Here is a 55433-nt window from a genome sequence, read left to right on the forward strand (position 1 = left end):
ATCGCGGCCCGCTCCAGCGGGTGCCCGCCCTGCTCGGCGACCCGCTCGCGCAGGTGCACCAGCACCTCGGGGATGTCGATCGCCACCGGGCAGACCTCGTAGCAGGCCCCGCAGAGCGAGGAGGCGTACGGCAGCGAGGCGTCCACCGGGCCCGCGGTGCCGCGCAGTTGGGGCGTCAGGATGGCGCCGATCGGCCCCGGGTAGACCGAGCCGTAGGCGTGCCCGCCGGCCCGCTCGTACACCGGGCAGACGTTGAGGCAGGCCGAGCAGCGGATGCAGCGCAGCGCCTGGCGGCCGACCTGGTCGGCCAGCGCGGTGGTACGGCCGTTGTCCAGCAGCACCAGGTGGAACTCGGACGGGCCGTCGCCCTCCGTCGTCCCGGTCCAGAGCGAGGTGTACGGGTTCATCCGCTCGGCGGTGGAGGAGCGGGGGAGCAGCTGGAGGAAGACCTCCAGGTCCCGCCAGGTCGGCACGACCTTCTCGATCCCGACCACCGAGATCAGCGTGCGCGGCAGGGTGAGGCACATCCGGCCGTTGCCCTCGGACTCGACCACCACCAGGGTGCCGGTCTCGGCGACCATGAAGTTGGCGCCGGAGACGGCGACTTCGGCGCGCAGGAACTTCTCCCGCAGGTGCAGCCGGGCGGCCTCGGCGAGTTCGGCGGGCGAGTCGGTGAGGCCCCTGGGCGCCGGGCGGCCCCAGGAGGCCATCCGGTCCGCGAAGACCTGCCGGATCTCCGCCCGGTTGCGGTGGATCGCCGGCACCAGGATGTGCGAGGGCCGGTCGTCGCCCAACTGCACGATCAGCTCGGCGAGATCGGTCTCGTAGGCGGTGATCCCCTCGGCCGCCAGCGCCTCGTTGAGCTCGATCTCCTGGGTGGCCATCGACTTGACCTTGACGACCTCGGTCCGCCCGGTGGCCTTGACCAGTCCGGCGACGATCCGGTTGGCCTCCTCGGCGTCGGCGGCCCAGTGCACGGTGCCGCCGGCCGCCGTGACGGACTCCTCCAACTGCACCAGGTAGCGGTCGAGGTGGCGCAGCGTGTGGTCCTTGATCGCCTTCCCGGCGGCGCGAAGCCGGTCCCAGTCGGCGAGTTCGGCGACCGCCCGGGCCCGCTTGTCGCGGATGGTGTGGGTGGCGTGCCGCAGGTTGGCGCGCAGCCGCTCGTCCCGTACGGCCTTGGCGGCGGCCTGCGGGAAGGCGGGCATGCCGAGGAACGTACCGCTCACACGGGCCTCCAGGGGTGCTCCTCGGTGCTGGCCAGGATCTCCGCCAGGTGCAGCGGCCGCAGCGGCGCGCCCCGGCGGCGCAGGGTGCCGCCGAGGTGCAGCAGGCAGGAGTTGTCGGCGCCGCAGAGCACGCTGGCGCCGGTGCCGAGCGCGTTGGCGATCTTGTCCTCGGCCATGGCCGCCGAGACCGCCGCGTTCTTGACCGCGAAGGTGCCGCCGAAGCCGCAGCACTCCTCGGCCCCGGGCAGCTCGACCAGCTCCAGGCCCTCGACGGCGTCCAGCAGCCGGCGCGGGCGCCCGCCGAGGCCGAGCAGGCGCAGGCCGTGGCAGGAGGGGTGGTAGGTGACGGTGTGCGGGAAGTACGCGCCGACGTCCTCGACGCCGAGCACGTCGGTCAGGAACTCGGTCAGCTCGACCACCCGGGGCACCAGGTCGGTGGCCAGGTCGGCGAGTTCGGCGCCCCGGCCCTCGGCCGCCGCCCTGGCACCGATCCGGGGGTAGTTGTCCCGGACCATCGCCACGCAGGAGCCCGAGGGCGTCACCACGTGGTCGTACCCGGCGAAGGCCTTCGCGGTCCGCCGGACCAGCGGCTCGCAGCCCCTGCGGTAGCCGGTGTTGTACTGCGGCTGCCCGCAGCAGGTCTGTTCGGCAGGGAAGTCCACCGTCACGCCCAGCCGTTCCAGCAGCCGGACGGTGGCCACCGCCGTGGCGGGGAACAGCGCGTCGTTGACGCAGGTGGCGAACAGCGCGACCCGCATCCGGGCTCCCTTCTGCCGAACCGGACCCCCGCCGGACGCCCGAACCGCCGGACGGTCGAACCGCCGGACGGTCGAACTGCCGGACGCCGGAAGCCGAACGGCACCGGACCGCTCGTGATCGTACCGAGCGGACCGGTGCCGCGGTGGGACTTCGGCCGTGCGACCTCGGCCGGGGACGTCAGCCTCCGGGACTCAGGGCCTCACGGCCTCAGGGCCTCAGGCGCCGAGCCAGAGGTCCGGCCCGAACACCTCGTAGTGGATGTCCGCCGCCGGGACGCCCGCGGTCAGCAGCTGCTCGCGGACGGCGCGCAGGAAGGGGAGCGGCCCGCAGAGGTAGGCGGTGGTGCCGGCCGGGACCTCGACGGTGGAGAGGTCCACCAGGCCGGTGCGCTCGGCCGGCCACTCGCCGAGCGGCCGCTCGTAGAAGACGTGCGAGTCCGCGTTCGGCAGGCCGGCGGTGAGCCGCGCCAGCTCGGCCCGGAAGGCGTGGCTCAGCTGGTCGCGGTCGCCGTGCACGGAGACGATCCGCCGGGTGGAGCCGGTGGCGGCGAGGTGGTCGAGCATGGCGGTCATCGGGGTGTTGCCGATGCCGGCGGAGGCGAGCAGCACCGGGCCGTCGCCGTCGGCCAGGGCGATGTCGCCCAACGGGGGCGCCAGTTCGACGGGGTCGCCGGCCTTCAGGTGGTCGTGCAGGTGGCCGGAGACCTCGCCGCCGTCCTCGCGCTTGACGCTGAAGCGCAGGGCGCCGTCGGCGCCGCCGGAGAGGCTGTACTGGCGGATCTGCCGGGCGCCGTCGGCCAGTTCGGTGCGCACTGAGACGTACTGGCCGGGGCGGAAGGCCGGGACGGGGCGGCCGTCGGCGGGGCGGACCAGGTAGCTGGTGACGGCCTCGGTCTCCTGGTGGCGGGCGATCACGGTGTAGGGGCGCCACAGGTCGGCCGGGTCGCCGCCGGCGGCGGCCTCGGCGCGCAGCCGGTCCTCGACGGCGATCAGCGCGTTGGCCATCAGCCAGTAGACCTCGTCCCAGGCGGCGGCGACCTCGGGGGTGACGGCCTCGCCGAGCACCTCCACGATGGCGGCGAACAGGTGCTCGTGGACGATCTTGTACTGGCTGCTGTCGATGCCGACCGAGACGTGCTTGTGGGCGATGCGGGCGAGCATCGCGTCCGGCCGCTGGTCCGGGTCGGCGATCAGGGCGGTGGCGAAGGCGGCTATCGAGCCGGCCAGCGCCTCGCGCTGGGTGCCGTTGGCCTGGTTGCCCCGGTTGAAGAGGTCGCGCAGCAGCTCCGGGTGCGCGGCGAACAGCCGGTCGTAGAAGCGCGGGGTGATGTCGCCGATGGCGGCGCCCACGACGGGCAGGGTGGCCTCGATGACCTCGGTGGACTTCGCGGACAGCATCAGTCGGGCTCCTAACTGGTATTTGAGATTCGCATTAAAGGCTGTGAAAGAGGCGCGCGGCCCCGGTGGGCCGATCGGCCGGTGGGTCCGGCGGTCTCGGTGGGTCCGGCAGTCTCGGTGGGTCAGGCGGTGCCGGTGACGCCGGTGGGTCAGGCGGTGTCGGCGGGTCTCGCGGTGAGGCTGAGCAGGACCGGCCCGGTGGGGGAGGCCACCAGGTCGTCGATGGAGAGGTGGTCGAGCGCGGCGAAGAACGCCTCCTGGGCGCCCCGCAGCGCTCCGCGCAGCCGGCACGCGGCCCGCAGCGGGCAGGGCGGGTCGTCCTCGCAGCCGACCACGTCGCCGACCCCCTCCAGCTCCCGCAGCAGCAGTCCGAGTGAACCGGTCCGCCCGGCGAAGGTGAGCATCAGCCCGCCGCCGCGACCGCGCCGGGCCTCCACCACGCCCAGGTGCTGCAGTCGGCTGACCACCTTCGCCGCGTGGGTGTACGGCACGCCGACGGACGCGGCCACCTCGCGGGTGGTCGGGTTGTCGCCCTCGCCCAGGACGGCCAGTCGCATGGCGATCCGCAGGGCGATGTCGGTGCTCTTGGTCAGCCTCACGTTCGGAACGCTATCGAATGCGACTCCGCAACTCCAATTTTCTGCACGACGTCGATCGAGACCCCGGTCACGTCGATCCGGAGCCCTCGGCCCGGTCGGGGCCGTGGCGGGTCCGTGCACCCTCGCGCGGTGATCGGATCTGAACATTTGGCGACATTAGTAGTCACTCCCTGACGGAAAGTCAGGGCGGCTTCTACGCTTCCCCCGGCTCCGAACCCACCACAGCACCACCACACGTTCGTCCGTGCCGAGCAGTTGGAGAGACCCGTGAGAACACCCCGCACACCCCGTCGTACCCGGACGGCCGTGGCCGCGATATCCGCGACCACGGCCGCACTGCTGTCGCTGCCCGCGACCGCCGAGGCCGTCACACCGCCGCCGGCCGTCGCCGCGCACCTGGCGGTGGCGCCGTACCCGGCGGGCGTCGCGCTGACGCCGGACGGCGGCCACGCCTATGTGACCAGCCAGAGCAGCGGCGCCGTCAGCGTGCTCGACACCGCGAGCAACACCGTGTCCGGCGGCTTCACCGCCGGGTCCGGCTCGTACGCCGTGGCCGTGTCGCCCGACGGGCACCGGGCCTACCTGACCCACCACCTGGACAACACCGTCAGCGTCGTGGACACCGCGACCGACGCCGTCACCGCGACCGTCCCGGTCGGCGCCCAGCCCTGGGGCCTCGCCCTCGCGCCGAACGGCTCCCGCGCCTACGTGAGCAACGCCGCCGCCAACACCGTCAGCGTGCTGGACACGTCGTCCGACACCGTGACCGCGACCGTGCCGGTCGGCGCCGAGCCGCACGGCCTGGCCGTCTCCCCGGACGGCACCCGGCTGTACGTCGCCGCGTCCGGCGCCAAGGCCGTCACCGTGGTCGACACCGCGAGCGGCACGGTGAGCGGCACCGTCCCGGTCGGCCACGGCGTCTTCGGCCTCGCGCTCAGCCCGGACGGCACCCGGCTGTGGACCGCCGACGGCGACGACGGCACCGCCGCCGTGATCGACACCGCGGCCGGTACGGTCCTCGGCACCGTCGCCGTCGGCTCCGGCCCCTACGCGGTGACCGTCTCCCCGGACGGCACGGCGGCCTACGTCTCCAACTACGCCGACAACACCCTGAGCGTGGTGGACACCGCGAGCCGGACGGTCACCGCGACCGTCCCGGTCGGCGCCAGCCCGTACAGCCTGGCCCTGACCGCCGACGGGCGGCACGGCTACCTCGCCGACTTCACCGGCAGCGCCGTCGACGTGGTGACCTTCCCGCTGCCGGTGCCGGACGTGACCGCGATCAGCCCGAACGGCGGCTCCGGGACGGGCGGCACCGCGGTGACCATCACCGGCACCGACCTGGCCGGCGCCACCGCCGTGACCTTCGGCGCGGCCGGTGCCGCCACCTCGTTCAGCTGCACGAAGACCAGCTGCACCGCGACCGCCCCCGCCACCACTCTCGCCGGAGCCGTGGACGTGCGGGTCACCGGGCCCGGCGGCACCAGCGCGGCCGTCGCCGCCGACCGCTTCACCTACACCGCTCCCGCCGCCCACCTGGGCGTCGCGCTCACCGCGACCCCGGTCACCGGGCTGCTCTCCAGCCGGGTCGACTACACCGTCACCCTCACCGGCCAGGGCCCCGACCCGGTGACCACGGCCACCGTCGCCGCCGACCTGCCCGCCGGGCTGACCACGACCTCCGGCGACTGCACGGTCGCCGCCGGGAAGCTCAGCTGCGCGCTGACCGCGCCGCTGGCCAAGGGCGCGAGCACCACCCGGCACTTCTCGGTCGGCGTCGGCCTGCTCACCCTGCTCCGCAGCTGGGACGTCACCGTGGCGCGCACCGCCGGGGCGCCCGCCGACCCGTCGCCCGCCACCAGCCGGGCCACCCGCAGCTGCTCCGCGGTGCTCGGGCTGCTGATCACCTGCAAGTAGCGCACGGGCAGCCGCCCCGGGCCCCGCCGGAACCCTCCGGCGGGGCCCGGGGCGTGAAAGCCCTGGACCAAGTGTCCGAGCCGGACGTACAGTCCAGGCATGTCCTCGGAAAACCCCGACCCCCGCGTACGGACCTGGTCCCCGGTCTGCCGCGCGGTGGCCCTGCTGCTCGGCCCGTACGCCGAGGTCGTGCTGCACGACACCGCCACCGACCGGGTCCTCGCCGTCTGGAACCCGATGACCCCCCGGGCCCCCGGCGACCCGTCACTGCTCGGCGAGCTCGACGGGATCGACCCCTCCGCCCCCGACGTCTACGGCCCGTACGCGAAGCTGCTGCCCGACGGACGCCGGCTCTCCTCCGTCAGCGCCGTACTGCGCGACGACGACGGGAAGCCCATTGCGGTGCTCTGCGTCAACCTCGACCGCGGCCCGCTGGAGCAGGCCGCCGCCCTGCTGGCCGGCTTCGCCGCCCCCACCGCGCCGCGCCCCGAACCGCTCTTCGAGCGCGACTGGACCGAGCGGATCAACGACGTGGTCGGCGGGTACGTCCGCGCCCAGGGCCGCCCGCTGGAGCGCTTCACCCGCGAGGACCGGCTCACCGTCCTGGGCGAACTCGACCGGGCGGGCGTGTTCGCCGTCCGGCGCGCCGTCCCCGTCGTCGCCACCGCGCTGCGGATCTCCCGCTCCAGCGCCTACAGCCTGCTCGCCGAGCTCAAGCAGCACCCCGCGGGCCCCGGCGAGGAGGACCACCAGTGACCAGGCTCCCCGACTTCCGGCTCGAAACCCACTTCTCGCGCTGGGAGTTCACCGCCCGCCACCACCTCACCGCCTCCGACGCGCAGACCATGACGACGGCCGAGCTGCTCGCCCTGGCGGGCCCCGAGGACCGCGAGGCCTGGGACACCCTGGCCCTCGGCTACACCGAGACCTTCGGCGACCCCGGGCTGCGCCGCGCCGTCGCCGGGATGTACGAGCGGGTCGGCGAGGACGACGTGATCTGCTTCGGCGGCGCCCAGGAGGGGCTCAACCTCGCCATGCAGGTCCTGCTCGAACCGGGCGACCACGCGGTGGTGCTGACCCCGAACTACCAGTCCGCCGAGACCGTCCCGCTCTCGCTCTGCGAGGTCACCGGCGTCGCGCTGGACCCGGAGCGGGACTGGGCGCTGGACCTGGACGCGGTCGAGGCGGCGCTGCGGCCGAACACCAGGGTGCTGTCGGTCAACTTCCCGAACAACCCGACCGGCACGGTGATCGACGCCGCCGACTTCGTCCGGCTGGCCGAGCTCTGCGACGAGCGCGGCATCCGGCTGTTCTCGGACGAGGTCTACCGCGGCCTGGAGCGCGACCCGGCCCGCGCCCTGCCGCAGGCCGCCGACCTCTCCGAGCGGGCCCTCTCGCTCAACGTGACCTCCAAGTCGCTCGGCCTGCCCGGCCTGCGGATCGGCTGGATCGCCTGCCGGGACCAGGAGCTGCGCTCGCGCCTGGAGCGGGCGAAGCACTACACCACGATCTGCAACTCGGCGCCGAGCGAGGTGCTGGCCCGGATCGCGATCACCGCCCGCGACCGCATCCTGGCGCGCAACCGCGCGATCATCGCCGGGAACCTGCCGCTGTTCGACGCCTTCTTCGCCGAGTTCGCCGACCTCTTCGAGTGGCGCGCGCCGGACGGCGGCTGCGTCGCCTTCCCGCGCTACCTGGGCCCGGACGGCGTGGAGGAGTTCTGCACCGCGCTGGTCGAGCAGGCGGGCGTGCTGCTGCTGCCCGCCGGGATCTTCCGCTCGGAGCTGACCCCGACCCCGGCCGACCGGTTCCGGATCGGCCTCGGCCGCCGCGACCCGGGCCCGGGCCTGGCGGCCTTCGCCGACTGGCTCCGCAAGCGCTGAGCGGCGCTTCCCGTGCTGAGCGGTGCTCCCCGCGCTGAGCGGTGCTCTCAGGCTGAGCGGCGCTTCCCATGCTGAGCGGTGCTCGCGGTACTGAGCGGCGTCTCCGTACGGCGAAACGGCCGTCAAGGCCGCTGCCCGGGAGTGCTCAGAGCTTCTGCCAGGCCGGCTTGGCCGCGTAGGTGTCGCGGAAGTAGTCGGCGAGCTTGAGGCGGGAGGCGGCCGCCTCGTCCACCACGACGGTGGCGTGCGGGTGCAGCTGCAGCGCCGAGGCGGGGACGACCGCGGAGAGCGGGCCCTCGACGGCGAGCGCGACGGCCTCGGCCTTGGCCTCGCCGGTGGCGAGCAGGACCAGGTGGCGGGCCTCCAGGATGGTGCCGATGCCCTGGGTGATGACGTGGTGCGGCACCTCATCGAGGCTGTCGAAGAAGCGGGCGTTGTCCTCGCGGGTCTGCCGGGTCAGGGTCTTGATCCGGGTCCGGGAGGAGAGCGAGGAGCAGGGCTCGTTGAAGCCGATGTGGCCGTCCGTGCCGATGCCGAGCAGCTGGAGGTCGACGCCGCCGGCCTCGGCCAGCGCGCGGTCGTAGGCGGTGGCCGCCGCGGCGATGTCGGAGGCGTTGCCGTCCGGGCCCAGGAAGGAGTCCTCGGTCAGGCCGAGCGGCTCCACGACCTCGCGCAGCACCACCGAGCGGTAGGACTCCGGGTGGCCGGCGGGCAGGCCGACGTACTCGTCCAGCTGGCAGATGCGCGCCTCGGCGGCGTCCAGTCGGCCGTCGCGGACCCGCTCGGCCAGGGCCTGGTAGATCGGCAGCGGGGTCGAGCCGGTGGCCACGCCGAGCAGGGCGTCGGGCTTGTCGGTCAGCAGATCGGTGATCGCCGCGGCGATGAGTTCGCCGGCCGCACGGGCGTCAGGGACGATCACGATTTCCATACTGGGTCCACCGTTCTGAGGCGAGGCTGAGGTCTAGACCTCCAAGGTCTAGACCAGTTTGCCGTGAAGGGGTGCCCCAGGTCCACCCGGGTCCGCGTTCCGGATGATCTCCGCCACCGCCTCTTCTGCCTGATCGGGACGGCTGCCGCCCGATCGGCATGGCCGGGGCCGGTCGTCGGGACGGGATGTCCCGGCGGCCGGCCCCGGTGGTGGTGTCCTCTACTGCTTCCCGCCCCCTGGTCGTCCGGACGGCTGCCCGGTCGTACGGACGGCGTGGGGGTGGCGGGTGCGGTGCCTCGGCGGCCCCGCGATCAGAACGGGTGGGTACAGGTGGTGACCTGCTTGGCGACGTCCAGCGCGGGGCCGGCGGTCGCGCAGATCATGCGGGGGGCGCCGGCGGTCACCCGCGGGGTGACCGCCTTGGCGGAGCCGAACCGGACGGTGGTCGCGGAGGCGACCGCCTCCCAGGGGCTGCCCCAGGCGGCCTGGGTGCGGACCTCGACCCGAACCAGCGTCAACTGGCCCGGGTCCGCGCTGACCTGGGCGACGCCGACGATGCCGGAGCCGTCGGCCTGGTGCGAGATGCAGGGCTGGTTGAGCACCGTGGCGCAGAGCGCGGTGTCGGTGTCGGACGTCGCGGTGGCCGCTATGGCCGGGGCCGCCGTCAGGCCGGCGATCCCTGCCGCCGCCATCACCACAGCTGCGATCCGAGCGCGCATGATACGAACCTCCTTGGAAATTAAGGGAATCTCACTCCTTGAGATGAGTCTTGCACACATCGTGAACGTGTTGTGTGTGCGTTGCGTCACACTCATGGTGACCGTTCAACTACATCCTGCAACCATTCCTCATCTGTTCAGCACACGGACAACTCCAGTCCTGACGGATGATCAGTTCATGGGTGGAAAAGGGCGGTTCCTCACCCGTCCGGGTGGCGGGTTTGCCCCCGGGGCGAATAGGACGGATACCATCGACCCCATCCCACGGAGGTATCGACCCGATCCCACGGAGGTGCCGCGTGGACACGGTCATCGTCCAACTGCCCGGCCCCGGGCCCGGGATGAGGCCCGGTGGGGCCCCCGGTCTGCTGCGGATGGGCCCGGGCGAGACCGCGGTGTTCGGGCGCGGGGAGCCCGGCCGACCGGTCCCCATCCCACTGCCCGACCAGGGCGTCTCCCGCCGGGCGGGGGAGGTGGTCGCGGCCGAGGACTACTGGCGGCTGTCCAACTTCAGCACCTCGGCCACCTACGTGGTGGAGAACCTGGAGGGCGCGGGGGAGCACGTCAAGGTCGCGCCCGGCCGGCTCGGCGCCCCCGTCCCGTTCGAACTCTCCCGGGTGCTGCTGCCCGCGCTCGGCGAGCCCGCGGCCTTCAAGGTCTTCGCCCCGCAGCACGCCTACCTCGACGGGCGGCCAGGCGGCGCCGACGGCGAGCACACCGTCAGCCCGTTCGCCCTGGACCCGACCGCCAAGTACTTCCTGGTCCTGCTCGCGCTCTGCGAGCCCCGGCTGCGCTCACCCTCCGCCGCCGCCGTCCCCGGAGTGACCGAGGTGCTCGCCCGGCTGCGCGCCCTGCCCGGCTGCCGCGGGCTGAGCCGCTCGGCGGTCAACTACCACATCGACTACCTGGTGGAGACCAAGCTGCGGCTGCGCGAGCCGTACGAGGAAGGGCCGGCCGGCGGCAAGCGCGAGGAACTGGTGGCGCTGGCGCTGAAGTTCGACCTCGTCCGGGAGGAGCACCTGGCCCTGCTCCCGCCCCGGCGCCCGGTCGCCCGGCCGTGACGCCCGGCGCCCCGTCCGAGCCGTCGCCGCGGTCCGAGCCGGAGCCGTCGCCGCGGTCCGAGCCCGGGCCGGAGCCGGGTTCCGACCCCGAGCCCGAGCCGGGTTCCGACCGCGGGCCGTCCGGGGGCCCGTCCTTCGCGGTCCCGGAGGGCTACCCGATCGCCGGCTACCGCCTCGGCGCCTTCCTCGGCGCGGGTGCCTGGGGCAGCGTGTACGCCGCCGAGGGCCCCGACGGGAGCCAGGCCGCCGTCAAGATCCTCGGCGCGGCCCGGTTCGCCCCCGGCCAGCGCCGGACCGTGGCCCGGATGGCCCGCAGCGAACAGCGCTTCAGCCGCCGCGCCGACCACCCCCACCTGATCCGGACCCTCGCCGTGGCCACCGTCGAGGACCCGGACCATCCGGCGCTCGACGGTGCCGTCGCCCTGGTGATGGAACGCGCCGCCGGCAGCCTCCAGGACCTGCTGGGCGAGGCCCGCCCCGGTGCGGCGGTGCCCGGCGCCGAGCGGATCCTGGCCGAGGTCTGCGCCGGGCTGAGCCACATGCACCGGGTCGGCTGGGTGCACGGGGACCTGAAACCGGCCAATGTCCTGCTGATGCCCGACGGCACCGCGAAGATCGCCGACTTCGGCCTCACGGCCGAGCTGGAGGGCACCCACGCCTACGCCCCGCCGCTGGGCTCGCCCGACCACGTCCCGCCCGAGTGGTGGTCCGAGCGCACCGGCGCCCGCGGCATCGCGCTGCGCCCCAGCGCCGACGTCTGGGCCTTCGGGGTGATCGCCCACCAGGTGCTCACCGGCGGCCTGCACCCCTTCCTCGGCGCCACCAGCCGGGCCCGCTCGCTGGCCGCCCAGGCGTACGCGCGGGGCGCCGCGCCGCTGCGGCTGGACGAGGCGCTGCCGGTGCGCTGGCGGCCGGTGGTCGCCGCCTGCCTCGCCCCCGGGCGGGAGGAGCGGACCCGGACCGGGCCGGCCGGGCTGGCGGCGCTGGTCGCCCGGGCCGCCGCCGTTCCGGGCCGGGGCCGTCGGGCCGCTGTCCGGGTCGCCGTCCAGGCCGCCGTCCGGTCCGGCGCGGGCCTGCTCGCCTGCGGGCTCGCCGTCCTCGCCCTGGCCGGCGGCCCGGAGTCCGGCGGTCCGGGCGCGGCTGAGCGCGCGGCGCCCCCGCCGCCCGGCGCGATCCCGGCCGGATCGGACGTCCCGGTGGCCTACCGGGGCATGATCGAGACCGCGGCGCGGCGCTGCCCCGAGCCGGAGGTCACCCCGGCGCTGCTGGCCGCCATGCTGAAGGCCGAGAGCGGCTTCGACCCGAAGGCCGCCCGCCCGGAGACCGGCGAGTACGGCATCGCCCTGTGGACGCCCTCCGTCTTCGAGGCCTGGGGCAAGGCCGCCACCCACGCCGGTCCGAAGTCGTACTGGGACCCGGGCGACGCGATCGCCGCGATGGGCAACTACGCCTGCTGGCTCGACCAGCAGATAAAGCGCCACGGTTTCACCCACGACCTGCCCGCCCTGGTCGCGGCGGCCTACCGGACCAGCGACAAGACCGTGGCGACCGCCGGGGGCGTCCCGGAACGGCTTCGGCAACATATCGACAAAGTGCTTCAGTACCTTCATGGCTACGGTGGGTGACTGCCGAATTGGGATGAGTTATGCCACATCCCTATGTATCCGGCGCGGGCACCCGGGTGACGGGCCTCCGGTCTGGGATCCTCGGCGGCATGATCACGAAGCTCCGCGCGGCTCTCGCGCAATGGACCGTCGTCGTCCCGGTGGTGTCGTTCCTCGTCCTCGCCCTGACCTGGCACAAGGAACTCCCCGGCTGGGTGGTGGCGGTGGTCGCCTGCTTCCTGGTGGGCGCCGTGCTGTCGGCCGTGCACCACGCGGAGGTGATCGCGCACTGGTCGGGGGAGCCCTTCGGGTCACTGGTCCTCGCCGTGGCGGTCACCGTGATCGAGGTCGCGCTGATCGTGACGCTGATGGCCGACGGCGGGGACAAGTCCTCCACCCTGGCCCGGGACACCGTCTTCGCCGCCGTGATGATCACCTGCAACGGCATCCTCGGACTGTCCATCCTGGTCGCCGCCGTCAAGTACCGGACCGCCGTCTTCAACGCCGAGGGCACCGGCGCCGCGCTGGCCTGCATCGCCACCCTCGCGACCCTCAGCCTGGTACTGCCGACCTTCACCACCAGCTCGCCCGGCCCCCAGTTCTCGACCACCCAGCTCACCTTCGCGGCCACCGCCTCGCTGGTGGTCTACGGCCTGTTCGTGGCCACCCAGACCGTCCGGCACCGCGACTACTTCCTGCCCGTCACCCCCGAGGGCCGGGTGCTGGCCGAGGAGGAGCACGCCTCCCCGCCCACCCTCCGGGCCGCCGGGATCAGCCTGCTGCTGCTCGCCGTCGCCCTGGTGGCGGTGGTGGGCCTGGCCAAGGGCGTGTCGCCGACCATCGAGAAGGCGGTGGACGACGCCGGGCTGCCGCACGCCGTGGTCGGCGTCGTGATCGCCATGATGGTGCTGCTGCCGGAGACCATCGCGGCGCTGCGCGCGGCCGTCCGCAACCGGGTGCAGACCAGCCTCAACCTCGCCCTCGGCTCGGCGCTCGCCAGCATCGGCCTGACCATCCCGGCGGTCGCGATCGCCTCCACCTGGCTCTCCGGCCCGCTCGTCCTCGGCCTCGACCCGGCGCACATGGTGCTGCTGAGCCTGACCATCGTGCTGCTCACCCTCACCGTCATCCCGCGCCGGGCGACCCCGCTGCAGGGCGCGGTGCACCTGGCGGTGCTGGCTGGGTACGTGGTGCTGGCGCTGAACCCGTGAGGGCCCGCCGGCCGTAGTCGACAGTGGAAGCCCCTGCCACGTTCCCCCGTGCGGTCAGGGGCTTCCGCCGTTCCCGGGGCCGGATCGGGTGGTGCCGGTGGTGTCAGTGGGACTAGTGAGACCAGTGGTGAACCCGGGAGGCGGTGCCGGCCGTGGTACCGGATGAGGGCCCCGGTCCGCCCCCGTGGTCGGGGCCCTCGTCGAACCCGGCGCGACCGCCGTTGATCCCCCCGAGGGGTCCGCGCCGCGGAACGACGGAGAGCCCCTGGTCCCGCTGCTGCTCGCGGGCCGGGGGCTCGGTTGCGTCCGGGATCCGGCGTGGCGGGTGGACCCGTACGGCAGGGGTGGCCGGTATTGGCCGGTTCGCGGGGCGGCCTGCGTGTCGGGGCGGCGGGCGGGCGCCGGGGTTCTCTATCGTCCGTCCGGAACCGCCCAGTCCGAGGACTCCGTCGCGCGGACAGCCGATCCGACCCGTGGGAGAGTGCGATGCCCGGCCCAGAGCAGACCGTCCGGCCCGAGGAGACCGTCAGTGGCGGGGAGGCCGTCCAGGACGGGGGGAGCGCCGACGTCATCGTGGTCGGCGCCGGACCGGCCGGCTCCACCGCCGCCGCCCACCTCGCCCGGACCGGACTGGACGTCCTGCTGCTGGAGAAGTCCGCCTTCCCGCGCGAGAAGGTCTGCGGGGACGGCCTCACCCCGCGCGCCGTCAAGCAGTTGACCGACCTCGGCATCGACGTCTCCGAGGAGGCCGGCTGGCTGCACAACCGGGGCCTGCGGCTGATCTCCGGGCACCGCTCGGTGGAGTTCGACTGGCCCGAGCTCTCCGCCTACCCCGGGTACGGACTGGTCCGGCGCCGCGCCGACTTCGACGAACTGCTCGCCCGCAAGGCCGCCTCGCTCGGAGCCCGGGTGGTCGAACGCGCCAATGTGACGGGCCCGACGCTGGACGAGCGGACCGGCCGGATCACCGGCGTCACCGCCAAGCTGGGCGAGGAGCGCCGGCCGGTCGCCTACCGGGCCCCGGTCGTGGTCGCCGCCGACGGCAACTCCACCCGGCTGTCGGTGGCGATGCGGCGCTACCGCCGCACCGACCGCGCGATGGGCGTCGCCTACCGGACGTACTTCACCACCCCGAGGCACGACGACCGCTACCTGGAGGTCTGGCTCGACCTGCGCGACCCCGACGACCGGGCCCGGCGCCAGTTGCCCGGCTACGCCTGGGTGTTCGGCATGGGCGACGGCACCGCCAACGTCGGCCTCGGGGTCCTCGACACCGCCGGGACCGAGGCGGACTGGCGCGAGGTGCTGCGGCGCTGGTGCGACGGCCTGCCCCCGGAGTACGGCTACACCCCCGACGCGGTCACCGAGCCGATCCGCGGCGCCGCCCTGCCGATGGGCCTCAACCGCGCGCCCCACTACGCCGACGGTCTGCTGCTGATCGGCGACGCGGGCGGGACGGTCAGCCCGGGCACCGGCGAGGGCATCGCCTACGCGATGGAGTCCGGCCGCTACGCCGCCGAGACCATCGTCCAGGCCCTCGCCCGCCGCACCGACCGCGGTCGCGAACTCGCCCTGCGCGCCTACCCGCAGGCGCTGCGCTCCGCCTACGCGGGCTACTTCGCGCTCGGCCGCCTGGCCGCCGACATGCTGGGCCGCCCGAAGCTGCGCGGCGCGGCCGGGGCGGCCGGGCTCGGCCACCCGGCGCTGCTGAAGGCGGCGTTCCGGCTGATGGCCAACCTGACCGAGCCGAACTCCAAGGACGCCCTCGACCGGCTGCTCCACCTGCTCGGGCGGGTCGCCCCGGGGAAGTGACCCGGGCGCGCCGGACCGCTCATCCTCGCGGACGGGCGGTCCCGGTGTCCCGGCTTTGGCCGAATCCGCTGAGTCGAACGCGCAGTCGCACGGATCATGTTGACGAATGATCAGATGATCCGATTGCCTGGTGTCGAACCAGCCACAGAGGGTGAGCAGAACGCTCCTCCGTGGCTCCTTTTTCGACCGCTGACCCGTTCGACGGAGACACCGTGCGCCTTCGCCTTCGCCTGCTCGTCGCGCCGCTCGCCGCGGCCGCCGCCCTCACCGCCGTGACCGTCCCCGCCGCCGTCGCGGCCCCGGCGGCCACCCCCGCCGACCAGTGCTCCGCCGCCTTCCGCCACGACGACGCCCGCCTCGGCCCGGCCGACCTCCCGACCGCCGGGCCGGTCGGCCGCCAGCTCGTCGGCTACCAGCGCACCGGCGGCGCGGGCGAGCAGGACTTCCTGGCCAAGTACTACGACCCGGCCGGCAACGGCGGCAAGGGCGGCTGGATATACCCGCCGGCCGACGGCTACGTCACCCTGCCCGACGGCAGCCCGATCGAGTTCGACCTCACCCTCTACCCGAACCAGAACATCGACCGCTACGGCAGCGAGTACGGCGCCTACCTCGCCCCCGAGGGCCTGCCCTACGCCAGCCGCGCGCTCCCGCCGCAGAGCCTGGACGGCACCCCGCCGGCCGCCTGCAACTACCACGACTACAAGGTGGTCAAGGCCTTCACGGTGCACGCCGGCCCGATCGCTCCCTGGTTCAACCAGCCCGGCTGGGGCCTCCAGTACCAGCTCGACGCCACCCTGCTGCCCGGCGGCCCGGCCAAGCTGAACGTGCTCTGGCTGGTGGAGAACGGCTACCTGGCCCGGATCTGACCGCGCCCCGTCCGCCCGCCCGCTCCGCCCGCCCGCTCCGTCCACGAGGGCGGAGCGGGCGGGCGAAGTCGGGCACCGGAATATTCGCTGGCGGGCCCCCGGGAGCGGGGGATAGGAAGACGGGATGACCATCAGCGATCCCGGCACCGCCCAGCGGCTGTTCCGCCCCACCGTCCTCGACCTCGGCGACGCCGTGCTGCGCCCGTGGGGGCCAGGCCTCGACGTGGCCGGCGGAATCGTGCCCGCCCTGCTCGCCGCCGCGGCGGACCCGGCCGTCGCCCGCTGGAACCCGCTCAGCGCCACCGGCCCGGTCGACCCGCAGGCCTACCTGGAGCGCTGCGAGGCAGGCTGGGCCGACGGCAGCGCGGCCTCCTTCGCCGTGATCGACGCCGCCGACGGCAGCCTCTGCGGCAACGCCTACCTGGGGTGGAGCAACCGGGACGACGGCGTGGCCATGGTCGGCTACTGGCTGCTCGCCGCGGCCCGCGGCCGGGGCCTGGCCACCCGGGCCACCACCGCCGTCACCCGCTGGGCGGTGGAGCACGCCGGCGCCCGCCGGATCGAGCTCTACCACGCCGTAGGCAACGAGGCCTCCTGCCGGGTCGCCGAGCGGGCCGCCTTCCCGTACGAGGGCACCCTGCGCGCCTCCTACACCTACGGCGGGGGCGTTTACACGGACGAGCACCTGCACGCCCGGCTGGCCTCGGACCCGTTCACGGACTGAGCGCCCGGCCGCGGGCCCGCGGCCGGCGGAACGGCTCAGCCCCGGACGGTCCCGCCGCGGACCGCGTACGCGTGGGCGGTGGACTCGGCGAAGCGCTCCTCCTGCATGGCCGTCAGCCGCTGGACGACCAGGACGGCGAAGACGGCGGCGACCACCTCCAGCACGTCGGAGGCCAGCAGCCAGCCGAGGGCGGTCTGGTAGTCGTCCGGGTACTTCGCCGAGTTCAGGTAGTTGGCGCCGAACCGGCCGGTCGCGTTGGCCAGCCAGAAGGTGGCCCACCAGAGGTTGACCAGCGGCTGGGGGTGCGGCAGGCGCACCCCGGAGGCGTCCGGCCGGGCGCTGGCCGTCCAGGTGTCGACCGTGATCCGGAACGGGAACCAGAGGGCGACCACGGGGGTGAACCAGCCGCCGATCGCCCAGCCGCGCTTGAACCGGTGCCCGCTCGGGTCGAAGACCTCCGCGTTCACCCGCACCCGGTGGAACCAGGTGATGAAGGCGACCGCCGAGGCCAGCAGGGTGAGCGTCTGGACCAGGCTGACGTTGTCGTAGAGCAGGGCCGCGTCCGTCAGCGCGGACTCGTCGGCCAGGTCGGAGTCGGCGGCGAACTCCCCCGCCTCCCCGTACAGGCGGAAGCCCGCGGCGAGCGAGGCGAGGGTCGCGGTGCCGCACACGGCGAGCAGGACGGTGGCGGCGGTGGAGCTGGGTCTGGGCGAGCGGTACAGGGCGGGCGAAGGCATCGGGGACGGACTCCTGGACTGGACCAATGTGACGGGGCGACACCCTAGGGCCTGCGGGCAGCCCCGGACCAGCGGCTTTTCGCGGACCGCACCGCACGACGGGCCCCGGCGCGCGGCCGCCGCCCCCGCCCCGGCCCCGGCCCGCGCTCCGGAGCGACGGCGCACGCGCGGAGCGGCGGCCCGGGCGGCGCGAACCGACGGCCGCGCGGCCCCCCGCCATGGCTCCTTGCCACGGCCCCCCGCCGCGGATCCACGGGGCGCAGGCTGCGCGCGCGGCGGGGGAGCGACCTAACCTGGAGGAGAGCGTTCGGTGCGTCGCCCGCGAACGGAAGCGGTGGTCATGACGGTGGTCTCGGCGGCTCTCTTCGGTACCGACTGGTGGCAGCCCGCGCTGCCCGGCGGTGCCGAGTTGCTGCGCGAGTGCGCGGTACGGGGCTGGACGGTCGTGCTGACCGGCCCCGGGCCGGCCGGGGCTCCGGCCCTGGCCGTGGCCGACCCCGGGGGCGACCCGGTGCGGGCCGCGCTGGACCTGGTGGACGGCAGGCCCTCGCACGCCGTGGCCGTCGCCGGGAGTGTGCGCGAGGTCCGGGCGGCGCGGCGGGCCGGGGTGCCGTGCGTCGCCCTGGCGGCCGGCCGGGACACCGGCCCCGAGCTGCGGGCGGCGGGCGCGGCCGAGGTCCACCGCGACGCCGCCGCCCTGTTGAGCGTCCTGGACGACAGCCTGCTCGCCCGCCCCCGGGCGTTCGGGCCCGTCGGCGCCGGAACAGGCGGTGCCCGGAACGGTTAGCGCGAGCCCGTACCGGGCAACCGCCCGGGTGCGAGCACGTCACCCGAAGTGTCGGAGGTGACCGAGATGGACGGACCCGCGTTGAGCGGATGGGAGCGGCGGCTCCTCGAGGAGATCGAGTCCGATCTGCGCCAGGACACACGGCTCGACCGGAAGCTGAGCACCATGGGCGCCGAGCCGCCGAGCCGGGTCCGGGGCGTGCTCCGCGGCATCGGGCGCAGGTTCTCGGCGGGGGTCGTGCTGACCGCCCTGGTGATGACGATGATCTGCCTCGGCGTGGGCCTGCGGACCCCGGCCACCGCCGTACTGGTCGCGCTCGGCGTGGTCTGGGCGGCCACCGTGGCGGCCGCGTTCGCCGCCTCCGAGCTGCTGCGCCGCCGACGCGCCGGCCGCGGCGGCACCGAAGCGGTGGACCCGGCGGAGGCCCGGGAACGCCGGGAGCGCCGCGAACGGCGGCCCTGGGACCGTCCGGAGGCGTGACACCATGACCACCGACCTGTGGGAGTACCGCCCGGGCTCCCATCCCGCGGCCGAGCTCACGCTGGTCGGGTACGAGGTGCTCGCCACCGACGGCCCGGTCGGCCGGGTCGAACAGGACGCCGGGGACCACCTGCTGGTCGACGCCGACCCCTGGGTGCCCGGCACCCGGGTGCTCGTCCCGGCCGGGCTGGTCGCCCGGCTCGACCACCTCGACCGCGCCGTCCACCTCGACTGCCCGCGCGCCAGGCTCAGCTCCGCTCCGCCCGCGGCCGTCGACCTGACCGCCCCGCACCCGCGCTGAGCGACCACGCCATGGGCTGGCCGTCCACCACGCTCACCGGACGCGTGATCGCCTTCCTGGTCGCACCGTACGGGGCCGAACAGGTCGAACTGACCGACCCCTGGCAGGCCGTCGCCGAGTCCGGCGGCACCCCGCGGCTGCTGTCCACCGCCGAGGGCCGGGTCCGCACCGTCCGGCACCACGCCGAGGGCGACACCTTCGCCGTGGACGCCCTGGTCGCCGAGGCCGACCCGGCGGCCTACGACGGGCTGGTCCTCCCCGGCGGCGTCGCCAACCCCGACCGGCTGCGCCTGGACCGCCCGGCGGTCGCCTTCGTGCACGCCTACTGCGCCGCCGGCCGTCCGGTCGCGGCGATCTGCCACGCGGCCTGGACGCTCATCGAGGCCGACGCCGTCCGCGGCCGCACCCTCACCTCCTGGCCCAGCCTGCGCACCGACCTGGTCAACGCCGGCGCCCACTGGGTGGACGAGCCGGTCCACGTCTGCCACGACGGCCCCGGCCCGCTCGTCACCAGCCGCAAGCCGGGCGACCTGCCGCTGTTCGACGACGCCTTCGTGACGGAGTTCGCCCACGCGGCGGCGAAACGGAGGCGGTGAGCAAGGGGAGCGAGGGCGGGGTCAGTCGCCGCGGAGGCGGAGGAAGGTGGCGGACGGCGGGCGGCCGGTGAGGGTGAACTCGGCGCGGAGCGGGGCGGTCAGCGGGTGGACCGGGCCGTGGTCCGGGTCGGTGGCGGGCGGGCCGAGCAGGGGGCGGGCGAGCTCGGCGACCTCGCGGGACTGGACCGGGGTGAGCCTCGGGGTGGTCAGGAACACCCGGCCGTCGTCCAGCTGGAGGATCAGCGCGTGCGGGTGGGCGGCCGGGCCGGTGACGGCGCGGACGGTGGCGTCGAGGGTGTCGCCGCGGCGGTACTTGACCCAGACCCGGCCCGCGCCGCGCGGGCGGTACGGGGCCGCCGCGGCCTTGCAGACCAGCCCCTCCACCCCGGTGTCGGCGAGCCGCTCCGTCCACTCCAGCGCCTCCGCCCGGTCGGTGGTGGCCATGACCGGCCGGATCGGCGGCGGGACGTCGGCGAGGGCGGCGAGCAGCAGCCGGCGGCGGTCGGTGAGCGGAAGGGCCCGTACGTCGCGGCCGGGCAGCGCCAGCAGGTCGAAGGCGATCAGGCCGAGTGCCACCCCGGTGGCGGCGGCGCGGGCCCGGCGGGTGCGCAGCAGCTCGCCGAAGGCGAACCGGCCGTCGCGCCAGGCGACCAGCTCGGCGTCCAGCACCAGGCCCTCCGGCAGCCGGGCGACGGCGGCGGCGATCGGCGGGAACTCGGGGGCGAGGTCGCGGCCGCTGCGGGACTGGAGGTACGCGGGCCGCCCGCCCCGGGCGAAGGCGACGCAGCGGAAGCCGTCCAGCTTCAGCTCGTACTGCACGCCCCCGCCGCCCAGGCCGTCGGCGGGCGGGACGGCGGCCACGGCGGCCGGGCGCATCACCTCGACGGGCGGGTGCAGCATCTGGGCCGGCCGCGCTCCTTCCGCCCGCCTGGTCGGTGGTGATCCCGTCGGTGGTGATCCCGTCGGCGGTGGCGCCGCCGGTGCGCCGGGCAGCGGCCGGGCCCGCTCCGGGTCCAGCAGCGGGGCGAGCAGGTCGCCGTGGGCGGCCAGCCGGTCGGGCACCTCGGCGAGGGTGAAGACCAGGTCCCGCTCGTCGGCGGCCCGTTCCAGCTCCGCCCAGGCCAGCGGGGTGGAGACGGTCGGCAGCGGCCTGGCCCGCAGGGTGTACGGCGCGGCGGTGGTCTTCTTGGCGTTGTTCTGCGACCAGTCGACCAGCACCCGGCCCCGGCGGCGGGCCTTGGCCATGGTGTGCACCACCAGCTCCGGGTGCTCGGCCTCCAGGGCGGCGGCCAGCGCCTTCGCGTACCCGGAGACCCGGGCGCTCGGCGCGGGCTCGATCGGGACCAGCAGGTGCAGGCCCTTGGAGCCGGAGGTCTTCACCCAGGCCGCCAGGCCGTCCGCCGCGAGCCGCTCGCGCAGCAGCAGCGCGACCGTGCGGCAGGTGAGCACGTCGGCGCCCTCGCCGGGGTCCAGGTCCAGCACCAGCCGGTCGGCGAGGGCGGGTCGGGCCGCGTGCCACTGCGGGACGTGCAGTTCCAGGCAGCCCAGGTTGGCTACGGCCAGCAGTGCCGCGCCGCTCTCCAGCACCACCTGGCGCAGCTCGCCGGTGTTGCTCGGCACGTCGACCGTGCGCACCCAGTCCGGGGTGCCGGGCGGCGGGTTCTTGGCGACGAACACCTCCGCCTCGACGCCGTCCGGGCAGCGGAGGAAGGAGACCGGGCGGTCGCGCAGGTGCGGGAGCAGCGCGGCGTGCACGGCGGCGTAGTAGCGCAGTACCTCGCCCTTGGGCGTGCCGGTGCGCGGGTAGTACACCTTGTCGAGGTGGGAGAGGGCGAGGGTGCGCCCGTCCACCGTCATCTGCGGCACGGTCCGCCTCCGATGCCTCCGGTGGGGTGGCCCCGCTGTCAGTCTGCCCCGGTCCGGCGGCCACCGCCTCGGCGCCGCCGCTCCGGGCCGTCCGTGACCGCGGACCGCCTCACCCCCGTGGGCGGCCGGCCGGCCGGGGCGCGCCCGGGTAGGTGCCGAAGTACCAGCGGTTGCCCTCCGGGTCGGTGGCGGCGAAGTCGCGCGAGCCGTAGTCGGTCTCGTACAGCCCGGTGGTGATCCGGGCCCCGGCGGCCACCGCGCGGGCGTGCACGCCGTCCGGGTCGGCGGTGACCACGTACGCGGTGAAGCCGCCCGGCCGGCCCGGCCACGGTTCGGCGTCCTCGGGTGTTGGACGGTCGGAGCCGAGCATCACGCCGCCGCCCTCGGGCCAGGCGAGTTCGGCGTGCGCGATGAAGTCGCCCTCGCCGTAGGCGACGACCTCCTGGAAGCCGAAGGCGTCGACCAGGAAGCGGATCAGGGCCCGGGCGTCGGTGGCGCGCAGGTTGGGCCAGACCTGCGGGGCGGGGGTCTCGGTGGTGTCCATCGCTCGCTCACTCCTCGGGAGGTGCGGGTGGCCGGGCCGGGAGCCGGGCCGGTCGCGTTCTCCTCCACTCTGCGGCCGCGCCCCGGGCCCCGCCTCGAAGGTCGCGCGGACTCGCCCGCTCCGGCTGCGCGGGGTCGCGGGCGGAGGCGGGGTTGCTTATGGTGAGGGCGCGGTCACAGCCCCTTCCGCCCCGACGGCGGGAGCCCGGGAGCACCGCCGGGGGGATGCGGGGGGATCCGGCGGGGGGAACCACCGACGAAGGAGTCCCCGTGACCAAAGCCCGAGACATCATGCACACCGGTGCCCAGTGCATCGGCGCCCACCAGACGCTCGCCGAGGCCGCGCGGATGATGCGCGACAAGCACGTGGGCGCGCTGCCGATCTGCGGCGACGACCAGAAGCTCAAGGGCATCATCACTGACCGCGACATCGTGCTGCGATGTATCGCGGAGGGCAAGGACCCGGCCACGATGACGGCCATCGAACTGGGCGGCCACCTGCACTGCGTACGCGCCGAGGACAGCATGGAGACGGTGCTGCGCAAGATGGAGCAGCACCAGATCCGGCGCATCCCGGTGATCGACGGGGACCGGCTGGTGGGCATGATCAGCGAGGCCGACCTGGCGATGGGCCACCGCGAAGGCCAGCGGCTGACCGATCAGCAGATCATCGAATTCATGGACAGCGTGTACCTGAAGCACTGACCGGCTGACACCCCGCCCGGCCCGCCCCGCCCCGTTTCCGCCCTGCCCCGCCCTGCCCCGCCCCGCCCGCTCCGGTGACCGGCCGGCCCCCCGTACCGGCCGGGCCCTTCGAGCGTGCCGGGCGGGGCAGCGGTGCGTCTTGTACGAATGCGCACGCCTCAGCTCCCGGAGCCCCCTGGGTCCAGCACGGTGCTGGTCACCCGCCCGCTGACCCGGTCGGTGATCCGCTCGGCGGGCCCGGGCAGGGCGGCGGCGGTGCGCCGGGCGGCCAGGAACGCGCGCGGCGAGCAGCCGACCATGGCGCGGAAGGTCCGGTCGAGGTGGGACTGGTCGTAGTAGCCGCAGCGCGTGGCCAGGTCGGCGCCGGTGGGCCGGTGCCCGGGGCGGTGGTCCTCGGAGGGGTGGTCCTCGTGCGCGGTCAGGGCGTTGAGGGTGCGCTGGAGCCGGAGGATGCCGGCCGCCTGCTTGGGGGCCAGCCCGAGGTGCTCGCGGAAGCGCAGCTCCAGTCGGCGGCGGCTCCACCCGGTGCCCTCGACCAGGGTGCCGATCGGCACCAGCCCGTGCGAGTGCCGCAGTTGCCGCCACACCCAGTGCACGGACGGGTCCCAGTCCGGCCCGTACGCGAACAGCGCGCCGAAGTACCCGTCCAGCATGGCGAACCGGGCCGGCCAGTTCGGCGCGTGGGCCAGCCGGTCGGTCAGCGCCCGCAGCCGCGGGCCCAGGACGTCCCCGGCCTCGGCCCAGTGCCCGCCGAGCTCGCCGGCCAGCGGCCCGAACGCCCGGAACGCGCCCTGCGGGGTGAGCGAGACGGCCAACCCGTGCAGCGCGCCCGCGTGTTCGGCGACCGTCGCGGTGCGGCGCAGCCCGGCCGCGACCGAGCCGAAGGAGGCGGCGGCCGCGGGGGAGACGGCGTCGGTGAGGCTCATGGTGCCCTCGAAGGCGAGCGCCACGGTGACCACGTCCGTCGGCACCTCCAGCCGTCGGAGCGGCTGCCGCAGCGCCAGCCGGTAGCCCCGGTAGCCGAGCACGTACCCGCGCAGCGGCGCGGCCGGCGCGCCGAGGACCGTCCCGGGAGGGGTGTTCCGGATCATCGCAACTCCCCAGCTCGGTCCGGCGGGTGACACGCGCACGGGCCATCGTAGGCGGCACCGCCCGGCCCCCGGGAGGGCCCGGGCGGTGCGGGGCGTCTCAGGAAGCGGAATCCGGTTTCTTGCCAGCCGAGATGGGGGCAGACTGGCGGGCATGGGAAAGCAGTACGAAGCCATCGACGGTCGGCTGCGCCGGTTCATCGAGCGCCAGCCGGTCTACTTCGTGGCCACCGCCCCGCTGGCCGCCGACGGGCACGTCAACCTCTCGCCCAAGGGCCGGTCAGGGACGCTCGCGGTGATCGACGAACTCACCCTCGCCTACCTGGATTTCGGCGGCTCGCAGGCCGAGACGGTCGCCCATCTGCGGGAGAACGGCCGGATCACCCTGATGTGGTGCGCCTTCGAGGGCCCGCCGACCGTGGTGCGGGTGCACGGGCGCGGGGAGCCGGTGTTCCGGGACGACCCGCGGTTCGCCGAACTGCTCGGCCACTTCGACCCGTCCGCCGACGGATCCGGGCTGCGGGCGATCGTGCTGGTCAGGGCGGAGCGGGTCAGCGACTCCTGCGGGTACGCGGTGCCGTTCATGGACTACCGGGCCGACCGCGACCTGCACGCCCAGTACTTCGACCGGAAGGACGAGGAGGAGTTCGGCGCCTACTGCGAGCGCAAGCCGCTGGTCGGCAGCAGCATCGACGGGCTGCCGGCCGTTCCGCTGCCGCTCCCGCCCCGGCCGTCCTGACCGGCCCGTTCCACCGGGGTGGCCGGGATCCGGGGGCCGAGGGGCCGGGAGCCGAGGGGTCGGGATCCGGGGCTCCGGCCGGGAACGCGACGAGGCCGCCGCGCCCCGGGTGGGGTGCGGCGGCCTCGTGGCCTACGTCCTACTTGCTCAGACCGGCCTTGACGGAGCAGACCGGCCAGGCGCCGGGGCCCTGGGCGGCGAGGACCTTCTCGCCGATGGCGATCTGCTGGTCCTTGGTGGCCTGGTGGGCCTGCGCGGCGTAGGAGGTGCCACCGAAGGCGGCCCAGGTGCTCTGGGTGAACTGCAGGCCGCCGTAGAAGCCGTTGCCGGAGTTGATGGCCCAGTTGCCGGTCGCCTCGCAGGCGGCGACCTTGTCCCAGACCGTGGCCGGCGCGGCGGAGGCGCTGGTGGCCGTGACGAGGCCGGCCACGGGCAGGGCGGTGATCGCCCCGGCCATCAGAGCCATCCGGACGCGGTTGCGGCGCTTCGGGGTGGCAGTGGTGGTGGCAGCGGCGGTCTCGTTACGGAAGGTCATGGAGTTCCTTTCGGAGGGGTCTGCGAGCGCGCGGAACCAGGCCCTCGGAAGGCCGTCGGTTTCGGGGACACGTCACTCGCGTGGTCCTGCACCGTTCTGCCCGGGGGCGGTTGGCCCGGCCGGAGCGGATCGCTCGGTGCAACGGGTTCGAAGTTACGGGGGTGGACGGGGCGGTTTCAAGGATCCGAAGGTTTAGCCACGTCAGAGGGGTGTTACCGCGCGTAAGGATCAAGGAAATGTGGCGATTTCGCCCGATTTGCCACCATTTCCAAGATCAAATAGCCCCGGGAAGTGGCCCGCGCCACTCCCAACCCGCCCCGGAACCGGTGTGAGGCCGCCCACACGGTCGACGGCGCGTGACGGTCGGCCAGCCGCCGGTGCCGGTTCCGCCGCCGCGGCCGCCCGCCCGGGTGGCCCGCGCCACAGCCCTCACCCGGAGTGCCCCCTGCCGTCACTCCCGGTGGCGGGCATAGCCTCGGCCCCATGAGCAACGACAGCGATGCAGCGGACACGGCGGACGCGGGAGAGGCGGCCGCCGGTGCGGGAGGGGCGGCCGACGCCGGTGCGGGAAGGGCCGCCGCGGCAGGGGTGCCGATCGGCGCCGAGGAGCACGAGGCCGCGGCCGCGCCCGCGGGCTTCGAGCTGGGCACCGACGGCCCCAGCGTGGTGCTGGCCGGCCTGGACGGCTCCGACTCCTCCTGGCGCGCCACCGCCTACGCCGCCGGACTGGCCCGCCGGCAGGGCGCCGTCCTCGCGGTGGCGTACGTCCAGCCGATCCTCGGCGCCGCGACCGCCCTGGCCGGGGCCGTGGTGGAGGAGACCACCCAGGAGATCGCCGAGGAGCTGCTGGCCGCCCTGCGCGAGGCCGAGCACCGGGTGCGCGAGGTGTGGAAGGTGGAGTGGCGCTTCCTGACCATGCGCGGCGACCCGTACACCGGCCTCGCCAAGCTCGCGGACGAGCTGCGCGCCGACGCCGTGGTGGTCGGCGTCTCCGAGCAGGCCGGGCACAAGGTGATCGGTTCGGTGGCGGTCCGGCTGGTCAAGGCGGGCCGCTGGCCGGTCACCGTCGTCCCATAAGGCGTGTGCCCCCAGCCTGAGGCGCGTGCCCTGAGCTGCGTGCCCCGGGCCTGAGGTGCGTGCCCGGCCCGGGGCCGGGTAGCCGCCCGAAGGGGGCCGGAGCGGCGGCCGGTAGGGTGCGTGACCATGACGGACACGCGGGGCACGCACCCCTCCGAGCCCGCCCACCCGACCGGCAGTGACCTGCACCTCGACCTCCCCGCCACCGGGGGCCGGCGTGCCGCGCTGATGACGGCCCTGCGCGAGGCGATCCGCAGCGGCAGACTGGCCCCCGGCACCCGGCTGCCGCCCTACCGCGCCCTCGCCACCGACCTCGGCCTGGCCCGCAACACCGCCGCCGAGGCCTACGCCGAACTCGTCGCCGAGGGCTGGCTCACCGCCCGGCAGGGCTCCGGCACCACCGTCGCCGAACGCGCCGAACCCGTCCCGAGCGGCCGGGCCCGCCGGCCCTCCCGCCGCCCCGGCCCCACCCACGACCTGCGCCAGGGCCAGCCCGACGCCTCCTCCTTCCCGCGCACCGCCTGGCTCGCCGCCGCCCGCCGGGCCCTCACCGCCGCCCCCAACGAGGCCTTCGGCCCCGGCGACCCCCAGGGCCGGCGCGAACTGCGCACCGTCCTCGCCGACTACCTCGCCCGCGCCCGGGGCGTGCGCACCGACCCCGACCGGATCGTGGTCTGCTCGGGCTTCGCCCACGCGCTGCGGCTGCTCTTCGACGGCGCCGCGCCCGTCCTGCCGCCCGCCGAGCACGGCCCGCTGGCCGTCGAGGCGTACGGGCTGGGCTTCCACCGCGGGCTGCTGGCCGCCGCCGGCGTCACCACCGTTCCGCTGCCGATCGACGAACGGGGCGCCCGGACCGGCGAGTTGGCGAACCACCCGGACGTCCGGACGGCGCTGCTCACCCCCGCCCACCAGTTCCCCACCGGCGGCCCGCTGCACCCGGGCCGCCGCGCCGCCGTGGTGGACTGGGCGCGCGGGCGCGGCGGGCTGGTCCTGGAGGACGACTACGACGGGGAGTTCCGCTACGACCGCCAGCCGGTCGGCGCCCTCCAGGGGCTCGACCCCGAACGGGTGGTCTACCTCGGCAGCGCCAGCAAGAGCCTCACCCCCGCGCTGCGGCTCGGCTGGATGGTGCTGCCCGACCACCTGGTGGACCGGGTGCTCGCCGCCAAGGGCGAGCGCGAGGGCTGGGCCAGCGCCCTCGACCAGCTGACCCTCGCCGAGTTCGTCGACTCCGGCGGCTACGACCGGCACGTGCGCCGGATGCGCCGCCGCTACCGCGAGCGCCGGGACGAGCTGGTGGCCGCCCTCGCGGCCCGCGCTCCGCACGTCGAGGTGTCCGGCATCGCGGCCGGCCTGCACGCGGTGCTGCGCCTGGAGCCGGGCACCGAGCGCTCGGTGCTCAAGGCCGCCGCCTACCGGGGCCTGGCCGTCGAGGGGCTCGCGGACTACCGGCACCCGGCGGTCGGGGAGGAGGCGATGCCCGCCGTCGACGGCCTGGTGGTCGGCTACGCCACGCCGCCGGACCACGCCTACCCGGCGGCGCTCGGCGCGCTCTGCGACATCCTGCCGCCGTGCGGGTGAGGGCCGCTCCCGGGAGCAGCGGCGAAGGATAGGCCCCCGGGCGCGCCCGTGGGGGCGGAACGAGAGCGGCCGGTGCGGGGTGTCCGCTCGCCGCTCCTGCGTCGGTACGGACCCGGGCCGAGGAGCACAACCCCGGCGGAGGCGGGGCCTACGCTCCTTGGTCATGCGCAGAACACATCCGCGTCGCGCCGCGCTCGCCGCGTGTCCGGCCCTCGTCGTCGGTCTGCTCCTCTCCGCCGCCCCTGCCGCCCGGGCCGACGGACAACTGCCCCTCACGGCCGTCTCCGACAAGCAGACGACGGTCCGGGGGAGCGAGTTCACCGTCACCCTGACGCTCACCAACCCGTACGACACCCCGATCCAGTTCGTCTACCAGAGCGTCCAGGAGACCTACGCCACGAGTCTGGAGACCGGGCTGAAGTTCACCGCGACCGCCTGCGGCACCCAGACCAACGGGTGCAGTGACAACGTCCACGGCGGCATCGCCCGGTACAACGTCCCACTTGCCCCCGGTGCCAGCAGCGCCTTCACGGTGACGTACGCCGTCGCCCCCGATTCGGCCTGCGGTCCCGGCACCCGGATCGACCTCTACTCCTACCTGTACTACGAGTACAAGGGCGGTGAGGCCAACAACTCGGGCATCGTCGGCGTCCCCGGCACCCAGGTCGCCTGCGCCTGACCCGCCCGCCTCGACCAGCCTGCCTCACCGGCCTGGTCACCCGCCTGGTCCGCCTGACCCGAATGACCCGGCTGGCCCGAATGGTCCGACCGGCCCACCGGTGTCATCGGCGGAGCACCACAGGCGCGCACCGTCCTCTCCGGCGCAGACGCCCACCGCACACCCCCCGTTCACCCGTCAGGTGCCGGCCTCCCCCGTGCCGGCACCTGACGGGCCGTTCGCGTTTCCCGTGGTCGGCCGCGGGGAGCGGCGGTCGGAGCCCGGCGGCGCGCGGGTGTCCGAACCGCCGGGACGGTGCGTCGGGTTGACGCCGGACGGTGGTCTCCGGGCCGTCCGGCCGGGCCCCGACCGGGGTGGAAAGGCCGTTGGCCGCAGGGGGATCGCCGGGGCGAACGGATGTTCCCGGAGTTTGCGGGGAGATGGGGGCGGACCGGGCAAGATTCACCCTATCGGGGGGTAGTGAGCCTTCGTTCGGGCTCCGTCGGGTCCTGATGATCTAGGGTTCCGGGTGGGCCGCCGGGAGACGGTGGTCGCCTTCTCGCGTAAATCGCCAACGCCCCCACCGATAAACGGATCTGATGATCCGTCATGGCATGCGTCAGGGCGGGCCGCTGTGCCCCTGGACGTGTGACCCGATCACAGGAATGGAGAGCCCTGCCGATGACCGTGGACACGAGCCCGGAGGCAGTGCAGGCCAAGCAGCAGAGCCTTGCGACGGCTGCTGCCCGGAACCTTGCCACCACGACCAAGTCCGCACCGCAGATGCAGGAGATCACCTCCCGCTGGCTGCTCAAGGTGCTCCCCTGGGTCCAGGCGGCCGGTGGCGCCTACCGCGTCAACCGTCGGCTCACCTACGCCGTGGGCAACGGGGTGGTGGAGTTCATCAAGACCGGCTCCCAGGTCCGGGTGATCCCGGCCGAGCTGGGCGAGCTGGCCCTGCTGCGCGGCTACGAGGACGAGGACGTCCTCACCGCCCTGGCCGACCGCTGCCAGCAGCGGGACTTCGGCCCCGGCGAGGTGCTCACCACCCAGGGCGAGGCCGCCGACAAGATCTTCCTGATCGCGCACGGCAAGATCAACAAGATCGGCACCGGCAAGTACGGCGACGACACCGTGGTCGGCGTGGCCGGCGACGGCGACCGCTTCGGCGACGACGCGCTGCTGAACCCGGACGCCGTCTGGGAGTTCACGGCCAAGACCGCCACCTCCGGTGTCGCCCTGACGCTGACCCGGGCGGACTTCGCCGCCATCCGGGACAACGCGCCCAGCCTCCAGGAGCACCTCCAGGGCTTCCTGGCCCTGCCGCTCCAGGCGCAGAACGAGCGCGGCGAGGCCGAGATCGCCATGTCGGCCGGCCACCACGGCGAGTACGAGCTGCCCGGCGCCTTCGTGGACTACGAGCTCAAGCCGCGCGAGTACGAGCTGAGCGTCGCGCAGACCGTCCTGAAGGTCCACACCCGCGTCGCGGACCTGTACAACCAGCCGATGAACCAGACCGAGCACCAGCTGCGGCTGACGATCGAGGCCCTGCGCGAGCGCCAGGAGCACGAGATCGTCAACAACCCGGAGTTCGGCCTGCTCAACAACGCCGACTTCGACCAGCGCATCCAGACCCACTCCGGCCCGCCCACCCCGGACGACCTGGACGAGCTGCTCAACCGCCGCCGCGACCCCGACTACCTGCTCGCCCACCCGCGGACCATCGCCGCGATCGGCCGGGAGTTCAACGCCCGCGGGCTGTACCCCACCCACGTCGACCTCGGCGGGCAGCAGGTGCCGGCCTGGCGCGGGGTGCCGATCCTGCCGTGCAACAAGATCCCGATCACCAAGGAGAACACCAGCTCGATCCTGGTGATCCGTACCGGTGAGGACAACCAGGGCGTCATCGGCCTGCACCAGACCGGCCTCCCGGACGAGTACCAGCCCTCGCTGTCGGTCCGCTTCATGGGTATCGACGAGAAGGCGATCATCTCGTACCTGGTCAGCGCCTACTACTCGGCCGCCATCCTGGTGCCGGACGCGGTCGGCGTGCTGGAGAACGTGGAGATCGCGCACCGCCGCAGCTGAGCGCGCAGAACGGTGAGCGCGGGCCGTTACCGGTCGGCTCGATGATCGTTTGACCTGATGACGGACGGCCCGCCCCCTGAAGGCGGGCCGTCCGCCTGACCGTGTCTGATCACTTCTGGTCGCACCCGATGGAACTTCCGTCGGGAACGCGACCGTACTCGACCTTTCCGCCCGTTCCGTCCGTCCTGCCCGTTCCTTCGCGGCCGGTCGGCCCGAGCCCGTTCCGTCCTCCCCGGACGATCCGAGAGGTGTGTGGAGCCCATGCCCCAGCGTCGGCAGATCTGCCGGATACCGTCCGGCGTCGCTGGGGGTGCGGCCCCCGGGCGGCGGGTACGGCTGATCGGCGCGGCGGCCGGCGTGGTCGCGATCTGCGCACTGGTCGGCGGTGCGACCGCGTCCGGCGCCGGGCATCCCGGGGGGTACCCGCACGGCCCGGTGGTGGACATCTGCGTGTGCGACGAGACCGACCTCTCGATGTCGGTGCGGCCGGGCGGACAGGTGACCGTCGGCGTGGACGTGGACGTGGACGTCCAGGTCGGCGCCGCGCCGGGCGTCGGTCCGGGGCACCACGGGCCCAAGCCCCCGCACGGGCACCACCCCTGCCGCACACCCAAGCCCGCCCCGAAGCCCACCGCGCCGCACTTCCCCCCGCCCCAGTTCCCCTCGGCGCACTTTCCGGCGCCGTCCGTCTCGGCGCCGTCCTTGTCCTCGCCGCCCTTCTCCTCGCCCTCGCGTCCGGCGGGGCTGCGGAGCGAGCCCGGACGGCCGGTCGAGGGGCAGGGTGGCCCCGGGCAGCTCGGGCCGGGCCACGACGACGGCGATGACGACGAGTACGACGACGGGTACGGCGACGACGAGTACGGCGACCACGGCTGGCACCACCACCATCACCACCACCATCCGTGCCCGAGCCCCAGTCCGAGCCCGAAGCCCACACCGAGCCCGACGCCGACCCTCACCCACACGCCCAGCCCGACGCCGACTCGGACTCCGACCCGCACCCCCACACCGACCGCCACGCCGTCGCCGACTCCCACGCCGTCACCGACTCCGAGCCCCACGCCGAGTCCGAGCGCGAGCCCGAGTCCCACGCCGAGCGCGAGCCCGAGCCCGAGCCCGAGCCCGAGTCCGAGCGCGAGCCCGAGTCCGAGCCCTACCGCCACGGCGTCGCCGACCTCACCGTCCCCCAGCCCGACGCCGTCCCCCAGCCCGTCGCCCGCGTCGCCCGCACCTTCGGCGTCCCCGGCTCCTTCGGTCCCGCCCTCCGTGCCGCCGTCGGCACCCGCACCGGGGCCCTCCCCGGCCGCCCCCGCGCCGGCGACCCCGGCCCCGGCGGCGCCCGCCCCCGTACCGGCCCCGCCACTCCCCGTTCCGGCGGCTCCCGCGCCGGCGGTCCCGAGCCCGGCCGCGCCCGGTCCGGCGGCCCCCAGCCCCGCGGCCTCGCCGAGTTCGGCCCGTCCGAGCCCGCTGTGGCCGACCCCGTCGGCGCAGCCGGTGTTCCACGCCCCCAGGGCGAAGCCCGCGCCCATGGCCCGGCAGCACCAGGGCACCTCGATGACCACCATGCTGCTGGTGATCATGGTCCCCGGTGTGCTCGCGGCGGCGGCCCTGCGCCCGGGCCGTGGTGGCCGAGGACGCGGCGGCCGTTCGGGCCCGTCCTGACCGTCCCCTGACGGCCCGCCGACCGGTTCCCGGTCGGCGGGGGCCCGTCCTACCGCCCGGTCCCGAACCGAACCGAACCCGAGCGGGCCGAAGCGGTCGGGGGCCGCCCCCTTGAGCTTTCCGTTCCGTCACAAGCCAAGCCAGAGAAGGGAGTTCCCATGTCCGAGTGGGTGGCGTTGATCATCGCCATGGCGTCGGCCTGTGCCGTCGTGATGGCGGTGGTGGTGCTGAGGCAGCGCCGACCGATCGAGGAGAGTGCCGACGAGACCCCGGATGTCATCGAGTACATCACGATGATGATCGGGGTGGTCTACGCGATCGTCCTCGGTCTCGCCATCGCGGGTGTCTGGGAGGCGCGCGGCGCCGCCCAGGACGACCTGTTCCGCGAGGCGCAGTCGCTGCGCGAGATCAGCGACCGTGCGGTGATCTACCCGGCGGAGTTCCGCGACCAGGTCCGGGCCGACGTGGACACCTACGTCTCGTACGTGGTGAACACCGAGTGGTCCTACATGCAGGAGACCGGTGGCATCACCGAGAAGGGCGACCAGCTGCTCCAGAAGCTCCAGAACGACATCGCCACCCGCTCGCCCGCCTCCGACCTGGAGTCGCAGGGCTACCAGCCGATCATGGACCGGGTCAGCCAGGCGTCCGAGTCCCGCAACTCGCGCGGACAGAACGCCGGGCCGACGATGCCCGGGGTGGTCTGGTTCGGCCTGATCGGGGGTGCGGTGGTGACCGTCGGCATGCTCTTCGCGCTCCAGATCCGGCGTACGCCGAGGGAGTTGACCCTGGCGCTCTGCTTCAGCGTGCTGATCGCCTTCCTGCTGTTCATGATCTGGGACTTCGACAACCCCTTCTCCCGGAGCGTCTCGGTGACCACCCAGCCGTTCGAGGACCTCTTCCCCTCGCTCAACCTCGGCGGCTGAGCCGGTCTCCGGCCGCTGCTCGCCGGTCGCGGGCCGTTGCTTGCGGGCCGTCGGCCGCAGGGCGGATCCGGGCAGATGATCTTCGGATAATCTTGCCCGGATCGTCGGGGGTCGGCCCCCGGCGGCGAGAACGAGGAGATCGTCAGCAGTGTCCGACCCGACGCCGGATCTCGGCGCCCACTTCCCGCCGGCCCGCCCGGAGCGCGCCTGGTGGTGGCTGCCCGCCTCGGAACGGCTCCGGCGGAAGAAGCAGCGCCGGGCCTGGGAGGACTACCGGGAGCGCTACCGCAAGGAGGACCACGCCAAGGCCCAGCGGCGCAAGCGCGCCCGGGACGAGGGCGCGGACTGCTGCGTCGACGGCTGCTGCGAGTTCGCCGACCCCTGCCTGATCGCCCTGATCCCGGTGATGATGGTCTCCGGTGTCCGGTTCGCCCTCACCGGGGCGCGCGGTCGCCGGGCGGCCGATCCGTCCGCCCCCGCCCCGCGCGGGTTCGCGGCCGGGGTGCTGTACGGCGCGGTGCGCTACTACCGCGCCGAGGTCAGCCCCCGCCGTCCGGCCTGCTGCCCGTACACGCCGTCCTGCTCGACCTACGCGGTGCGGGCGCTGCACCGGCACGGTGCGCTGCGCGGGGCCCGGCTGACCGCCGGGCGGCTGCTGCGCTGCCGCCCGGGCGCGGGCGGGGCGGACCCGGTGCCGCCGCGCTGAGCCGCGGCCGGCCGGGTCGCGACGGCCGAGCCCGGGACGGGAAGACCGCGGATGGCCCGCGCGGAGTCTCCGCGCGGGCCATCGCTCATTCCTGACGAAGCGTGACGAAACGTCAGCGAAGGCTGCTGTCCATCGAGTTGAGCATGGTGCCGGAGGCGTCGTCGTTCTCCAGGGAGAAGGCGAACAGCCCGCCCAGGCCCTTGGCCTTGGCGTAGGCCCCGCGCGCCTGGACGGCCTGCGGGGTGTCACCGGTCCAGAAGTTGGTGCCGTCGTAGACCCAGCTGCTCTCGGTGACCGGGTCCCAGTGGGTCTGGGCCGCGGTCGGGTTGAGCTCCTTCCAGGCGGCCAGGCCGGCCTCCTGGCTCAGCGGCTTCTTCGCCGTCGGGCCGGTCGCGCTCTGGTACAGGCCGTAGTTGGAGCCGGCCGGGACGCCGGTCCAGCCGCGCCAGTAGAACGGGATGCCCAGCACGATCTTGTTCGCGGGGAAGCCGCCGGGGATGCCGTACTCGGGCAGGCCGGTGGTGTACGCGGCGAGCGTGGTGTCCACGTTGTACTTGCGGGTGCCCGGGGTGATCGGCGTGGTCGGGTCGGCCGGGCTGTCGTGCAGCGGGTCCTGGTGGTTGGTCGGGCCGGTGGCGTCCCACGCGCCGTGCATGTCGTAGGACATCACGTCGGCGTAGTCCAGGTAGGCGCCGATCTTGTCGGTCTCCAGCTGGGCGACCTTGTCCTGGCCGCTGGGCAGTGCGGCGGTCAGCAGGTAGCGCTTGCCCTGGGCGGCGCCGAGGGCGTCCAGCTGGGTGCGGAACTCCTTGAGCAGCAGGGTGTAGTTCTGCTTGTCGGCCGCGGAGTAGTGGTTGCCGGTGTGGCCGCCGGCCGAGCCCGGGTACTCCCAGTCGAGGTCGACGCCGTCGAAGAGGCCCGCCGCCGAGGCCGCGCCGCCGGAGGCGTCACCGGCCACGCCGGTCGGCAGGTTCCCCTTGAGGAACATGTCGACGCACGAGGAGACGAAGGCCTTGCGGGAGGAGTCGGTGGCCGCCGCGTCGGAGAAGTACTTGGAGTACGTCCAGCCGCCGATCGAGATGGTGAACCGCAGGTTCGGGTACTTGGCCTTCAGCTGGCGCAGCTGGTTGAAGTTGCCCTTGAGCGGCTGCTCCCAGGTGTCGCTGCTGCCGTCCACGCTGGTGGCGGAGCCGTAGTCGGCCTGGTAGTCGGCGTAGGCGTCGCCCGCGCCGTCACCGGCGTTCGGGTTGGACTCGTTGGCCGAGTCGGAGGCCTTCACCGCCTGGAAGCAGGTGAACTTCGTCGGGTCGATGTTGGCGAACGCGTAGTGGACGACGTCCAGCTTGCCCGCCGCGCCGCTGGTGTCGACGTTCTTGGCGTTGTACGCGTTCTCGTAGACGCCCCACTGGTCGAAGTAGGCGGAGCGGATCGGCTGCTGGGCGGGGGCGGCCGCGGTCGTGGTGCTCACCGGCGCGGACTGGGCGGAGGCGTGGCTGCCGGAGTAGCCCTGGACGCTGAAGGTGTAGCTCCTGCCCGGCAGCAGCGAGCTGACCGCGACGGAGGTGCCCATCGAGGTGGCGACCAGCTGGCCGTTGGACCACACCTTGTAGGCGACCGGGCCGTCGCCGCTGGTGAGGGTGGACGGCTGCCAGGTGAGCACCACCGCGTTGGAGGTGGTCCTGGTGACCGCGAAGCCGGTCGGGGTGGTGACCTTGCCGTCCCCGGCCGGGCCGCTCGCGGTGGCCGTCGGGGTCGGGGTGGTGGTCGTGGGGGTGCCCGTCGGGCTGCCGGTCGCCGTCGGGCTCCCGGTGGGGCTGCCGGTCGCGGTGGGGCTCGCGGTGGCCGTCGGGCTGGCCGTGGCGGTCGGGCTGCCGGTGGTCGTCGGGCTGGTGGACGAGGTGGGGCCGGCCGGGCCGGTCAGCGTGAGGTCGTCCGCGTAGTAGGTGCCGGTGCCGTACCAGCCGTGGGTGAAGACCGTGACGGAGGTGGTGGTGGCGCCGGTGGTGAAGGTGGTGCTCAGCTGGTTCCAGCCGGTCGCGCCCGGCGTCCAGGCCGAGGAGTTGACGCCGGTGCCGGTGGCGCCCAGGTAGACGTAGCTGCCCTGCACCCAGCCGGCCAGGGTGTACGTGGTGTTCGGCTGGACGGTGACGGTCTGCTGGCACTGCGCGGTGTCGCCGGCCGAGGCGGCGCCGGCGAGCGCGCGGCTCCCGCCGTGCACCGGGGTGGTGACGACCGAGCCGTTGGAGCAGGTCCAGCCGGCCAGGGTGCCGGTCTCGAAGTCGCCGTTGGCCAGCAGGTTGACCGGGGCGGCCGAGGCGGAACCGAAGGTGAGGGCGATGGCGGCGCCGCTGGTGGTCAGCGTGGCGGCCAGGGCCAGTGCGGTGGCTCTTCTGCGCTGGGCGGCCCGGCGGTCGCGCTCCCCGGCGGGGTGGGCGGGCCGTGCGGGCGTGACGCGGTCGTGCATGCGGTGGGTCCTCCGGATGTGTGGGGGGTTCCGGCGGTGCGGTGGCCCGGGACGGGCCGAGGGGAGCCGGCCCGGGCGCGGTGGGGGCGCGCGGGCTGGTGACGCGTGCTGACGAGCGGTGTGCTGACGAGCGGAGTGCGGACGCGACGGGCGGCCGACCCGTGCACGTCACGACTGAACAGATTGGACTGGACCAATATTCGCCGTCAAGGGTGTCCGCCCGCTGGACCGTTCCCTGCCGGGTCGGCGGCGGCCCGGTAGGTTGGCCGGTACGAGCAGGCCCGTCGAACGGAGGACGCGCGATGGACAGCCAGGACTGGGACGACCGCTACGCCGCGAGCGAGCTGGTGTGGGGTGCCGCGCCCAACCGGTGGGTGGTCCGCGAACTGGCCGGGCGCACTCCCGGCCACGCGCTGGACCTGGCCGCCGGAGAGGGCCGCAACGCGATCTGGCTGGCCGCCCAGGGCTGGGAGGTCACCGGACTGGACTTCTCCGCCGTCGCCCTGGAGCGCGCCGAACGGCTCACCGCCGAGCTGCCCGACGAGGTCGCCGACCGGCTCACCTGGCGCCACGGCGACGCCCGCGCCTACGAGGCCCCCGCCGCCGGCTACGACCTCGTCCTGGTCGCCTACCTGCAGATCCCCGCCGCGGAGCGCCGGGCCGCGCTGCGCCGCGCCGCCGACGCGCTCAGCCCCGGCGGCACCCTGCTGGTCATCGGGCACGACCTGAGCAACCTCACCGAGGGGGTCGGCGGCCCGCAGGACCCGGCCGTGCTCTTCACCCCGGAGGACGTCCTGGCGGACCTCGCCGACCGCGGGCTGCGCACCGTCCGCGCCGAGCGGGTGCACCGGACGGTCGACGGCGAGCCGGGCCACAAGGGCGCTGCGGGCGCCGAGAGCGGCGAGAGCGCCGAGGCGAACGGGGGCGGCCGGGTCGCGGTGGACGCGCTGGTGCGGCTGGAGCGGAGCGGCGGATGACGGGCGGGGGCGCCGGCGGGGCCTGCCGGACGGCTGCGCCCTGATCCGCCTGGCGGCGTACGACAACTGACGACTCGTCAACTAGCTTGTGGGGCATGAGGACTCGCATGCTCCCGGCGGTCTTGGCTGCCGTCGTGCTCCTGGCCGGCTGCGGCAGCTCGGGCTCCGGTTCCGAGGAGGAGCCGGCGCCCGGACCGACGGGTGCGCCGTCGGCCGGCGGGTCGTCGACCGGCGCGGCCCCGACCGGCGCGGCCCCGAGCGGCACCTCCCCGAGTGGGGCCGAGCGCCGCGCCGACGGTGCCCGGCTGCTCTACCGCGCCGGGGGCGGCCACAGCGCGCAGAACCCGGCGTTCGCCCCGGACGGCCGCTCGGTGCTGCTGACCGAGTTCAGCGGGGGCTACAACAAGGGCGCCGCCGCCCTCGGCATCCTGCCCCTGGACGGTGGCGCGCCGCGCACGGTGTTGGAGGATCCCGACAAGGCGGCCGTCAACCTCCCCGGCAGCAGCTGGAACGCCGCCGCCGACGCCTTCGCCTTCGCCACCGACCGGGAGTCCGGGCACGACGAGGTCTGGCTGATGAAGCCGGGCGGCGCCCCCGAGCGGGTGACCAGCCATGCCGACGGCAGCGGTTACAGCGAACCGAGCTTCTCCCCGGACGGCGAGTGGATCGTCTTCCAGCAGAGCTGGGAGCCGGAGCACGCCGCGGTGCACGGCGACGCGGCCGAGCAGGACTCGCTCTGGAAGGTCCGCCGCGGCGGCGGCGCGCCCGTCCTGCTGGTGGACGGCCGGGGCACCGGATCCGACAACCGGCAGCCGAACTGGTCCCCGAAGGGCGACCGGATCGTCTTCCAGCGGCGGAGCGCGGGCCGCGAGGACTGGTCGCTGTGGACGGTGGACGCGGACGGCGGCGGACTGCGGCGGGTCACCGACGCGCCGGGCGAGCACACCGACCCGAGCTGGTCCCCGGACGGCCGCTTCCTGGTCTTCTCCTCCAACCTCGGCGACCTGCCGAACGCCCAGGTCTTCGTGGTGGACGCGGGCGGCGGCACTCCCGTCCGGGTGACCCGCGACGACACCGCCTACGACGGCGCGCCGAGCTGGTCCCCGGACGGGCAGTGGATCGCCTTCGAGTCCGCCCCGGGCGGCGAGGCCAACCCCGCCGCCCTCTGGCGCATCCAGGCCCCTGGAAACGGCTAGCCGACGGTGATCGTCACCACCGAGTACTGGGCGACGGTCAGCGGCACGCTGACCGTCGCGCCGGTGACGGTGTACGGGACGGCCTTGGGCGCCGGGTCGGTGCCGTCCGGGCTCGCGACGGTGACGGCGGTGACGCCCGCCCCGGCCGGGAGGGCGTAGGAGAGCGTGCAGTTGGCGGGTGCGCTGCGGAACGCCGCCGGGGTGTCGCCGAAGTTGGTGAAGTTCACCAGGTGGACGACGGTGTCGGCGCCGAGCCGCCGGGCGTCCAGGAAGATCCGGCGGTCCCCGGCGAGGGTGACCGCCGGCGGGGCGGCCTGCTGGACGGCGGTGAGCAGCTGGTCCGCCGAGGCCTGGTCGGTCTTGGTGAGGTAGCTCAGCCCGGGCAGTGCCTTGACGTACCAACAGCTTCCGCTGCCGTAGGAGTTCCGCTTGCCGGTGGGAAGCGGGTCGGCCTTGCGCAGGCCGAGCACGTCGGAGAGCGCGAACTCGGTGCGCTGGCCGCCGAGTTCGTCCAGCGCGGTGGGTGCCGGGCCGGTGATCACGATGGTTCCGCCGGCCGAGACGAAGCCGCGCAGCAGCGCCGCCTCGGTGTCCGAGACCGCCTGGAGGTTGGGCAGCAGCAGCACCTTGAACCGGGCCAGGTCGTCGGCGGTCAGGCCGGGGCTGGACACCGTGTCGAACGGGACGTGGGCGTAGACCAGCGCCTTGACGGTTCCCCGGAACTCGCCGAGCCAGGGGAGCGAGGCGCAGCTCATCTGCGGGTCGTCGCCGCCCCACCAGTCGGCGATCCCGGCCGGGGCCTTGGCGTTGACGTACATCCCGTTGCCCTCGCCCGGGGCCACGTAGTCCCGGGACGGCGCCGAGTGGTAGACGCCGACCTGCGCGATCGAGGCCGGGTCGTAGAGCTTCGTCTGGTTGGTGCGCACGAAGCGGTACATCCGGGTGCGCATCGCGGCGTCCACGGTGTCGTTCTTGAACGGGGTCTTCACCTCGTACGGGTTGCAGCCGGCCGCGATCAGCTGGGACATCACCAGCGAGGCGTCGTCGGCCTGCCAGCCGTAGGAGAACGCCCAGGCCGGCTTGGTGCCGCTGGCGGCGCGGGCGTACTTGTACATGGAGATCAGGCAGACCCAGTCGGAGGCGGTGGCGTGCCGCATGCCGTCGTAGTTGCCGAGGATGTCCACCTCCCAGACCTGGCTGACCGCGCCGGGGGCCTGGCGCAGGTAGCCGCCGTCCAGGCCGATCGAGGTGGCGTAGCGGTAGTCCATCGACACGGTCTCGACGAAGGTGACCAGGTCGGGGTTGACCGAGCGGCCCGCGTCGGCGATGTCCAGCTGGAACTGGAGCAGGTTGCGGTGGCGCCACTCGACGTAGCGGCGGAAGACCGGGTCGGCGAAGTTCGCGGCCGTGGGCAGGGCGAGGCCGGTGTCGGCCTTGAACGCGGCGGCGCCCCAGGTGGAGGCGTCGCACCAGGACTGCACGCCGTCGAAGTAGATCGGGACGTCCGGCCAGATGCCGTCCACGCCGGTCGCGGCCACGCCCTTGATCCGCTTGAGGTAGTAGTCCCGCCAGGGCGAGTTGGGGCTGAGCCAGACGCTCTCGTCGCCCGGGTCGACCCAGACCACCACGCTGCCGTAGAACACGTTGGGCTTGCCGGCGAGGTCGCGCTGGACCCAGTTCTTGCCCTGGTCGTTCTTGTAGAAGGAGCGGCCCTTCTCACCGCCGGGGGAGATCAGCTCCAGCGACGGGTAGTACATGACGACCTTGAGGCCGGCGGCGTGGGCCAGACCGGTGAACTGCTTCACCTCGGCCATGTGCGCGGCGAACTGGGCGTCGGTGAGCCAGTCGGAGAGCAGGGTGTCCAGCTCGATGACGCTGACCTCCTGCGCCTTGAGGGCGTCCACGGCGCTCTGCATGTCGGCGGGCTCGTTGAAGGTGCCGTCGGCGATGCGGGCGTAGCGGGCCCAGTCCGGCCAGGTCTGCGCGGCGGTCCCGGGGGCGGCGGCCAGGTGGGAGGTGGGCCACTGGCCCTGGTACTCCGAGTTTCCGTAGTCCTTGGCCGCGGCCGGTGCGGGCGGCGGCCCGGCGGCCCAGGCGGCGCCGCCGTTCAGCAGCCGGACGGTGGCCAGCGCGCCGCCGGCGCCGAGGCCGGCCCGGAGCAGTCTGCGGCGGCCGAGGCGGGATCCCCCCGGGCGTTCCGGGGTGGTGTGCTGTTCGGTTCCTTCGTGCTGCTCGGGCATGGTGGTCCCCCCAGCGTGAGCGGGCCGGCGCGGGTCGGCCTGGCCCGGGAACGGTCGTGAGCACTGCGAGTGGTGAACACGGTGGGTCGTGGGCACGGTGGGTCGTGGCGTACGGCGATCGGTGCGCGGACGGCGCGCCGTGGTTGCCGGCGGCGGTCCCGGGGCCGACCCTAGACCGTGCGCCGCCCCGGTCGTCCGGTCGCGGTCCACGGCTACGCCAGACGTCTGACCGCCGGTTCCCTCAGTGTGCGGACCGTTGTCGGGGTGAGGTCCGGGGGAGTTCGGGGTAGGGGTGCTCGCAGGGCGCCGTCGATGATCATAAATTCTCTACAGTGCTGTAGATTCGCGGCACGGGCGGTGGCAGAACGAGGAGGACGCGATGAGCGTTTCGCTGGCCAAGGGACAGAAGATCAGCCTGGAGAAGCCGGGCGGTGGACAACTGAGCCTGGTCCGGATGGGCCTCGGCTGGAAGGCGGCGGAGCGCAAGGGCTTCTTCGCCAAGCTGCTCGCCGCCGGCCGGGAGATCGACCTGGACGCCTCGGCGGTGCTGTTCGCCCAGGGGCGTCCGGTGGACGTGGTGTTCTTCCAGCACCTCAACAGCAACGACGGCTCGGTCCGGCACAGCGGGGACAACCTGGTCGGCGGCGCGGGCGACGCGACCGACGACGAGTCGATCACGGTCGACCTGACCGCCGTCTCCGCCGAGGTCGACCAGATCGTCTTCACCGTCAACTCCTTCACCGGGCAGACCTTCCAGGAGGTCGAGGCGGCCTTCTGCCGGCTGGTGGACGAGACCACCGGCGTCGAGCTGGCCCGCTACACGCTCACCGCCGGCGGCCCGTACACCGCCCAGGTCATGGCCAAGGTGCAGCGCACGGCCACGGGTTGGCAGATGACCGCGATCGGCCAGCCCGCCAGCGGGCGGACCTTCCAGGACCTGATGCCGGAGCTGGTCAAGCACCTCTGATTCGCTGCGGCGGGTGCCCGGCGCTGCCGGCGTCAGTGGACGTCGCGGCGCCGGAGCCCGGCCGGGGCCGTTGCGCGCGGGGAGGAATCCGTTGATCGGGGCGGGCCGTGGTTCGGCGAACGCTGGCCGTCGCCCGGCGCTTCCGGGTGGTCGGGGCGGACAACGGCGCGGCCGTGAGGCAGTGACCGGCAGCGCCGGTTGAGCGGGGCGCGGTTCCTCAGGAGGAACCGCGCCCCTTTGCTCACTTCGTCGGGGCGGCCGACGGCGAGAAGGCGGCGCTGGGAGTGGTGCTGGGCGCGCCGCTCGGGGTGTCCGTCGCGGTCGGGGTGGGGGTGGGGCAGCCCGGGAGGGGCGTCGCCGTCGGGGTGCCGGTGGGCGTGGCGGCCGGGGACGGGGAGCCCGTCGGGGTGGGCGTGCCGGTGGGGGTGGCCGTCGGGTCCGGGCAGCTGGTGGGCGTGCCGGTCGGGGTGCCCGTGGGCGTACCGGTCGGAGTGGTGGTGGGCGTGCCGGTCGGCGTCGCCGTCGGGGAGGCGCCGCCGCTCGGGGTGGTCGTCGGCGTCGCCGACGGCGAGGTCGAACCGCCGGGCGTGGGCGTGGCGGTGGCGCTCGGGGTCGTCGTCGGCTGGGGGCTCGGCGACTGGTCCGGCGTCGGCGTGACCGGTGCGGGCGGCTGCGGCTCCGTGCTGGGCGTGCCGCCGGTGCCCGTGCCCGAACCGCCGGTGGGCAGGCCCGGGAGGTACGGCGAGGGCAGCGGGGCGGGCGGCACCGGGGAGCCCGGACGGTTCGGGACGGTGGTCACCGTGCCGCTGCCGTAGTGCGCCATCCAGTTGCGCACCGTCCGCAGGTACTCGCCGGAGTTGTTGTAGCTGAGTATCGCCCGGTCGAGCTGCGCCGGGTCGGCGAGGTCGCGTCCGCCCGCGCACAGGTAGCGGCCGGCGCTCTCGGCGGCGTCGAAGATGTTGTTCGGGTCGGCCTTGCCGTCGCCGTTGGCGTCCACGCCCCAGGAGGCCCAGGTGGAGGGGATGAACTGCATCGGCCCGACGGCGCGGTCCCAGCGGGCGTCGCCGTCGTAGCGGCCGCCGTCGCTGTCGGGTATCGCGGCGAAGCCGTTGCCGTCCAGGGCCGGGCCGAGGATCGGCGTCAGCGTCGTGCCGGCGGCGTCCACCTGGCCGCCGTTGGCCTGGCCGGACTCGACCTGGCCGATCGCGGCGAGCAGCTGCCACGGCAGGTGGCAGCCCGGCGAGCGCTGCGCCAGCGAGGCCTCGGCCTGCCGGTAGGCGGCGAGCACGGTGGCGGGCAGCGCGGGGCCGGTGGCCGCGAACGGGCCGGCCGAGGGCAGGCCGGGCAGGGTGCCGGGAGGCTGCGGGAGCTGGACGGTGCCGCCGCCGTCGGCCGGCACGCCGGTGCCGAAGGTGCCGGGGAGGTCCGTCGAGGGGCCGCCGCCGGGCAGGTAGCGGCCGGCGCCCTGATCGGCGGCGCCGTTCGCCGGACCGGCGTCGGCGACCGCGGCCGGGGCGAGCCCGATGCCCGTCACCTGAGAGCCGGTCAGCGCGGCCAGCGCGGCGAAGGCCGCCGCCGTCCCCGTGACCCGCTTGCCTATCCGGACCTTCCGCCCGTCCTTGGCCTTGCCGATCCGCACCGTCATCCGCTACCCCTCCCCGTTGCCGTCCGGACCCTTCCGGAACGGTTGAGCTGTCGTCATCGTGCCCGTCCAGCCGAGGACCGGGCCCGCCGCCGCCACGATTAGTATCACGACGATCTGACAGGGACAGGGTGACCGGGAGGCGGACCGGAGCCCTCCGAGGGGTTAACTCGGCACCTCAGCGGGGGTGCGGCCGGGCGCCGTGCCGTCCGGCCGCCTGTGCCGCCTACCGCCTCCCGACCGCGAACCGGCGGCAACTCCCGTTCCGGTACGGAGAGTTGACTGTGAGGCCAACACCGGTGGGACGGGCGCTCCCGGGCGCCGGACCGGCGGTTCGGGGCACGGGGGTGGTGCGTCCGCGGCGTTTCGGGCCCCCCGGCGCCGCCCGCTGCCGCCCCTGCTGACCTGCTGGAACGTCGGAGGGCGTCCGTGGCGCCACTACCAGGAAGGACGTCGGGACGCCAGGGCGCGACCCCGACTCGGCCCTGGACGGGTGACGTTCTGGTGAAAATGGGCATGCCAGGAATGACTGCCCGGCATGCTGTGCCGCGTGATGATGCGGATGGAGGTCCAGACCGTGAGCCCGAACCTGCCGGAGACCCTCGCCGAGGGGACGGTCGTCCTGCCGGCTCCCCCTCGGGTGGTGGACGACCTGGCCCGTGACCTGACCCAGGCCGCCGCGGCCGTCCGGGCGGTGTCGCGCACCCGCCGCTCCGGTGGGGACGTCGCGGTCGCCGCGTACACCGCCGTGGTGTGCACCGGGCGGTCCCCCGCCGGCGTCCTGGAGGAGGCCGCCGCCTGGTGCCGGCAGGCCCCCGAGGCCGAGGTGCACTCGCTGGCCTGGGCGCGGGTGCCGGGACACCGCGAGGACGTCCACGAGTACCGCGTCACCATGGCCGTCAGCTTCCCCGACGACGAGACCGGCGAGCACGTCGGGGACACCCACCACGCCTACCGCTGACGCCGTATCATCGCCCTCATGACCGAGGGGGGTACGAACGAGATGACGAAGGACCCGACCGCCGACCCGGACGGCACGGCCGCGGGGGAGCGCACCGACGGCCCGCGGGAGCTCTCACGGGCCGCCGCCGTCGTGGTCACCCTGCTCGCGGCGCTGTCCGGCGCCGCGGTCCTGCTGGCGGTGTTCCACTGGCTGGGGTGGGGCGTCCCGTGGGTCGGCTGGATCGTCGCCAAGGCCGGGATCAAGCTCGCCGTCGGAGGCTTCGCCGGGCTGGCCGTCGGCTTCGCCTGGCTCCGGGGCAGACTGCGGGCGCGGCCCCGGAACTGACCGGCGGCCGGTCTCAACCGGCCTGCGGGGAGGGGCAGGTGAGGTCGCGCCCCGGTGCGGTGCCGTCCAGCAGGTAGCGCTCGACCACCGCGCTGACGCAGGTGTTGGACGTGGGGTACTGGCCGTGGTCGCCGCTCCCGGTGACGGTGACCAGCCTGGAGCCGCGCAGCGCGCGGTGGGCGCCGAGCGCCGCCTCGTAGTAGGTCGCCGGATCGTGCACCGAGTTGAGCATCAGCGTGGTCGGCAGGTGGGCGCCGGTCACCGTGACCTTGGGCGCCGGGGCGACCGGCCAGGCGGCGCAGACCGCGCTGAAGGCGAGCGTCCGGGCCCCGGCCAGCGGCCAGCGGGCGGTGTTCTCGGCGCCGCGCTCGATCCAGCTGCCCAGGTCCCTGGTCCACGGGGTGTCGTTGCAGGTCACCGCGAAGTACTCGGCGAGGAACTCCGGGCTGAGGTAGCTGTTGAAGGCCTTCGCGGCCGCCGCCCTGGTCGCCGGAGCGGCGCCCTGCCAGTCGTCGACGGTGGCCAGGATCCCGGCCAGGTCGGGGAAGTTGGCCGCCCGGTAGATCGCCGACATGGTGAGGCTGTCCAGCTGGTTCGGGCCGATCGTCACCGGGCCCTCGACGATGGGGGAGTCGTGCAGCGCGGCCCGCCGCTGCTCCCAGTGCGCCCGCACCTGCTCCGGCGTGGCACCCCAGTGGTAGGTGGCGTCCCGGGCCGCGAGCCAGGGCACGAAGTCCTCGTCGAAGCGGCGCTGGAAGCTCATCGGCTGGCCCAGCTCGAACGTCTCCCAGGTGCCGTCGAAGCCGATGTTGCTGTCCAGCACCATCCGTTCGACCCGGTGCGGGAAGAGCGTCCCGTAGTAGGCGCCGATCATGGAGGCGTAGGACGGGCCGTAGTAGCTGAGCCTGCGCTCGCCGAGCAGGCCGCGGAACAGGTCGATGTCGTGGGCCGTCTGCTCGGTGGTCAGGTAGGGGAGGAGGTCCCCGCTGCGCTCCTGGCAACCGGCGGCCAGCTTCTTCGAGTTGGCGATGACCCGGTCGATCGCGGCGGGGGACTGGTCGCGGTAGTCGCCGGCCAGGAACTCCTGGAACTCCTCCGGGGTCTGGCAGACCGCCTTGGTGCTCTCGCCGACCCCGCGCTGGTCGAAGCCGACGACGTCGTACGCGGCGCCGAGCGCGGGGGCGGCGCCGGCCAGCCCGGCCGGGCGCAGCAGGCCGGAGCCGCCGGGGCCGCCGGCCGCCATCAGCAGGGTGCCCTTGCGCTTGGCCGGGTCGGTGGCGCGGTGCCGGGAGACGGCGATGGTCAGGTCGGCCCCGACGCCGGGGTGGTGCCAGTCGCGCGGGGCGGTCATGGCGGCGCAGTCCAGCGCGGGCTGCTGGGCGCAGGGCTGCCAGTTCAGGCTCTGGTGGGTGTACCGGGCGGGCGCCGGGTCGGCGTCGCCCGGGTCACGCCCGGTGGCGGCCCCCGCGGTGGCGGGCGCCGCCAGGCCGGCCAGCACGGCGGCGGCGACGGCCAGCACGGCACGGCGGCTGCGCCGGGCGCGCCGCGGGGCGGTCTCGGCGGGCCGGCTCCCGGCCTTGCTCCGGGTCTGGTTCTGGTTCTGGGCCGGGGTCTTGGTCACGGTCTCGGTCACAGGAACGATCATGTCCGGCCCCGGCCTGACGATCGATCACCCCCACTGCCGTCTTCGGGGTGGTGCTGAGTACACCCCCGCCGGGGCGGGGGTGCCAGGGCCTCGGGTGGTCAGGTGGATGGGCAGGTGGTCAGTAGGCGGCGGTGAAGCGGGACCGGTGGTGGGCGGGCCGCTCGGTCTCGTCGAGGAGTGCGACGGCGAGGTCCTCCATGGAGATCGCCGAGGTGCCGTCGGCGTCGACCAGCAGCTCGTCGCGGCCGGTCCGGAACCGGCCGGTGCGCACGCCGGGCTCCAGCAGCGCGGCCGGGCTCAGGTACGTCCAGTCGGTGTCCGGGTCGGCGGCGCGGTAGAGGTCGAGCTGCTCGCCGCAGGCCAGGGCGATGGGCCGGATCGCGTCGGGGAAGACGGGGCTTTCGACCAGGGTGGTCCCGCCGCCGCCCGGGACGAGCAGGCTGCCCGCGCCGCCGACGGCCAGCAGCCGCACGCCGGTGCCGGCGATCCCGGCGAGCAGGCCCTTGGTGGCGATGGCCAGCTCGTGCTCGCTGCCAGGCATCGGACGGGTGGCGGTGACCACCACGTCCTGTCCGGCCGTGATCCGGGCGACGTCCTCGGGCGTCCGGGCGTCGCCGACGACCAGGGTGACGGCGGACGGCAGGTCGTGCGGCTTCGCCGGGTCCCGTACGACGGCGGTGACGTGGTGGCCGCGGGACAGGGCCTCGGCCACGACCCGGCGGCCGACGTTGCCGGTGGCGCCGAACACGGTGATGCGCATGGGGTACTCCCTGGAGGTGGTGGGAAAGGGGTGGGAAGGGTGGGGCGGGGTCAGGCGTTCTCGCGGACGGGCCGCGGGGCGGCCGTCGGCCCGGCTCCGGGTGCGGACTCCGGTGCGGTGCGCGGCCGTTGGATCTGGGCGGCGAGCAGCGAGCCGAGCACGACCAGGGCGCCGAGCGCCTGGAGCGGGCTGAGGTCCTGGCCGAGCGCCAGCCAGCCGAGCAGGGTGGCGACGACCGGGCTGAGCAGGGCGAGGAAGGAGACCGAGGTCGGCGGCAGCGCGCGGAGCCCGCGGAACCAGAGCACGTAGGTGACGGCCGCGCCGATCAGGCAGAGGTAGGTGTAGCCGAGCACGTTGGCGAGGCTGTAGTGGGACGGTGGGGCGCCCTCGGTGAGGAGCGTGACCGGCACCAGCAGCAGTCCGCCGGCGGTGAGCTGCCAGCCGGTGGTGGCGAGCATCGGCGCGGGGGAGGCCCAGCGCTTGGAGAGGACGATGCCGGCGGCCATCACCACGGCACCGCCGAGCGCGGCGACCACCCCGACCGCGTCCAGCTCGGCGTCGGCCCGCAGTACCAGCAGGCTGACGCCGGCGACGCCCGCGATCCCGGCCAGCACGGTGCGCAGGGTGAGCCGGTCGCCGAGGACCAGGGCCGAGAGCCCGGCGGTGACCAGGGGTTGGACGGCGCCGACGGTGGCGGCGATGCCGCCGGGCAGACGGTAGGCGGCGATGAAGAGCAGCGCCTGGAACACCCCGATGTTCAGCGCGCCGAGGATCAGCGAGCGCCACCACCAACTGCCCTGCGGCAGGCGGCGGGTGAGGGCGATCAGGAGGAGTCCGGCGGGCAGGCAGCGGATGACGGCGGCGAGCAGCGGGCGCCCGGGCGGCAGGAGTTCGGTGGTGACCAGGTAGGTCGTGCCCCAGACCGCCGGGGCGAGGGCCGTCACCAGGACGAGGGCGAGGCGATTTCTTAGCACTAAGGCAATGTATCTCAGTGCTAAGGCATTCTTCATCGCATCGAGTGAGTGACGTGGCTCACAGTTACCTCAGCGCTAAGGAATATGGTCGGGATCGCCTACCCTGAACCCGTGGCAGATCATGTGGACCGCGTCGTCGCGCAGTGGGGCACCGAGCGCCCCGACCTGGACGTCTCCCCGATGGAGGTGTTCGGCCGACTCAAACGCCTCTACCGGCTGGTGGACACGGCGCTCAACCGCACCTTCGCCGAGCACGGGCTGGACGCCGCCTCCTTCGACGTCCTCGCCACCCTCAGGCGCAGCGGCCCGCCCTACCGCCTCACCCCCACCGGCCTGATGCGGTCCGCGATGGTCACCTCCGGCGCCATCACCCAGCGGCTGGACCGGCTGGAGGCCCGCGGACTGGTCACCCGCGCCCGCAGCGACCAGGACGGCCGCAGCCGCGAGGTCGCCCTCACCCCCGAGGGCCGGGACCTGATCGACCGCGCGCTGCCCGACCACCTCGCCACCGAGTACCGCATGCTGGCGGGCCTCGACGAGGCGCAGCGGACGGCGCTCGTCGAGGCGATGCGCACCCTGCTGGCGGACCTCGGGGACAGCCCGGAGTAGTGCCCGGCTCCCAGGCGGGCCCCGCGGGCGCGATCGTGACCCCCGCCCGCGGGGCCCGCTCCGGCAGGAGCAGGTCCCGGCGGGCCCGCGCTACGGCCGGACTGCCACCGCCTTGAAGAAGGTGTAGTGGAACGTCCCGCCCGGCTCGGCCGCGCGGCGCAGCTCCGCGATGCCCCGGTCGAAGGCCTCCGGGGTGCTCAGTCCGGCCTCCAGCGCCTCCGCCCGGACGGCCTCGACCATCGCGACGAAGGTCCGGCGGGTGAAGCCCTCCACCAGGGCGGGCCGGGCGTCGTCGGCGTAGACCGTGCGCGGGCGGACCGTCACCCGCGCGAAGCCGGCCTCCGTCAGCAGCGGGTGGAGGCGGCGGCCGAGCAGGCCGTCGCCGCCCGCCCGGGCCTGCAGCCGGACCAGGTGGTCGACGGTGCGGCGGGCCGCCGGGGTCTCCGGGTGGAAGAGTGCCGAGCCGTGGTCGCCCTCGATCACGGTGATCGTCCCGCCCGGCCGCAGCACCCGGCGCAGCGCCGCCAGCCCGGCGGCGGGGGCGGCCAGGTGTTCCAGCACGAAGCAGAGGAAGACGTGGTCGAAGGAGCCGTCCGGGAACGGCAGTCGGTGGAGGTCGCCGTGGTGCCAGGTGACGTCCGCGGCGGGTGCCTGCGCGGCCACTCGGGAGCGGGCCTGGGCCAGCGAGTCCGCCGAGAGGTCGGCCGCCGTCAGCCGCACGCCGGGGCTGGCGGCCAGCAGGTGCACGGTCTGCGCCCCCACCCCGCAACCGGCCTCCAGCACCCGGCTGCCCGCGGGGTAGGCCGTGCCGGCGTGCAGCAGTTCGGCGAGGGTGTCGGCCTGGTCGCCGAGGCGCCGGGCCTCGGTCTCCGAGTAGCCGTGGACGTAGTCGGGGCCGTGGTCGAGCCCGTGCTCCGGCGCCGCCGCGTTCGCGGGCGCCGTCGTTTCCGTGGTCATGGCCCCACCCTCGCCGCCACTATGGTCCGGTGAACAGGTCCAAAGCCGAGGCATCCGACCGGTCCAAAGAGGCCGGCGCCGACTTCCTCCAGCTCGACACCGCCGAGGCCCCGCCCGGCGGCCTCACCGACTGGCTCGCCCGCCGGCTGCGCGAGGCCGTCGCCGACGGGCGGCTCCCGGTCGGGGCCCGGCTGCCCGCCGGCCGGGTGCTGGCGGCCGAACTCGGCGTCTCCCGCGGGGTGGTGACCGACGCCTACCGGCGCCTCGCCGAGGAGGGGCAGATCGCGGGCCGCGGGCGGGGCGGCACGGTCGTGGTCGCGGCCACCGCCGTACCGGTCACGGCCGCCGTCGTACCGGGGGAGGTGCCCGCGGCGCGGCCGCCCCGCCAGGCGCCCGCGCTGTTCCGGGACGACCCCGACCCCGAGGTCTTCGAGCGGCTGCGCGGCGCCCCCGCCAGGATCGACCTCACCCCCGGCGTGCCCGACCTCGCGGCCTTCCCCCGCGCCGCCTGGCTGCGCGCCGAACGGGCCGTCCTCGACGGCCTCGCCGCGTCCGACCTCGGCTACGGCGACGTGCGCGGCACCCCGGTCCTGCGCCGGGCCGTCGCCCACTGGCTGGCCCGCAACCGGGGCATCCGCGCCGACCCCGACGAGGTGCTGATCGTCGCCGGTACGGCCCAGGCGCTCGCCCTGCTCGGCCGCGCGCTCGGGCGGGCGGGCATCGACGAGGTCGCGGTGGAGGACCCGGGCTCGGTCGGCGTCCGGCAGCACCTCGCCCACTGGCTCGCCGCCACCCCGCCCGTCCCGGTCGACGCCGAGGGCGTCCGGGTCGACGCGCTGCGCGCCACCGGCGCCCCGGCCGTCCTGCTCACCCCCGCCCACCAGTTCCCGACCGGTGTCGTGCTCGGCGGCGAACGGCGCCGCGAACTGCTGCGCTGGGCGGCGGAGGGCGGCCTGGTCATCGAGGACGACTACGACGCCGAGCACCGCTACGACCGTCCGCCCGTCCCGGCCCTGCGGGCGGTCCTGCCGGATCGGGTCTGCTACGCGGGCAGCGTCTCCAAGCTGCTCGCCCCCGCGTTGCGCACCGGCTGGCTGCTGGTCCCGGACCGGCTGCGGGACGCCGTCCTGGAGGCCAAGCGGTTCGCCGACCTCGGGAACCCGGTGCTGCCCCAGCTGGTCCTCGCCCGGCTGATGGAGTCCGGCGACCTCGACCGGCACCTGCGGGTGCTGCGCCGCCGCCACCGCCGCCGCCGGGACGCGATGATCGACGCCATCCGCACCCACCTGCCGGGGGCCACGGTGCACGGCGCGGCGGCCGGCCTCCACCTGATGCTGACGCTCCCGGAGGGATGCGGCCGTACCGATACGGGGTTGGCCGCCGCCGCCCTGGCCGAGGGGGTCAAGGTGCAGCCGCTGTCCTGGCACGCCCGGCTGCCGCACTCGCCCGGCCTGGTCCTCGGCTACGCGGCGGGCTCGGTGTCCGAGATCGCCGAGGGCGTGGCCGTCCTGGGCCGGCTGGTCGGCGGGGCGGCCTCACCTCGCGGAGATTGAGTCGGATTATCGGATGAATACGGTGTATGGGGGAATGCCGCGCCGCACCCCTGGGTACGTTGACATGCCGAAGTCACCTGTCGACCGGGAGGCGTGATGGCCCTGTTCCGAAGTGTCGCCCAGTTCGGGGTGGTGCTGGCCGTCATGGGCGCCGCGCTCGGGCCGGTGCCGCTCGGCTCGCCCGCCCCGCCGCGCGGTGCCCCGAGCGCTCCGGGCGTCCCGGGTGCACCGGACGAGAGGACCGCGGCGATGGCCGGCCTGGAGCAGGAGGACTCCCGGGTGCTCGCCGGGCGGCGGGTCGTGCTGTCGTACCCGGGCCCGATACCGTCGGCCACGACGCTCCAGGCGATCCGGGAGGGCCGGGCCGCCGGGGTGATCCTGTTCGGTGAGAACATCACCAGTCCGGAGCAACTCGCGCAGGCTATAGGCGAGTTGAAGCAGGCCGCCGCCGAGGCGCCGCATCCGCGCCCGCTGCTGCTGATGACCGACCAGGAGGGCGGCAAGGTCCGCCGACTGCCCGGTGCGCCCGAACTCTCCGCCCGCCGCGTCGGGTTGGCGGCGAACCCGGTCGCCGCGGCGGCGGAGTCCGGGGCCGGCGCCGCCCGGACCCTCACCGACGCCGGGCTGAACCTCAACCTCGCCCCGGTGCTCGACGTCTACGACACGCCGGACAACTTCATCGACCACTCCGAGCGCTCCTTCGGCCAGGACCCGGCCAAGGTGGCGGAGTTGGGCAGCGCCTTCCTCACCGCCCAGCAGGGCCTCGGCGTGGCCGCGACCGCCAAGCACTTCCCCGGTCTCGGCGCCGCGCCCCGGGGCGCGAACACCGACGAGAGCCCGGTCACCCTGAACGTCCCGCTGTCGCAGCTCCGCGCCCGCGGCGAGGCCCCGTACCGGGCGGCCATCGCGGCGGGCGTGCGCCTGGTGATGGCCTCCTGGGCGGTCTACCCGGCGCTGGACCCGGACCACCCGGCCGGGTTCTCGCACGCGATCATCCAGGGCGAGCTGCGCGGCCGGCTCGGCTTCGACGGCGTGACCGTCACCGACGCCATGGAGGCCGCCGCGCTCGCCCCGTACGGCGGCCCCGGTGACCGCGCGCTGGCCGCCGCCGCGGCCGGGATGGACCTGATGCTCTGCTCCGGGCGCGACCCCCGGCAGGGCGAGGAGGCCACCGAGGCGCTGGCCGCCGCCCTGGACGACGGCCGCCTGGACCGGCACGCCTTCAGCGAGGCGGTGGCCCGGGTCGACGCCCTGCGCGGCTCGCTGGGCTGAGTCGGCGGCGGCGGTTCGGCGGCGGCTTCGGCAGCGGCTTCGAAGGCGGCTCCGGGGGCGTTCGGAGACGGTTCACCCGGGCTCCACGCGGGCGTCCCCTGGACGGGGGCGCCCGTTCGACTGTCCAGCGCTGATTGCGCCATCGAAGGTTCAGTTTCGGTCGACACCTGACTTCCGAGGGTAAATCCGCCTCATGGCCGAGGAATCGCATGTCAAAGTTTCTGTCGTGGGCCTATGAAATGTCATATGTACCACGTCACCTGTTCCCAGTCCGTCCTCATACCCTCCGAAGGAGGAGGCACCGATGAACCGCATGAGTCGCGCCACCTGGATCGCCGCCGGCGCCGTCACCCTGCTCGCCGCCCCCGTCCCGGCCATCGCCGCGACCCCGGCCGCCGCCACCACCACCGCCACCGTCACCACCTGCGGCTACTCCAGCCTGCAGGCCGGCCTGGCCACCTACGCCTGCGCCGACGTGACGGGTGACAGCGTCGCGGTCTACGGGAAGATCGGCCTGGCCGGCCCGCCGTCCCCGGGCACCCCGTGGCCGCCGGCGCCGAAGGAGCTGGTGACCCACCTGTCGGCCAACGTGACCGGCGGGGCCTCGCTCGGCACCGTGAACGGCCGCACCGTGTTCCAGGTCTCCACCGTGCGGGTCGACGGCATCTCCAGCACGGTGCCGTGCGGGTCCACCGTGCACGTCTCCTTCGACGTCGAGGGCTTCTGGAGCGGGCAGGTCCCGGCCACGGTCGATGTGCCTGTAGTCTGCTGACGGCTCATCACCATGACTGCCGAGCCCGGGAGTTGGCAGCATCCCGGGCTCGGCTTTCGCATGCCCCGACCCGATCGCGACCGCCCGGCGGAGCGCCCGGTCGGGGCCTTCCGGATTCCGGCGCACCCCGGCGACGCGCGGTGACGACTTGAAGAAATCTTCATCTGTCGCGATGATGCCTACCGGCCGCGGCGGAGATCCCCGCCCGGCCGGACGACCATCCAGCCGGACCCGAGGGAGAGCGCGGACGATGCCGGTGCCGCTGTACCAGGCCAAGGCGGAGTTCTTCCGCACCCTCGGCCACCCCGTACGGATCCGGGTCCTGGAACTGCTCCAGGACGGCCCCCGGCCGGTGCGCGAGCTGCTGGCGGAGATCGAGGTCGAGCCGTCCAACCTCTCCCAGCAGCTCGCGGTGCTGCGCCGCACCCAGCTGGTCACGGCGACCCGTGAGGGCAACACCGTGGTGTACGCGCTCAGCACCCCGGACGTCGCCGAACTGCTGCGCGCGGCCCGCCGGATCCTGACCGAGCTGATCACCGACCAGGGCGCGCTGCTCACCGAGCTGCGCGCCCCCGGCGGTCGGCCCCGCTGAGCCGCGCCCGGCCCGTCCGCCCGATCCGAGGAGAAGCACCACCATGAGCGCCAGCACGAGCGACGACAGCGTGAGCGAGGGCAGTACCAGCGGGAGCGGTACGGGCGGGGACGGTACGAGCGAGGAGAAGCGGCGCCGCAAGGCGATGCTGATCCGCGCGGGCATCTACATCTTCGCCACCCACCTGTTCGCCGGTTTCGTGCTGCTGCTGTTCGCGCTCGGCGGCCGGAAGTAGCGCTCCCGGACCGGGCCGCTCACTGGCGCGCCTCCCGGTCCCGCACGCGGTAGCGGTGGCTGGTGCTGGTCCAGGCCTGCACGCCGGCGACCAGCTCCCGGGTGCCGTCCAGGTACCAGCGCCCGGCCGGGTGGCGGCGCAGCAGGTCGCGGCGCAGCTCCTCGCTCTCCTGCTGCAGCTGCGCCACCCGGGTGCGCACCGCGTGGACCGCCCGGTCGCGGGTGCAGCCGTGGGCCCGCTCGAGGGTGAGCACGGTGTTGAACGCCGTCCCGCCCTGCCGCTCCTCGCGCTTCAGCGAGTAGAGGTCGTTGATCAGCGTGGCGGCGTCGGCGGTGTTGGCGCGCAGCTGGTGCAGCGCGGGTTCCGCGTGCAGCGCGGCCGGGGCGTCGGTGCCGTGGACCCGTTCCATTATGTTCATGAACGGGTAGAGGCAACTGCCGTGCCGGCGCAGCCACATGGTGTCCGTCAGGTCGAGGCCGAGGGCGGGCACGGTGCCGTTGGCGCGGTGGTCGGCCTCGGCGGGGAAGGTGGCCAGGCAGGCCCGCCATTCCCGGGCCGCCCGGGCGCGCCACTCGGGGGACATCGAGGCGGTCTGGCGCTCCCACAACTCCCTCCAGGAGAGCAGTAGTCGACTTTCGGAAGGGCTCCCGCCGCGGGCGCCGTCGAGGACCGCGATCAGCGGGTCGACCACGGCGCGGGCCTGGACGGGGTGGCGGCCGGGCGGGCCGTCGAACCGGTCGTCCAGGATGGTGAACCAGCCCAGCATGTCCACCAGGAGGTCGAGTTCGGTGCCCCGGGCGCGGGGATAGGCGTAGCCGATCAGCTCGTGCAGCGCGTACCCCCGGTAGCGGGGCAGCTCCGCCGGGGTGAGCAGGCCGCGGCGGACCGCCCAGTCGGCGTGCCGGTCGGCGGAGAGGAGCAGGTCGGCACGCGACCGGAGGTCCGCCGGGGCGGCCGGGTCGGCGGGGGCGGTCGCACGGCTGGCGCCGGTGAACGGGCACCGGCCGGACGGCGGCTCACCGGGGGAGGAGGGCACTGTGTCCCCCGGTGAGGAGCCGGTATCACCCTCGCGGGAGGCCGCGGTGGAGCTCCTGCGTGGGGAGCGCGCGCCGCGCGGCGCGAGCCGCACCCGCAGGCCGTGCGCCTGGACCGTCGTCCACACCACCTCGCGGGCCCGGGCACCCGGCACCGCCACCGGCCGCCAGCGCCGCAGGATCGCCGCGGCCGCGACGGTCAGCTCCGCCCAGGCGAAGGCCTCGCCGATGCACTTGTGCTTGCCCGCACCGAACGGCAGGAAGGACGGCCGTCCGGTGCCGCCGGCGTCCTGCCAGCGCTCGGGCCGGAAGCTCAGGGGCTCGGGGTAGCGCAGCGGGTCGCGGTGCAGCGCGGTGAGGCTGTACAGCAGTTCGGTGCCGGCCGGGACGCGGTACGGGCCCAGATCGACCGGAACCCGGGCGGTGCGCATCAGGAAGGCGTTCGGCGCGTGCAGCCGCACCACCTCCT

At 74.5% G+C, this 55433-nt stretch carries 51 protein-coding genes and 2 pseudogenes (2 of these 53 cut by a window edge); 32 read left to right on the forward strand and 21 right to left on the reverse strand.

Features of this window, described 5'->3' with window-relative positions; translation table 11 throughout:
- The 4 genes from ACLWS4_RS09480 to ACLWS4_RS09495 all read right to left on the reverse strand — a co-directional run.
- Positions 1 to 1229 carry the 5' portion of a lactate utilization protein B gene (locus tag ACLWS4_RS09480; RefSeq protein WP_416873783.1) on the reverse strand. It extends 187 nt beyond the left edge of the window, so only the first 1229 of its 1416 coding nucleotides appear in the window; it begins with the start codon at positions 1227 to 1229; its stop codon lies beyond the left edge, outside the window.
- Entirely contained in the window at positions 1226 to 1987 is a 762-nt protein-coding gene (locus tag ACLWS4_RS09485) for a (Fe-S)-binding protein (RefSeq protein ID WP_416873784.1), read from the reverse strand. The genes ACLWS4_RS09480 and ACLWS4_RS09485 overlap by 4 nt, the downstream gene beginning before the upstream one ends.
- Positions 1988 to 2203: 216 nt before the next feature.
- Positions 2204 to 3385 carry a globin domain-containing protein gene (locus tag ACLWS4_RS09490; protein WP_416873785.1) on the reverse strand — a complete coding sequence of 394 codons (1182 nt, stop codon included), beginning with the start codon at positions 3383 to 3385 and terminating at the stop codon, positions 2204 to 2206.
- A gap of 149 nt (positions 3386 to 3534) precedes the next feature.
- The gene (locus ACLWS4_RS09495) at positions 3535 to 3984 is read right to left on the reverse strand and encodes an RrF2 family transcriptional regulator (RefSeq protein WP_049652449.1); all 450 of its coding nucleotides are present in this window, start codon (positions 3982 to 3984) and stop codon (positions 3535 to 3537) included.
- A gap of 306 nt (positions 3985 to 4290) precedes the next feature.
- Here ACLWS4_RS09495 and ACLWS4_RS09500 point away from each other — a divergent pair, with 306 nt between their 5' ends.
- The 3 genes from ACLWS4_RS09500 to ACLWS4_RS09510 all read left to right on the forward strand — a co-directional run bounded on the left by ACLWS4_RS09500 (position 4291) and on the right by ACLWS4_RS09510 (position 7784).
- Entirely contained in the window at positions 4291 to 5901 is a 1611-nt protein-coding gene (locus ACLWS4_RS09500) for a beta-propeller fold lactonase family protein (protein ID WP_416873786.1), read from the forward strand.
- Positions 5902 to 6000: 99 nt separating this feature from the next.
- Positions 6001 to 6657, forward strand: coding sequence for a helix-turn-helix transcriptional regulator (locus ACLWS4_RS09505; RefSeq protein WP_416873787.1), 657 nt, complete (start codon positions 6001 to 6003; stop codon positions 6655 to 6657).
- Positions 6654 to 7784: an aminotransferase class I/II-fold pyridoxal phosphate-dependent enzyme gene (locus ACLWS4_RS09510; RefSeq protein ID WP_416873788.1), complete on the forward strand. Its 1131-nt coding sequence runs from the start codon at positions 6654 to 6656 to the stop codon at positions 7782 to 7784. The genes ACLWS4_RS09505 and ACLWS4_RS09510 overlap by 4 nt, the downstream gene beginning before the upstream one ends.
- A gap of 145 nt (positions 7785 to 7929) precedes the next feature.
- Here ACLWS4_RS09510 and nagB read toward each other — a convergent pair whose 3' ends face one another.
- Complete coding sequence (gene nagB / locus ACLWS4_RS09515) at positions 7930 to 8712, reverse strand: glucosamine-6-phosphate deaminase (RefSeq protein ID WP_049652442.1); 783 nt, start codon at positions 8710 to 8712, stop codon at positions 7930 to 7932.
- A 311-nt stretch (positions 8713 to 9023) separates the two neighbouring features.
- Positions 9024 to 9431, reverse strand: a complete 408-nt coding sequence (locus ACLWS4_RS09520; protein WP_375873729.1) for a hypothetical protein — start codon at positions 9429 to 9431, stop codon at positions 9024 to 9026.
- Between the two features lie 299 nt (positions 9432 to 9730).
- On the opposite strand from ACLWS4_RS09520, the gene ACLWS4_RS09525 reads away from it, so the two are divergent.
- The 6 genes from ACLWS4_RS09525 to ACLWS4_RS09550 all read left to right on the forward strand — a co-directional run bounded on the left by ACLWS4_RS09525 (position 9731) and on the right by ACLWS4_RS09550 (position 16712).
- A complete protein-coding gene (locus ACLWS4_RS09525) occupies positions 9731 to 10492 on the forward strand; it encodes a serine/threonine protein kinase (RefSeq protein WP_387826296.1) in 762 nt (253 codons plus the stop codon).
- Complete coding sequence (locus ACLWS4_RS09530; RefSeq protein WP_416873789.1) at positions 10489 to 12117, forward strand: protein kinase domain-containing protein; 1629 nt, start codon at positions 10489 to 10491, stop codon at positions 12115 to 12117. Before ACLWS4_RS09525 ends, ACLWS4_RS09530 begins: the two co-directional genes overlap by 4 nt.
- 89 nt (positions 12118 to 12206) lie before the next feature.
- Positions 12207 to 13307, forward strand: a complete 1101-nt coding sequence (locus tag ACLWS4_RS09535) for a calcium:proton antiporter (RefSeq protein ID WP_074004922.1) — start codon at positions 12207 to 12209, stop codon at positions 13305 to 13307.
- A 486-nt stretch (positions 13308 to 13793) separates the two neighbouring features.
- Positions 13794 to 15119, forward strand: coding sequence for a geranylgeranyl reductase family protein (locus tag ACLWS4_RS09540; protein WP_049658498.1), 1326 nt, complete (start codon positions 13794 to 13796; stop codon positions 15117 to 15119).
- A 212-nt stretch (positions 15120 to 15331) separates the two neighbouring features.
- Positions 15332 to 15988, forward strand: coding sequence for a TNT domain-containing protein (locus ACLWS4_RS09545; protein ID WP_074004920.1), 657 nt, complete (start codon positions 15332 to 15334; stop codon positions 15986 to 15988).
- A 124-nt stretch (positions 15989 to 16112) separates the two neighbouring features.
- Positions 16113 to 16712, forward strand: a complete 600-nt coding sequence (locus tag ACLWS4_RS09550) for a GNAT family N-acetyltransferase (protein ID WP_416873790.1) — start codon at positions 16113 to 16115, stop codon at positions 16710 to 16712.
- Between the two features lie 35 nt (positions 16713 to 16747).
- Here ACLWS4_RS09550 and ACLWS4_RS09555 read toward each other — a convergent pair whose 3' ends face one another.
- Entirely contained in the window at positions 16748 to 17449 is a 702-nt protein-coding gene (locus ACLWS4_RS09555; protein ID WP_416873791.1) for a DUF4328 domain-containing protein, read from the reverse strand.
- Positions 17450 to 17759: 310 nt separating this feature from the next.
- Here ACLWS4_RS09555 and ACLWS4_RS09560 point away from each other — a divergent pair, with 310 nt between their 5' ends.
- The 4 genes from ACLWS4_RS09560 to ACLWS4_RS09575 all read left to right on the forward strand — a co-directional run bounded on the left by ACLWS4_RS09560 (position 17760) and on the right by ACLWS4_RS09575 (position 19613).
- Positions 17760 to 18236 (forward strand): hypothetical protein, encoded by a 477-nt coding sequence (locus ACLWS4_RS09560; protein ID WP_143204671.1) that lies wholly within the window; start codon positions 17760 to 17762, stop codon positions 18234 to 18236.
- Between the two features lie 66 nt (positions 18237 to 18302).
- Positions 18303 to 18716 (forward strand): DUF3040 domain-containing protein, encoded by a 414-nt coding sequence (locus ACLWS4_RS09565; RefSeq protein ID WP_147409348.1) that lies wholly within the window; start codon positions 18303 to 18305, stop codon positions 18714 to 18716.
- A gap of 4 nt (positions 18717 to 18720) precedes the next feature.
- Complete coding sequence (locus ACLWS4_RS09570) at positions 18721 to 19017, forward strand: PRC-barrel domain containing protein (protein WP_416873792.1); 297 nt, start codon at positions 18721 to 18723, stop codon at positions 19015 to 19017.
- Between the two features lie 11 nt (positions 19018 to 19028).
- Positions 19029 to 19613 (forward strand): type 1 glutamine amidotransferase domain-containing protein, encoded by a 585-nt coding sequence (locus tag ACLWS4_RS09575; protein WP_049660559.1) that lies wholly within the window; start codon positions 19029 to 19031, stop codon positions 19611 to 19613.
- A gap of 21 nt (positions 19614 to 19634) precedes the next feature.
- On the opposite strand, the gene ACLWS4_RS09580 is transcribed toward ACLWS4_RS09575, so the two are convergent.
- The 3 genes and pseudogenes from ACLWS4_RS09580 to ACLWS4_RS09590 all read right to left on the reverse strand — a co-directional run bounded on the left by ACLWS4_RS09580 (position 19635) and on the right by ACLWS4_RS09590 (position 22023).
- Positions 19635 to 20513, reverse strand: coding sequence for a DNA ligase (locus ACLWS4_RS09580; protein ID WP_416873960.1), 879 nt, complete (start codon positions 20511 to 20513; stop codon positions 19635 to 19637).
- An 87-nt stretch (positions 20514 to 20600) separates the two neighbouring features.
- Positions 20601 to 21470: pseudogene (gene ligD / locus ACLWS4_RS09585) on the reverse strand (non-homologous end-joining DNA ligase); the annotation flags it as partial.
- Between the two features lie 118 nt (positions 21471 to 21588).
- Entirely contained in the window at positions 21589 to 22023 is a 435-nt protein-coding gene (locus ACLWS4_RS09590; protein WP_416873793.1) for a VOC family protein, read from the reverse strand.
- Between the two features lie 269 nt (positions 22024 to 22292).
- Here ACLWS4_RS09590 and ACLWS4_RS09595 point away from each other — a divergent pair, with 269 nt between their 5' ends.
- Positions 22293 to 22727: a CBS domain-containing protein gene (locus ACLWS4_RS09595; RefSeq protein WP_234348648.1), complete on the forward strand. Its 435-nt coding sequence runs from the start codon at positions 22293 to 22295 to the stop codon at positions 22725 to 22727.
- A 158-nt stretch (positions 22728 to 22885) separates the two neighbouring features.
- On the opposite strand, the gene ACLWS4_RS09600 is transcribed toward ACLWS4_RS09595, so the two are convergent.
- Positions 22886 to 23818 (reverse strand): helix-turn-helix domain-containing protein, encoded by a 933-nt coding sequence (locus tag ACLWS4_RS09600; RefSeq protein WP_416873794.1) that lies wholly within the window; start codon positions 23816 to 23818, stop codon positions 22886 to 22888.
- Positions 23819 to 23969: 151 nt separating this feature from the next.
- On the opposite strand from ACLWS4_RS09600, the gene ACLWS4_RS09605 reads away from it, so the two are divergent.
- Complete coding sequence (locus ACLWS4_RS09605) at positions 23970 to 24554, forward strand: pyridoxamine 5'-phosphate oxidase family protein (RefSeq protein ID WP_049658863.1); 585 nt, start codon at positions 23970 to 23972, stop codon at positions 24552 to 24554.
- Positions 24555 to 24696: 142 nt separating this feature from the next.
- Here the strand turns inward: ACLWS4_RS09605 and ACLWS4_RS09610 are convergent.
- Positions 24697 to 25020 (reverse strand): annotated as a pseudogene (locus ACLWS4_RS09610) (transglycosylase family protein); the annotation flags it as partial.
- A gap of 552 nt (positions 25021 to 25572) precedes the next feature.
- Between ACLWS4_RS09610 and ACLWS4_RS09615 the strand changes: the two are divergent.
- The 4 genes from ACLWS4_RS09615 to ACLWS4_RS09630 all read left to right on the forward strand — a co-directional run bounded on the left by ACLWS4_RS09615 (position 25573) and on the right by ACLWS4_RS09630 (position 30493).
- Positions 25573 to 26166 (forward strand): universal stress protein, encoded by a 594-nt coding sequence (locus ACLWS4_RS09615; RefSeq protein WP_079272610.1) that lies wholly within the window; start codon positions 25573 to 25575, stop codon positions 26164 to 26166.
- Positions 26167 to 26292: 126 nt separating this feature from the next.
- Positions 26293 to 27747: a PLP-dependent aminotransferase family protein gene (locus ACLWS4_RS09620; protein WP_049658329.1), complete on the forward strand. Its 1455-nt coding sequence runs from the start codon at positions 26293 to 26295 to the stop codon at positions 27745 to 27747.
- A gap of 163 nt (positions 27748 to 27910) precedes the next feature.
- Entirely contained in the window at positions 27911 to 28426 is a 516-nt protein-coding gene (locus ACLWS4_RS09625; RefSeq protein WP_063780349.1) for a hypothetical protein, read from the forward strand.
- Between the two features lie 660 nt (positions 28427 to 29086).
- Positions 29087 to 30493 carry a family 2B encapsulin nanocompartment shell protein gene (locus ACLWS4_RS09630; protein ID WP_074004908.1) on the forward strand — a complete coding sequence of 469 codons (1407 nt, stop codon included), beginning with the start codon at positions 29087 to 29089 and terminating at the stop codon, positions 30491 to 30493.
- A gap of 887 nt (positions 30494 to 31380) precedes the next feature.
- On the opposite strand, the gene ACLWS4_RS09635 is transcribed toward ACLWS4_RS09630, so the two are convergent.
- Complete coding sequence (locus ACLWS4_RS09635; protein WP_416873795.1) at positions 31381 to 32073, reverse strand: hypothetical protein; 693 nt, start codon at positions 32071 to 32073, stop codon at positions 31381 to 31383.
- 240 nt (positions 32074 to 32313) lie between these two features.
- Here ACLWS4_RS09635 and ACLWS4_RS09640 point away from each other — a divergent pair, with 240 nt between their 5' ends.
- Positions 32314 to 33081, forward strand: coding sequence for a DUF4239 domain-containing protein (locus ACLWS4_RS09640; RefSeq protein WP_049660896.1), 768 nt, complete (start codon positions 32314 to 32316; stop codon positions 33079 to 33081).
- Between the two features lie 148 nt (positions 33082 to 33229).
- On the forward strand, positions 33230 to 33787 hold the full coding sequence (gene yidD, locus ACLWS4_RS09645) for a membrane protein insertion efficiency factor YidD (protein WP_241853092.1): 558 nt from the start codon (positions 33230 to 33232) through the stop codon (positions 33785 to 33787).
- Positions 33788 to 33899: 112 nt separating this feature from the next.
- Here the strand turns inward: yidD and ACLWS4_RS09650 are convergent, their stop codons facing one another.
- Positions 33900 to 36251, reverse strand: coding sequence for a glycosyl hydrolase family 18 protein (locus ACLWS4_RS09650; protein ID WP_416873796.1), 2352 nt, complete (start codon positions 36249 to 36251; stop codon positions 33900 to 33902).
- Positions 36252 to 36553: 302 nt separating this feature from the next.
- Between ACLWS4_RS09650 and ACLWS4_RS09655 the strand changes: the two genes are divergently transcribed.
- Both ACLWS4_RS09655 and ACLWS4_RS09660 read left to right on the forward strand, forming a co-directional pair.
- Positions 36554 to 37228, forward strand: a complete 675-nt coding sequence (locus ACLWS4_RS09655) for a class I SAM-dependent methyltransferase (RefSeq protein WP_416873797.1) — start codon at positions 36554 to 36556, stop codon at positions 37226 to 37228.
- A 95-nt stretch (positions 37229 to 37323) separates the two neighbouring features.
- Positions 37324 to 38424, forward strand: coding sequence for a TolB family protein (locus ACLWS4_RS09660; RefSeq protein ID WP_416873798.1), 1101 nt, complete (start codon positions 37324 to 37326; stop codon positions 38422 to 38424).
- Here ACLWS4_RS09660 and ACLWS4_RS09665 read toward each other — a convergent pair.
- On the reverse strand, positions 38421 to 40664 hold the full coding sequence (locus tag ACLWS4_RS09665) for a hypothetical protein (RefSeq protein ID WP_416873799.1): 2244 nt from the start codon (positions 40662 to 40664) through the stop codon (positions 38421 to 38423). The genes ACLWS4_RS09660 and ACLWS4_RS09665 overlap by 4 nt on opposite strands.
- A 379-nt stretch (positions 40665 to 41043) precedes the next feature.
- Between ACLWS4_RS09665 and ACLWS4_RS09670 the strand changes: the two genes are divergently transcribed.
- Positions 41044 to 41631, forward strand: coding sequence for a TerD family protein (locus ACLWS4_RS09670; RefSeq protein ID WP_049656177.1), 588 nt, complete (start codon positions 41044 to 41046; stop codon positions 41629 to 41631).
- 241 nt (positions 41632 to 41872) lie between these two features.
- On the opposite strand, the gene ACLWS4_RS09675 is transcribed toward ACLWS4_RS09670, so the two are convergent.
- On the reverse strand, positions 41873 to 43276 hold the full coding sequence (locus ACLWS4_RS09675; protein ID WP_416873800.1) for a lytic transglycosylase domain-containing protein: 1404 nt from the start codon (positions 43274 to 43276) through the stop codon (positions 41873 to 41875).
- A gap of 547 nt (positions 43277 to 43823) precedes the next feature.
- Between ACLWS4_RS09675 and ACLWS4_RS09680 the strand changes: the two genes are divergently transcribed.
- Positions 43824 to 44234, forward strand: a complete 411-nt coding sequence (locus ACLWS4_RS09680) for a hypothetical protein (protein WP_143204668.1) — start codon at positions 43824 to 43826, stop codon at positions 44232 to 44234.
- A gap of 18 nt (positions 44235 to 44252) precedes the next feature.
- Positions 44253 to 44561, forward strand: a complete 309-nt coding sequence (locus tag ACLWS4_RS09685; RefSeq protein ID WP_416873801.1) for a hypothetical protein — start codon at positions 44253 to 44255, stop codon at positions 44559 to 44561.
- Positions 44562 to 44574: 13 nt separating this feature from the next.
- Here the strand turns inward: ACLWS4_RS09685 and ACLWS4_RS09690 are convergent, their stop codons facing one another.
- The 3 genes from ACLWS4_RS09690 to ACLWS4_RS09700 all read right to left on the reverse strand — a co-directional run bounded on the left by ACLWS4_RS09690 (position 44575) and on the right by ACLWS4_RS09700 (position 47940).
- Entirely contained in the window at positions 44575 to 46194 is a 1620-nt protein-coding gene (locus ACLWS4_RS09690; protein WP_416873802.1) for an alpha/beta hydrolase, read from the reverse strand.
- 130 nt (positions 46195 to 46324) lie between these two features.
- Entirely contained in the window at positions 46325 to 46966 is a 642-nt protein-coding gene (locus ACLWS4_RS09695) for an NAD(P)-dependent oxidoreductase (RefSeq protein WP_416873803.1), read from the reverse strand.
- Positions 46967 to 47016: 50 nt separating this feature from the next.
- Positions 47017 to 47940, reverse strand: coding sequence for an EamA family transporter (locus ACLWS4_RS09700; RefSeq protein ID WP_117492972.1), 924 nt, complete (start codon positions 47938 to 47940; stop codon positions 47017 to 47019).
- 111 nt (positions 47941 to 48051) lie between these two features.
- Between ACLWS4_RS09700 and ACLWS4_RS09705 the strand changes: the two genes are divergently transcribed.
- A complete protein-coding gene (locus tag ACLWS4_RS09705) occupies positions 48052 to 48549 on the forward strand; it encodes a MarR family winged helix-turn-helix transcriptional regulator (RefSeq protein ID WP_074004989.1) in 498 nt (165 codons plus the stop codon).
- 90 nt (positions 48550 to 48639) lie between these two features.
- Here the strand turns inward: ACLWS4_RS09705 and ACLWS4_RS09710 are convergent, their stop codons facing one another.
- A complete protein-coding gene (locus ACLWS4_RS09710) occupies positions 48640 to 49506 on the reverse strand; it encodes a methyltransferase domain-containing protein (RefSeq protein ID WP_416873804.1) in 867 nt (288 codons plus the stop codon).
- A gap of 29 nt (positions 49507 to 49535) precedes the next feature.
- Here ACLWS4_RS09710 and ACLWS4_RS09715 point away from each other — a divergent pair, with 29 nt between their 5' ends.
- From ACLWS4_RS09715 to ACLWS4_RS09735, 5 genes are all read left to right on the forward strand, one after another.
- The gene (locus ACLWS4_RS09715; protein ID WP_416873805.1) at positions 49536 to 51059 is read left to right on the forward strand and encodes a PLP-dependent aminotransferase family protein; all 1524 of its coding nucleotides are present in this window, start codon (positions 49536 to 49538) and stop codon (positions 51057 to 51059) included.
- A 96-nt stretch (positions 51060 to 51155) separates the two neighbouring features.
- Positions 51156 to 52331: a glycoside hydrolase family 3 N-terminal domain-containing protein gene (locus tag ACLWS4_RS09720; protein WP_380777478.1), complete on the forward strand. Its 1176-nt coding sequence runs from the start codon at positions 51156 to 51158 to the stop codon at positions 52329 to 52331.
- Positions 52332 to 52635: 304 nt separating this feature from the next.
- Positions 52636 to 53103 (forward strand): hypothetical protein, encoded by a 468-nt coding sequence (locus tag ACLWS4_RS09725; RefSeq protein ID WP_049656770.1) that lies wholly within the window; start codon positions 52636 to 52638, stop codon positions 53101 to 53103.
- 250 nt (positions 53104 to 53353) lie between these two features.
- On the forward strand, positions 53354 to 53695 hold the full coding sequence (locus tag ACLWS4_RS09730) for an ArsR/SmtB family transcription factor (protein ID WP_049656769.1): 342 nt from the start codon (positions 53354 to 53356) through the stop codon (positions 53693 to 53695).
- Between the two features lie 43 nt (positions 53696 to 53738).
- Positions 53739 to 53930 carry a DUF6126 family protein gene (locus ACLWS4_RS09735; RefSeq protein ID WP_049656767.1) on the forward strand — a complete coding sequence of 64 codons (192 nt, stop codon included), beginning with the start codon at positions 53739 to 53741 and terminating at the stop codon, positions 53928 to 53930.
- Between the two features lie 19 nt (positions 53931 to 53949).
- Here ACLWS4_RS09735 and ACLWS4_RS09740 read toward each other — a convergent pair whose 3' ends face one another.
- On the reverse strand, positions 53950 to 55433 hold the 3' portion of the coding sequence (locus tag ACLWS4_RS09740) for a cytochrome P450 (protein WP_416873806.1). The gene runs 1009 nt beyond the window's last position; only the last 1484 of its 2493 coding nucleotides appear in the window; the start codon falls outside the window, past its right edge; its stop codon occupies positions 53950 to 53952.

The sequence above is a fragment of the Kitasatospora sp. SC0581 genome (assembly GCF_048159585.1).
Taxonomy (GTDB): Bacteria; Actinomycetota; Actinomycetes; order Streptomycetales; family Streptomycetaceae; genus Kitasatospora.

Coding starts and splice junctions, on each gene's coding strand:
- ACLWS4_RS09485 (WP_416873784.1), bottom strand. CDS start 1,987: ATGCGGGTCGCGCTGTTCGCCACCTGCGTCAACGACGCGCTGTTCCCC.
- ACLWS4_RS09490 (WP_416873785.1), bottom strand. CDS start 3,385: ATGCTGTCCGCGAAGTCCACCGAGGTCATCGAGGCCACCCTGCCCGTC.
- ACLWS4_RS09505 (WP_416873787.1), top strand. CDS start 6,001: ATGTCCTCGGAAAACCCCGACCCCCGCGTACGGACCTGGTCCCCGGTC.
- nagB (WP_049652442.1), bottom strand. CDS start 8,712: ATGGAAATCGTGATCGTCCCTGACGCCCGTGCGGCCGGCGAACTCATC.
- ACLWS4_RS09520 (WP_375873729.1), bottom strand. CDS start 9,431: ATGCGCGCTCGGATCGCAGCTGTGGTGATGGCGGCGGCAGGGATCGCC.
- ACLWS4_RS09535 (WP_074004922.1), top strand. CDS start 12,207: ATGATCACGAAGCTCCGCGCGGCTCTCGCGCAATGGACCGTCGTCGTC.
- ACLWS4_RS09540 (WP_049658498.1), top strand. CDS start 13,794: ATGCCCGGCCCAGAGCAGACCGTCCGGCCCGAGGAGACCGTCAGTGGC.
- ACLWS4_RS09550 (WP_416873790.1), top strand. CDS start 16,113: ATGACCATCAGCGATCCCGGCACCGCCCAGCGGCTGTTCCGCCCCACC.
- ACLWS4_RS09555 (WP_416873791.1), bottom strand. CDS start 17,449: ATGCCTTCGCCCGCCCTGTACCGCTCGCCCAGACCCAGCTCCACCGCC.
- ACLWS4_RS09565 (WP_147409348.1), top strand. CDS start 18,303: ATGGACGGACCCGCGTTGAGCGGATGGGAGCGGCGGCTCCTCGAGGAG.
- ACLWS4_RS09570 (WP_416873792.1), top strand. CDS start 18,721: ATGACCACCGACCTGTGGGAGTACCGCCCGGGCTCCCATCCCGCGGCC.
- ACLWS4_RS09575 (WP_049660559.1), top strand. CDS start 19,029: ATGGGCTGGCCGTCCACCACGCTCACCGGACGCGTGATCGCCTTCCTG.
- ACLWS4_RS09580 (WP_416873960.1), bottom strand. CDS start 20,513: ATGCTGCACCCGCCCGTCGAGGTGATGCGCCCGGCCGCCGTGGCCGCC.
- ACLWS4_RS09590 (WP_416873793.1), bottom strand. CDS start 22,023: ATGGACACCACCGAGACCCCCGCCCCGCAGGTCTGGCCCAACCTGCGC.
- ACLWS4_RS09600 (WP_416873794.1), bottom strand. CDS start 23,818: ATGATCCGGAACACCCCTCCCGGGACGGTCCTCGGCGCGCCGGCCGCG.
- ACLWS4_RS09605 (WP_049658863.1), top strand. CDS start 23,970: ATGGGAAAGCAGTACGAAGCCATCGACGGTCGGCTGCGCCGGTTCATC.
- ACLWS4_RS09615 (WP_079272610.1), top strand. CDS start 25,573: ATGAGCAACGACAGCGATGCAGCGGACACGGCGGACGCGGGAGAGGCG.
- ACLWS4_RS09620 (WP_049658329.1), top strand. CDS start 26,293: ATGACGGACACGCGGGGCACGCACCCCTCCGAGCCCGCCCACCCGACC.
- ACLWS4_RS09625 (WP_063780349.1), top strand. CDS start 27,911: ATGCGCAGAACACATCCGCGTCGCGCCGCGCTCGCCGCGTGTCCGGCC.
- ACLWS4_RS09630 (WP_074004908.1), top strand. CDS start 29,087: ATGACCGTGGACACGAGCCCGGAGGCAGTGCAGGCCAAGCAGCAGAGC.
- ACLWS4_RS09635 (WP_416873795.1), bottom strand. CDS start 32,073: ATGATCACCAGCAGCATGGTGGTCATCGAGGTGCCCTGGTGCTGCCGG.
- ACLWS4_RS09640 (WP_049660896.1), top strand. CDS start 32,314: ATGTCCGAGTGGGTGGCGTTGATCATCGCCATGGCGTCGGCCTGTGCC.
- ACLWS4_RS09650 (WP_416873796.1), bottom strand. CDS start 36,251: ATGCACGACCGCGTCACGCCCGCACGGCCCGCCCACCCCGCCGGGGAG.
- ACLWS4_RS09655 (WP_416873797.1), top strand. CDS start 36,554: ATGGACAGCCAGGACTGGGACGACCGCTACGCCGCGAGCGAGCTGGTG.
- ACLWS4_RS09660 (WP_416873798.1), top strand. CDS start 37,324: ATGAGGACTCGCATGCTCCCGGCGGTCTTGGCTGCCGTCGTGCTCCTG.
- ACLWS4_RS09665 (WP_416873799.1), bottom strand. CDS start 40,664: ATGCCCGAGCAGCACGAAGGAACCGAACAGCACACCACCCCGGAACGC.
- ACLWS4_RS09670 (WP_049656177.1), top strand. CDS start 41,044: ATGAGCGTTTCGCTGGCCAAGGGACAGAAGATCAGCCTGGAGAAGCCG.
- ACLWS4_RS09675 (WP_416873800.1), bottom strand. CDS start 43,276: ATGACGGTGCGGATCGGCAAGGCCAAGGACGGGCGGAAGGTCCGGATA.
- ACLWS4_RS09685 (WP_416873801.1), top strand. CDS start 44,253: ATGACCGAGGGGGGTACGAACGAGATGACGAAGGACCCGACCGCCGAC.
- ACLWS4_RS09695 (WP_416873803.1), bottom strand. CDS start 46,966: ATGCGCATCACCGTGTTCGGCGCCACCGGCAACGTCGGCCGCCGGGTC.
- ACLWS4_RS09710 (WP_416873804.1), bottom strand. CDS start 49,506: ATGACCACGGAAACGACGGCGCCCGCGAACGCGGCGGCGCCGGAGCAC.
- ACLWS4_RS09720 (WP_380777478.1), top strand. CDS start 51,156: ATGGCCCTGTTCCGAAGTGTCGCCCAGTTCGGGGTGGTGCTGGCCGTC.
- ACLWS4_RS09725 (WP_049656770.1), top strand. CDS start 52,636: ATGAACCGCATGAGTCGCGCCACCTGGATCGCCGCCGGCGCCGTCACC.
- ACLWS4_RS09730 (WP_049656769.1), top strand. CDS start 53,354: ATGCCGGTGCCGCTGTACCAGGCCAAGGCGGAGTTCTTCCGCACCCTC.
- ACLWS4_RS09735 (WP_049656767.1), top strand. CDS start 53,739: ATGAGCGCCAGCACGAGCGACGACAGCGTGAGCGAGGGCAGTACCAGC.